We start from the raw sequence: 57,671 nt of genomic DNA on the forward strand, positions 1-57,671 counted from the left end.
CACTTTTGTCCAGGTGGTGCAGACGCTAAAGTTGCTCATGCTGCTTGTTGAAACTGCAGTGTCCCAGCTCTGAGTGACATATGAGAGACTATCAGAAAAATTTCTATAGCGCTTCAGCCACTCTCGTTTAATTATACCACTTGAAAGTGGCAGAGGGTTTTGTTGATATTGTGCAGCAAAAGCGTAACTTCCAAGTTCAACCTTTATCATCTCAACTTCTTCTTTTCCTCCATCGAGGGGATATAGCAACTGACCTTCTTCTCTTGAGTATAATATTACGGGTGGTGTCATTCTAGCACTTGATGCTGTAATCCAGCTTTTGTACTCATTTGTAGTTACTCGGGTGACAGGAACAAGAAAAGGAGGCGCTGGCTTTTTGATTGAATAGATAATCTCCTTATTTTCAGATATCATCGGTAAACAAGTATGGTTCCATATGTTTTTCGGTTTGGAGAGAAGGTGCCCGGTTAAATCTTCTTGATGTAGCCTATGCATCACAAGAACAATTACTCCTTTTTTTCTATTGTTGAGCCTGGCTACTAAAGTCTGGTCAAACCAATTTGTAGCACGCTTTCTAAACGTTTCACTCAAAGCTTGGGCGGGACTCAGTGGATCATCCACGATGATGAAATCACCACCTTCACCTGTTAACGTCCCTCCAACTGACGTTGCGATTCTGTATCCTCTCTGCACTGTTTGAAATTTGTATTTGGTATTCTGATCTTTGGATAGTTCTACCTCTGGAAACAGCTCTCTATACCAACTAGACTGCATTATGCATCTTGTATCGAGCGAGTGCTTTTCGCTAAGCAGCCGAGAGTAGCTTGCAACTATTATTCTTGCAGTTGGCTGATTTCCCAGTATCCATGCGGGCCACGCAACACTAGCGCACAGGGACTTCATTGAACCATACGCGTCAAGTTAAGAGATTGTGAGCAAATTTAGAGAGGTTAAAGTGGATACTCTAGCCCTTCTACGTTTGTCTTTTAATGAAAATCGCGACCAAGTTATAGTGAGTTTTTTAAGAAATGCTTTTAAACTATTAATTTTGGTTAATACTAAAAATAACTCTCTAACCCGCCTTTTTAGCTCAATAAATGCCTTTGTTAAGCTAAGTTCTGTATTCTTTTTCACTTCTGTGCAACCAACTATGCCGTGAAATATAAGAATTGCGCACAATTTAGCATATAGTTCACATAATACTCTGCATGGCTTTCCTTTTAGCTTATCAAGCCTGATATGGCTTTTATACAATTTAAATAATAACTCAATTTGCCACCTTACTCTGTAAATCGTTAATACTTGCTCAGCACTAATTTTATTTTCTGGAACATTAGTTATAAATATTGACCAGTTCAACAATTTTTGATTTCTTTTAGAGGATGTATATCCCTGCGATCTTGCTAATCTATTAGCTTTCCTTCTTCTGGCCATAGACTGTTCTTCAGTTAGTTTCTGACATATAATTCTTACTCTAATTTTTGCTTCTTTTCCTAACAATACCTCGTTTTCTAAAAATAACTTATCCTCTAAACATTCTAATAACTCCATTTTTTGATTTGTTTCTACATCATATATGTTGGTATCGGATTTATAACGACTTATGAAATAAGCTCCTATTTCATTGATTTGTTTAAAAGAACTTGGCACAAAATAACCGAGATCAGATATTAGCAAATCATTGCTTAATATATTACTTAAATGTTTCCTATATCCCTGGTCTGATCTTACCCCCTCCGTTAAATTAAGTTGGTCTATTATCTGATTCATGTAGTCGAAAACTAATTGTAACTTTATTCCAGACTTAGTATTGCTTTCATAGCCACTGTAGCTAGTACCATAACCTTTATACATCTCTTCCATACTGTTAGGTAGAGTAATATAGCTACTGTCCAATAATTTAACACTATTAAATTGCTGTAAGATTTTGCAATCAACTTGCAAGATATTTTTAAAGAGAATCACAGATTCATTATACATCCTTTTCATAAATTCCACTGCTTCTTCAGTAAATCTAAAATCCAAACCTTGTTTTGTTATATCTATCGAGTCCTCGTTTAGTAATTGACACATTGTTTCTACGCTACAATTATCAACTCCTATATTACCCAAGACCATGGCTTTTACGAATGATGAACCTTTTAGCTTTCTCTTTCTTTTTATAAACCTTGTTGTAATTGAGATTTTCTCTGCTTTTTCATTAAAAAATTCTTTGAGCTTTTTTGATAAGCAAGTTATTTTATTCATTGGTTCTCTCACTAAAAGTATATCTGGGAGAACTTATACCTTATTATTCTATCTCTTTCATACCTTTATTTCCTTAACTTGACGCGTATGATTTGAAAGACAATCTCATTAAAAATAGAATATATGACTCTGTTAGTTTATTGGAGGATACTATATGTGCATTCATTCGTAATATTACGGAAAGTTCGATCAAAACTATTTGTTCTGTGAGTTATTTGCCTACTTATTTATGATATTTGGTATTATACCTAAATTTTGGATTAGTGATAAAAAAGCTAGAGGAAGAATGGACTATGGATTTGTCGAATTGGACTTTGAATACTTGATATCTTCTTTCCAGATAGATTGAAAACGAAGTTGTATAAAAAATGCTGCTTTGAATGGTTATTTTTGAAATATTTGAGCCTGATTTTTAAATTCCCCTTTCATTTACTCACTGATTGCAATAAGCTTCTTTCATAAAGCTAGATGGAACATATGATTTTTCTATTGTACAATCTGACTGTTTCATAGTTTTAGCTAACTCTTCAGAAACGTCACTGTTTATTTCAAAATAACCATCTTCTATGCCTATAGAAACATTTTTTCCTCCTAAAAGACAGCTCCCCCCTAAACTTGATTTATCCTCCAACTTACTAAAACGTGCTATGCTTTCTTCGTTGGCGAGCTTTACTTCTATTTTATTATTATCTCTATCACTAGGAGATAAATAAACACTGACCTTCCCAAAGTAAGTAGTAAAAGACATTTCAATTCTACCCTCCGAAATGTCGGTGTAATTCCTAACTCCTTCTTCATTTTCAACTCTAACTATACTTTCTCCAACTTGAAGCATACCAATTTCCAGACCTAAATTTTTAGCTTTTTTATTGTTGAATATTCTTGCAACTTCGACAACACTATCTTTTGGATATTTTATACAAAAGTGTCCATTGTCCATCTCTAACTCAAAATCATGATCATCAGTTTTTACACTTACGTCTACGATACTTTTGTACACCAAGTCCTTAAGTTCTAAAAGTATTTTTTCTCGTTGATCTAGAGCGTATCTATCTGAGCAAATTATGTTCACGAAATCGCCATGTTCTTCATCGCTAAATCTATTTAAAGACGCACCTCTTGATACTATTTGCAATATCTTTTTCTCATCTAAAAATCCATAAATTCGGGTAGTATCGTAAGAAAAATATAGCTTTTGCAATGTATCAATTATGCGATCCACTAAAGATATATTAGCTTTATACGGAAGAGTGAACATTACTCTTTGTTTCAGCGCCTCGCTTACAATTTTATCAAGTCTTTTATTGCACTCTTCATAATCCTCTTCATTACCATAGTTACCCAAAGCATCCAATTCATCATGAATATTATCTATTTTTTGCCAAATACTTTCATATTTTTCTCTTTCTCTTTCTCTTAATTTTACTTTTGCTAAGGAAAAAGAATCTTTTTTACGTATTATGTTTGCATTGTAGACTAGTTGACCGTAGGTCCTACCAACAATTTCATCATAATCAAAGCAATAGCTAACATTATAGTCACTTTCACTAGTTGATTCCTGATCATTGCTACTTTCATCGTCATCTTTATTCCATACTTCAATATCGTAATCAGTGTTTTCAAGGTTTTTGTCTTCACTTGTTCGATAATCTTGATTGTTTTCTACTTTTTCGTACAGCCAGGTTGATTTTTGATCATCGCTACTTTCATCGTCATCTTCATTCCATACTCCAATGTCGTAGTTAGTATTTTTAGGTTTTTTATCTTCACCTGTTTGATAATCTTCTGCTTCTCTATATAGCCATATTGATTCCTGGTCATCATTATCATTGATACGCCTCATTTCCACTTTTGTTGTAGACTGAGGTCTTACTATTTCTTTTCTTACGTTTTCTTTGTTTAATTCATCTTCAAGAGACACTTCATTACTAATATAGAAGTTTTTCTGTTTTAAACTCTCATTTTCATTCTGCAATGAACTAAATTCTGCAAACAGTTCTTCACGCTCTGATAAATAAACATAGAGCTGGCCTATTACATCATTAAGTTCCTTATCTTTTTCTAATATCTGGTTTTCATAATTACTCTTCAAATCCTCTATACTGTCTACCAGCACTACACTTTCTTTTCTTAGTCTACTTGAGTTAGATTCAACCAAATTTAACCTTTGCTGTAACTCTTCATTTTTTTTGTCTATCATCTGTATTTCACTCTTCATATCTTCTAATTTGCTGTCCAAGTTCCCTATTATGTCATTTTTATTCTTCACGTCCAATAATACTTTTTCTATTTCTTGTTTTAGCTGTTCAATTTCTTGGCCATTTTTAGTTAATTCTCTTGTTTTTCTTTGTAATTGAGCTTCAAGCTCTTTAATTTTCTTTTCTAGGATCTGATTTTTCTTGCTGAGCTCACTCACTTCTTGATCATACTCTTCCGCTATACCTTTATAGCATTCCAAGAGCTTTTCATTTTTCTTGAGATCAAAGTTTTCTTGTTGCAGCCTTTCTATTTCACCATCTGAATTATCTATTACTTGGTTACCCTCACTACCAATCTCAAATATCTCTTCAGAAGTAATCGTAAAATCTTTAAATACGCAAGGCAAAGTAGTGTCTTCAAGGTTATTACTATCAAATGAGTTATATTGTACTACCTGCCTTGAACTAGGCATACTTATACCTTTCTATTAACAAAGGCACACAATGCATTATATTTACTATATACGCAACTGATTTAAACATAATTTATTTACTAATTCATATTGTGAATTTTTATAAAATAGGTTTATATGCAAAATATTATAATAACGTTAAAGCACGTAGCTAATACCATTATTAGTACAGTATAAAGGGCCTTTTTGCCTATAATTGAAGAGTTTAAGCAAATTCATAATATACCTCATTTATCTTCTAATAACGAAAATTTGTATCGAAACAGATAAGACCATAAGTATGAAATTCAAAGAGGAATGAATCAGTTAAATCAAGAATAGATGTTGTGTTATAGTAGTGATTATGCTAATTATTGGGTCGTTTGGTTAAAAGGTAATTGTGAAAAGGGGTAAGAATTTGACTGAAGATAAAAAATTAGCATCTGATATTCTAAAAGAGGTTGCAGGTACTGGTACTGCTGATAGTGATAAAGTGACATTGTTTGACATTAAAACAGCTTTACAAGAACGTGGTTTTGGTATTTTAATAATCATCTTCTCCTTGCCGCTATCGGTGCCTATACCGGTTCCACCTGGTTATACAACTATTCTTTCTATACCTTTAATCTTGTTTTCATTACAACTTCTGCTTGGGTTTCATTCTCCCTGGATGCCACGTTGGTTGGAAAGGAAATCCTTTAAACGTTCAACATTAGCCCTTGTGGTTAAAAAAACTTTACCTGCATTAAAAAAAATAGAAAAGTTCATGAAACCGAGAATGTCTTTTATCTTCTGTGGGCCAGGTGAAAAGATTTTGGCATTTATAATGCTGGTTTGCGTATTGGTGATAGCCAATCCGCTTCCGTTGACTCACTTCATTCCAGCAATCGGTACGACTCTTATTTCACTTGGTATTATGAATAAAGACGGGCTTGTCTCGATACTTGGAGTGTTGGTATCCTTGTGTGGAATATTATTTGCTCTTATTGTAATAGTAAAAGGTCCACAGCTTATAATTAGTGCGTTTTCTTTTCTCAAGAGTTTTGCATACGGTTAATCTTGAGCTATTAGCAAATTAGATATTCTATAGAAATACCATGGCAACCAGTGTGGAAGCAAATTCTTTTGTTTACTGTTTGTGTCTCAAAAGCATAAAAAAGTACGTACTGTTGTGAGAACAATTTAAACAAAAGCGGCGTTTTAAAAGTAAAAGCTTGGAATTTTTACAACAAAGTTAGGCAAAACAGTTCATATGTAGATTTAGCGAAAGTAAGCCAATATAGGTGATTTCAGCGTATAATAAAATCACCATATAAAAAAGTTCGTATGTATCGTTTGGAAGACCAGCGCATCCCAAAACAAACTCTTCTCTCAATAGCTGATTTTGAGTGCTAGAAATAGTTATTTTGCTTGAGATCTTAATAATATATTTTGCTAAATTAATATTGATTTACTTGCGGAAGAATTAATAAGCGTATTATAAAAAACAGAATTTAAAAAAAATGAAAGATCAGATTGACCTTATCAAGAGGCCTTTATTGAAAACTATTTCAAGTCTAAAATTTTCTACAATATTATTGGCCCTTTAATTTAACCAACAAGTGACAAAAACTTTATAGGGATCACAGCAAGTAATCCTTTTTTACCTTTTAGTAGACTTATTTATTAATATTAAATTTTGCATTTCTTATAATATTATTCACAGTTTCAATATCATCATTAAAAGAGCGATATACATTTTGTACAAAAGATACATCATCAGTAGTGTCTAAGTAGTTATAAGGATTCCCCTTACGTGAGTGAATGTCAAAGAAAACGCACTTTTTATTAACCATACCTCTGTATATATATGTATAATAAGTAGTACCTGCTGCAGCATCACCTCCATGAAGATATATAAAGTGATATCCATCTATCAATATTTTATCTGGTAATACGTCTTCCTTAACGTCAATAGGCATGAATGTTTGGTAACTACTATAACATGTTTCTTCTAAAAGATTATCCTTGCTAATTAGCACATCTCCTCTTATCCGATAGTGGTAGATATCAGACTTATCAATTTCGAATGAGACAACTTTTCTTGAGTCTTTTATGAGAGAGTCATTTTCGTAATGAGCTATCAGGGCAGTACTATCATCATCTATAATCATATTACCAGGTATTGGTAGCTGCAAATCACTTTCTGGATCGTAAAAAACATCCAGCCTTTCTTGTGCAAGAAGTGGCAAATAAAAAAAAGCGAAAATAAAAACTCTAAATAAAGAAATACTATACATCTGCAAAATTAAGATGAAATAAGAAAAATCTTTTTCTAATCATACAGGTTACTTTAATTCTCGTCTACTCTACTTACTGATATACGTTGGACTTATAGTTTGAAAAAAATTAAACCAAATTCCAAAAATGTGTATAGCTAATATAAAGATCTTATATTGAGCCTGTTAAAACGCTTTTATCGAAATATTACTTTGGATTAGAAAAAATCCTACAATACTAATTGACAAGTTTTAAGAGTGAAGTAGTATAAACAAAATATGTTAAATCTTGTTAGTTATAGGGGTTCAGTATGGATTACGAAAATGTACAAAAGATATTACTGACTTCCATTAAAAAAGATGATCCTCATAAAGGATTGAAAGAGTTGGAGATTAGGAGGTATTGTATTGCATATCAGACATTGTTGCGTGAATGGGACAGAACAATAATACCGCCTTTTCTTAAGGAAATTTTAGAGGATGAAACTTGTTGGCAAATGCCGATAGGAGATACTTCAGATCAGGTTAGGCTCAACAGGTATGCTGTGGGAGGAAGATTGTTAACTTTGGAGTTTAAGGGTGGGCAAAAAAAACTCCTTGATAGTTTTGACCGCTATAGAATTGCCTGCTGGTGTTGTTTTGAGGACGAGATAAGAGCTATTTTTGAAGAATTTAAATTAACATTAGGTAGTAAACCAGTAGAGAGTTTAGTTAAAGGATGTGATAAAGGAGCTTTAATGGTCTACTGGTCACACGCCATAAATAATCAGGAACATCAGTTAGAATTAAATAACGAGCATCCATACGTTTATGCTTTTAGATGTGCAACGATAGAAAAGCATGTTGAAGCTTTGGAATTCTTTTGGAATAAGTTACAGTCAATTGATTCTGTGTCTCCAAAAAGGAAAGAAGATTTATTAATGGAAGTAGCGTATAATAAGGGGCGTTTTTCTACTGACAATGTTGGAATGGTTGATTTTTGCCTACGTCGTCTTGATGTTGACAGATACCATGAATTATTGAAAAGGGACTTTAAACAACATGGGTGTTATTATACTTTAGGTATATTGAGAAGAAATCATTCTTTTGAAAATGCTAGAAAGCTATTTGAACATTTAAAGCCAGAAGATTTATCTCCTGAAGCTTATAGTACATCAATGTTTTCAGCATTAAACTCGCTTGTTTCTGCACCAGATGATAATTTTGTTAAATCTGGCAGTGATATGCTTGCCTCTATGTGGAATTGTCCTGGCTTTGATGCTCATAGACAACACTATTTACATAATCTAAGCATAAGATTATCATCCAGAGATTTAATTGTTCATCTTATCAAGGACAACAAAGCTACTAAAGTAGTATCAGAAATTATCAATTCTCTTAGTCAGGAGCAAATGCAGTCTATTATGGAACGCAACAAGTCAGAGTATGAGGTGTTTATTAGAGTTAGAAACACGCAATTGGATTGTGGAGCAGGTGATAGTCAGTTACCAAGTTCATCATTAGATGTAGAATCTGTAAAACAGGAAGTTACTGATATTAGAAGCAAAGTATAGTGTTTCTGTTTTAGGAAATTCAGTTACTTAGACTTAAACGAAAGCATGCAAAGAGCTTAGTGAGGATAAAATTTGTAAAGGGTTAAAATCGGGGGCTAGTTATGGTTAATAACAATCAACAGCAAGAAAAACCACAAGGTTTCGAGTTAATTGAGTTGCTTTTGGGGAAAGTAGATTCTTCAACTTCTAATGCAGTAGATCAATCTTTTGAAGCAAGATATCAGTCGTTGGTTGATCAAATACAATCTTATTTACATTCTAGTGAAAAGCCTGGCTTTTTTCCCCATAGATTCTTAGGTTCTTTTTCTAGTGTATTAGATACTAAACTTAATGACAAGCTAGGCATAAAAAAATTGCACTTTCGTTTTGAGGGAGCAAGAACTTTAAAGGTTGTAGCAGAAACAGAGTCCAAAACACATGTTTTTATTTTCACTGAAGATATAGAAGCTCAACATTCTAAACAAACAAATACTAAGAATTTCGAATTCACCACAGGTGAGTGGAAGAATGTGATGGGTAGAGATTATACTAAATCAGATGCGCGTAAGCTTCAAATTGATGTAATAAAAATCTTGAAAGATAAGTATGAGTTAGTAAAAAGCAAACCTAAATCAGACAAAGATGTTAAATCAAAGAAGTTATACTTATATCTGAAAAGTGATGGTGTGTTAGAGTATAAAGCTAAGAATGTATATGGTAATGTTAAAACAATTGAGATTAGTCGTGATCAACTAAAAGGTAAGGTTTTCGATGAAGTCAAGCAATTTCTAGGTAAGCAAGGTAAAGATCTTAGTGATGATGCCAGGAAGGAGTTATCTAGAATGACTTCAGAAAAGGGATATACCTTAAAGAGTGATGGAGAAGATGAAAAAATAAATATTAAGGTAGAAAGTAAAAAGAAAATTGTAGATCAACCCATTGAGCCTACAATAAAGTTTCAGGAAGTGACAAAAAAGTTAGGTAAATCTGTCTATCTAGAAAATTATATTGAAAAGCTTGTTAATCCAGATGCAGAAATAGATCAAGTTCAGGATAATCTTAAAGAAATTCTAACTTACATAAAAGAAGTTCATACTAATTTAAATTTACAAGGTAATGTTTATGGTATTAAAGCTCGCGAAGCCGATCAACATGGCTTTGTAGCAGGAATATTTGATAACTTTCGATATCGTGATAATACCAAACTCTATCTGGAGCAGTTTGCTGGGGGAGGTTACGCTGATATTGTTTTGCTTGTTCGTGGGCCTAATCGTGCTGTTGATTCAGTCCCAATTCTTATTGAACTCAAGGCTGGAACTGAAGGACAAGTTGATCCAAGTGATGCGCTGGAGCAAGCTAAAGGTTACATTGAAGGTTTTAGACCAAATAAGATGCGGATTTTAACCAATGCAGGTGATGCCATTGCTGTTGGGTTAAATTTAGATTTTAAAGAACCTTTTAAAACTGAAGTAAAACCCATTAAACAACCTTCTTCTTTGATGGAGGATTTTGTAAAATTAGCTCACAGATGGAATAATCAACAAATTTCTGAAGAAGATTTTAAGCGAGAAATAGCAGGTTTATTATCAAGTGAATACCATACTTTTCCAGCAAATAAAGAAACAAAAGATCATTACTATTTCAGTCGAGATATATTAGGTCAATCAATTTTAATCAACAAGATTGGTCAAGATCAAAGTAACATTAAAAAATATATATACTCATATGATGAGTACCCGCTGAACTGGCCTCAGGGAACAGAATACACTTTATCTAAAAGCCCAGTTATGACATTAATACTTGTTCAAGGTAATGAAGGACAAGAAAAAACAGCATTCATTTTTCATATACGAGAGTCCAATACAAAGGAATTCTATGCTGATAAAAAAATTCCAGTACTGAACATACCTGAAATAGGAAAAGTAGGAAATGCCGTAGAAATTAAAATGAGTCTAAAAAAATATGAAACAGGATTATCTTTTGAAGACCTTTTTAAAATAGAACAGATAAGTAAATATAAACCAAGTGGTGCCGATCAACAATTTACAGGTAGTTTTCTTAAGATACCTAATTCTGATGAATTAAAGGTAAAATTTGATCAGGCAATCACTTCTCAGCATGCTACTTCTTCTGATGGTAAAGATTTATTACCAGATTATAAAAGGCTACTTACTGAGATAGCAGATGCAATTTATCCTATTAAAGATTTGATTACTAATGAAGCAAGATTACAAGCTGTGCTTAATGGCTTGCTTAGTGGTTATAGTGATTTGAAGCTAAAAGAGACTTCTGCGAAAATTGTAATCATACCTGAATTTCAAGTAGGAGCAGGTGGTCGTGTTGATATGGTAATTCAAGGTATTGGTCCTTCGCCTCAGGGTACTAAAGAATATACTCCTATAGCGCTGGAATTTAAGCTTATAGATAAAAACTTAAATCAAGATCAGCTAAAACAGGAAGTTGATAAATTAACAAAAGAACAAAATGTTAGATATGCTAAAGGGGCAGCACTGAAAACAATAACAGATAGTGACAAAATGTTTTTCATGGGCGTAGTTGTTAATGTGAAAGCTAAAGATAAAAATTCTTTAATATTAACGAGTGATGAGTTTGTTCCTGCTATAGTAGTTCATAGTTCTATTGACATAGCTAAGAGAAAACATTTAGAAGGAATACAAGAGATAACTCAGAGACTTAAAAATATTGGTATACAAGAAGAGAATTTACGTACATTAGAATCTGCAACAGCAGAAAAAGATTATCATTATTGGCTGCAACAACATGATATAGCTGATATTGCAAGAATAGAATACGGTTATGGAGCTGATACATTATTTGAAATAGTGGGATCACCAGAACACATAGTTAATCAATTACAACAGTTTCAAGATAGCGTAACAACAAGAGGTGAAAGAAGGCCATTAACTTTAATTGTTAATTTAGATAATAATCACTGGGTTACGTTGGTCGTTGCCTATCAAAATGGGCAGTATAATGGATACTATGTAGACTCGTTGGGTAATAGTGTTCCAGATAATATTCGTCAAGTTTTACAACAGGCTCAAATTACCGTTAATGGTGTTTCTGTTACTCAACAAAGAGATGGTTATAATTGTGGCTTATGGGCGTTAGAAAACGCTAGAGGTATTAATGCTGTGTTGCAAGGAAGTAGAAGTAATATTCCTGATGAAATACGTAACCGTTTGCAAGTTCAAGGAAGAGATGAAGCTTATTTTATACGCACGAGAGAAGATGTTTCAGACAGATTAAGTATAGATCCACAACGTATAGCTAATCTAGAGACTGTACTTGCTGAAACACAAGCACCTAGAAAGAAATTTGACCTGAATAATTGTGTAAAACAAGGTAGTAGAAAAAGAAGAAGTATTAATCCTTGTTTATTTTCATTGGGTGATGTAAAAAAGTTTATTAAGGGAAGGGTAGATGAAAATAATATAGATAAGATTATAATTGATAGTGAAAAGTTCCTAACTTATGTCAAAAGTAGTCAAGGTGAAAAGAAAAATGCTCAGCTAGTAGAGTTTGTTGGAGACAAAAATATCGAAGGTAATCATAAGTACTTATTTGATAAGGTAGTTGAAGATCAAGGGTACGGACGTTATATTGAAAATGAACGTATTAAGAATTTGCACGGTGACATTTCACAGCAAAATAGTGGTTTAATAAAAAGCCCGAAATTAAAAAGCAGATTAATGAATGCTGCAGGTGGGATACAATTAATAAGAGGAATCCATGGTGCCATTGTGTCTTGTAAGGATGGAACAGCAACAGATTGTGGATTAAATTTAGGTGGGATAGGATGGTCTTTTGCGTCTCAACCAATTGAGAATGTAATGGTTAAAATTACTCCAAAAGTTGTAGCATCAGCTGAAAAGGTTGCAGGAAAAATTGTATCAGGCACTCTGGGTAAACAGACAAAATTTGCTATTCGGATTGCAGGTGTAAAGTTTGGAAGTACAATAGCAAAAGGTACGGCAGGAGCTATAGCTGGTGTTTTTGATAATGTTGATATAGGTATGTCAGCAAGTAATCTTGTTGATTGTAAAAAAAGAGAGGATAGTGATAATCCATGTGGAGAAAAGGAGATAAGAGATAATATAGCATCTATATCCTTTTCTAGTGTATCGTTTGTTTCTGGTGTTGCTCTTACAGCAGCAAGTATGCCGGTGGTTGGTATTGCAGTTGGATTTGGGCTCATGGTAGGTTATGGAATTTATAGTGGTGTCAGCAATATCATAGAGTATGAGAAAAAGTATGATACAACCCATGGAGAGAACTGGAGTATTTTTTGGCGTACACTTCTTTTTCAACCTATGGCAGCTGATGTGCAGCATCTTGCAGCTAGGAAAGACACAGTTAATAGTTTAGCTAAAGGAGTGAGGCAAGCTTTAAATAATAGCCCTAATAGTACTGTTGCTTATGGTATTGGTCTTGGAAAAGTAAGCGGTAATACCCTTCGTCCAGATTATGCAAAGATTCTTATGAATAAAGCAGAAAGAGCCAATACAAGAAATCTTTCACGTATTATACCTCATAGTATTGAAGGTGCTAGCAGGGTTTGTTTACCACAGGTTACTGACCAAGATTATGAAAAAGAAGGTACAAAAAATTCATTCGACTTTGCTTCGTATTATTGTGAAAATTCAGTGGTTATTAGTCACGATAATAGGGTAAAAGCAAAACAAAAGGATAAAACAATTGTTTATGATTTAAGCAATGTAGACAAAGGTACCATCATAGGAAGTGATGAATGGAACAATAATTTTCTAATTGACTCAAGTACAGCAGAAATAGTTGGTGGTAGTAATAAGGTAGTAAATAGGTTTGTTGTAAATAACGCTGACTTCTCAGGTAAAATTATTGGTGGAAGTAACACTGTTAATATACTTGATTTAAGCCAATTGAAAGATCCAGTTATAGGAATGAACGTTAACTATCGTTTTAAGCCTAATGCCTCTGGGTCATTAAAGGCAAGAGTAAATGGTCGTTGGTTAATCAATGATCAAATTGATAATAATGGCATCTTTAATTATTACTATGTTGGAAGAAAGAACAAGGTGGATGAGATTTTGTGCATGGGTTACTCTGAACACTTTACAGGAATCGATGATCGTGAGGTTATCATAGATAGTGGTGGTGGCTCTAACAACAATGAGAAAGATATAGTTGAAAATTGCAAAAAAGTAATTATTTTGCCGTATACTACAGTCAAGGGTGGAAAGAGCAACTATACTTTTTACGTAAAAGCTGCAGACTACAAAGGTAAGGGTTTATATTCAGAAATTGATGTAGATGGAACAGGAACTATAATTTTTCCGGAAATTGATTTATTAGGTGATTGTGATCAAATCACTTATTCTACAAGCAGTAATACTTTATCTTTAAAAATAAATTTTGGTCAAAATAATCAATTTACTCTTGATATAAAAAATTATGTCGAACAAAGCAGTAATAAACCTCACTTTGTACTAATAGATAAAAATGGTAGTAATATTGTTCCTAAGATTGAAAGATCGGACTCATCAGCTATAAAAATTACTTCATTTGAATTACATTCAGAACATTCCTTAGATAATTTTGACGATGTTGCAAGTTATTATAAGAAAATTCTAAACAATAACAAGGATTACAAAGTCTTTAGTGTTATCAGAGATAGAGTACAGAATCAGGGTAATAGTGCAGTTCTACATATGGTTTTTGGTTCTTCAGAAGAAGATGTAATTAACTTTGATCAAGGCACCATGTTTGCTAGAGGCGGAGAAGGAAGTGATGTATACATTATTGGTAATGATATAAATAGTAGAGAAGTTAAAATTGATAATAACTCAAGTGATAAAAAACTAGATACACTATTTATGTCGGCAGTTGAGAAAGATTTTTCAATTCAGCAATGTGATCTGTATTTAAAATACAATAATAGTAACATTCGAGTGAAAAACTACTTTCAAGATCCTAATTATAGGCATCTTATAATTATGAACAAAAAAGGAGAAACTTTTATCCCCAATATACAATCAATGTCTTGTTCTCCCTCTTCTTCGGGAAAGGGTAAATTAGTTCCTTTTTTACAGGCTACACAAACTCAGAATATGTTTTTGTTATCTAAGGATTTTCAAGGTGATCATGTAGTAATAGATTCTCGTCTTGAAGATATTGAGAAATATAAAGATAGAGAAGATCTTTTATTAATAAGAGAAAGTGGAAATCCTTTTATCATTAGAATAGAAGGTTTTTATACTGATCGAAGTAAATGGGAGAATATTTCCTATTCTCTCTGGAATAACAATGATCTTTTTCCATCTCCTGAGTTATTAGGAAATGTTGATAATGTAATGGAGCATAAGAATAAACTTAGAGATGATTATGAAAGAATTGTAAAAGAATATGTTGAAGATTTTAGTGACTCTACTAGTGTTATTCAGCACAATCAAAAGTTGGAAAAAAATGTTTCTACTTTCGTAGGAGAAGACAAAGAACGCATAGGAGTAATGATGTTAAAGAATATTACTCCGGATGAGGTTGAAGTTTCTAGTAGTGGTACAGATCTGATATTTCGTGATAAGAAGTCTAATCATACGATCAATATAAAAGATTGGGATAATAACGAATCTTATAGGATTTCTACATTGGAATTTGATCCAGGCTTAGAACCAATAACACTCCGTAAATTAGGTAGATTTAGCTTATCTGAGGTAGGAAAAATACAGTATTTAATTGGTAAAGCTTCAGAAAATTATCAGAATAGGGATAAATATACTCTGAAAGTAGAAAACGACTTTAAATGTTTAATGTCAGTTGACGATTTTGAAAGAGGAAATAGAGATCCAGTACATCAGTGTCTTGGTTTTCCTTCACTGCAAAACCAGGTTAGCTTTACAGAAAATTCCTGTAGTTTAGAGCAAATTGAGGAACTCAAAAATATAACGTCAAATAGTAATCAGATTTTAACATTGCTTGAAAAGTTAGAAAACAACCTTTTGCTGAATGGTTATGATTCAAACATAATAGATCAGTGCAATAAGTGGATGATAACTTCAGGATTGGGGGTATTAAAACCATTGGTAAGCACGGCAATTTATGAAGGTAAATGGGATGAAGTTAAAACTCTTCTTGATAAAACTGCTAAAAAAAGTAAGGATGATGTTGAACATAAAAGTCAGTGTTCGGAAAAATGGACGCCTTTGCATTATGCTGTTTACAACGGTAATGTGAAATTAAGCGAAAGTATATTTAAATCATTTTTAGAGAAGAAAGGTGACATTAATGCCTTAACTAGTTGCAACGATGATAATTGGGCACTTTTACACTATGCTGTTCATTACGGCAATCTTGATATGGTTAGCTTTCTTGTAGATAAGGGTGCTAACGTTGAAATTAGAAGTAAGAAAGGTAAGGCACCTCTGCATTTGGCTGTTGAAGAATCCAAGCAAAACATAATTAATCTTCTTCTTGATAGAGGTGCTGATATCGAGGCTAAAAACAACGATGGTAAAACACCTCTGTACTTAGCCGCTTACAATAATGACTCAGATATAATCAAGCTTCTTTGTAACAGGATCAAGACTAAAAGTAATGATGCATTTAAAATGATAAAACAGGTTGAATTTTTAAAGAAGGAAGTTGTTAACCAAGCAAATATTCCATCTAATCCAAAAAGATCGGTAGAGTCTTGTATAAGTAGTTTAAGAGATTCAATAAAAAGTGCAGCAAAAAAGGTGTTAAAGGATGGTATGCTGCATAGTCGTAATGCTTCGACTATTGAACTTATAGATAAGGTTTATAATTTCGATGAAAGGTTGTTTAATGAAGCAATTAAGGAAGCTGTGAATGACACATACGCAGGTGTAGGTATAAAAGGAATATTAAAGTTTATAAGCAGTCACCATTATATTGGCCAGTTTATTCCAGGATATATAGCTGTATTTGATAAAATACCAAAGAATGATGGTGCAATGTTTAAATTAGCTTACTCTATTAGAGAGACCATGAAAATACCTAGGGTCAGTTCAGAAGAGAAATCTTATCTTGAAAAGCTAAAAAACAAATTACCAGAATCAGTGAGGAATGCAGTATTTTCTTCAGCGATATGTATTAAAAATGTTGAGTATGGAAGGTACTTATATTCACCTAATAATAATTGTATGTACCACTTAAACAATTGTGACAGGGATAGGCGGTATGTGTTTACCTGGCCTTCAAATGGAAGAAATGGTCAATTTAAGTGGAAGGTTGAGTTTAATGGCGATAATGTATATTTAAAGAATGTTGAGTATGGAAGGTACTTGTATTCACCTAATGATGATTGTACGTACCACTTAAAGGATTGTGACAGCGACAGGCGGTATGTGTTCACTTGGCCTTCAAATAGAAATAATGATCAATTTAAGTGGAAAGTTGAGCTTGATGGGGGTAATGTGTATCTAAAAAATGTTAAGTATGGAAGGTACTTGTACTCACCTAATAATGATTGTATGTACCACTTAAACAATTGTGACAGGGATAGGCGGTATGTGTTTACCTGGCCTTCAAATGGAAAAGGTGGTCAATTTAAGTGGAAAATTGAAAATTGTGGATCTACTCGCAATAGACGTAGTATACAAGAATCAAATGGTTATAATCAAACTGTAGTAAACTATCAGTCAATATTGACTGAAGAAAATAGTCAGCAAATAGCAAGTAGAATATCTGCTATAGTTGAAGATGTTGAAAGGCACACCTTTTTAAATCAGTCAAAAAATAAGTTAGATTTAGATAGTTGTTTAAATAATAGAGGGAGAAGCAACGCTGCGGATTCTATGAGGAGAGATGTTTGTAGTGAACTCAATGCAAGTGGGAGAAAAAATATTGTTCTAAGCGGAAACGATGTATGTACAATTACTTCAGGTCATGAAACACTTGATATTGAAAACTTCCCTATTCAAGAGGTAATCATTAATGAGGATGTCAATGGAAAGAAAAGTTTAAGAAGTATATTAGATTTACATCAGCTGGTACAGCAAGTAGATAGGGATTTGAGTATAAAACCGACACCAACGATTATTAAAGACAAAAATGATTTATTAATTAAGTTATCTATATCAGCTACCGGCTTGCAGCAAGATGTAATAACAGTTAGGCTGAAGGATGCACTTATAAATAAGTGGTATAAAAAACTACAAATTATTTTTGATAATGCACCGGTGGAAATAGATGGTAATCTAGATTTAAAGTCTTCATTCTTTATTTCTGATGAGAAAATTATTGTAGTAAGACCTCAAGACATAGAAGAAAATAGTAAACTAATTATATCTAAAAAAGCAGGGCGGTATACCTACCTTCATGATAAATATGACTTGATAGTTACCAATGCCTTTAATGCTGGTATAGAAGCAAATGAGTTGTGTATTATATATTTTAGAGATTTCTATAAAGAACCTAAAATGAAAACATTATCTATAAAATTTACTGACAAAGAGATATTATTAAGTAATGAAGTAGATAAAATACATAATTCAGATAGTATTGATAAATTAAATAATGTGAGTTCTATTGTTAATTCACAAGAGAGTTCTATACATTTAGAGGTTCCAAACAGTGGAGACATAAATGCTCAAGGTAAACTTGACAGAACACTGTTGCATCTTGCTTCCGAGGCGGGTGAATTTGATAAGGTGAAACTTCTTCTTGATAGAGGTGCTAATATTGAAGTTCAAGATAAATTTGGGTACACACCAATATTTCTTGCTACTCAATCAGGTAAATGGAGCGTGGTAGAACTTCTTCTTGATAGAGGAGCTAATATTGATGCTCAAGACAAGGAAGGTAAAACACTTTTACACTTTGCTGCATCAGGAAATAATTTGGATATGGTTCAATTCCTTCTTGACAGAGGTGCAAGTATCGAAGTTCAAGACGGGCGTGATTGGACACCGATACTTTATGCTGCTCAGTCAGGTAAATGGGGTGTGGTCAAACTTCTTATTAGTAACGGTGCAAAATTTAATAATGAGATAACGTATCAGGGAACGCCTTTACATTTTGCTGCTCAAGGGGGTAATTTGGATATAGCTCAATTTCTTCTTGATGAAGGTGCTGTCATCGAATCTCAAGACAAAGATGATAAAAAGCCTTTAGATCTTGCTGTTGAAGCAGGAAGGTTGAACGTAGCAAAACTTCTTCTTGATAGAGGTGCTAGTGTCAATGCTAAAGATAAGAATGATAGAACACCTTTAGACTTAGCTACTAAAGGAGATATGATAGAGCTTTTGAAGAGAGCGCAGATGGATCAAGGATTGTCAATCAATGCACGAGAGGGCACTTTTGATAAAGTGGAAGATCTTATTGCTCAAGGTGCTAATTTAGAAGCTAAAGATAATAATGATAATACTCCTCTACATAATGCTTGTAATAATGGTCACTTTAACGTAGCAAAATATCTTATCGAAAAGGGAGCTAGTTTAAAGGCTAAAAATAAAGACAATAAAACACCTTTAGAGTTGGCTGATCACAAGGGTTACATAAATATAGTAGAAATGATAAAGCAGATACAATCAGGATTAGATGAAGAATTGTTGTCTGCGGTGAAAAATGGTGATCCTAATAAAGTTGATGATCTTGTTAGCCATGGTGCTAGCTTGGAGGTGAAAGATAGCAATGGTAACACTCTTTTACATTATGCTTCTCAAAATGGTCATTTTAAAGTAGTAGAATATCTTATCGAAAAGGGAGCTAGCTTAAAGGCTAAAAATAAAGATGGTAACACACCTTTAGACTTGGCTGTTAAAGAAAATATAAAAGAATTTTTGAAAAAAGCACAGTCAGGTTTAAATAAAGAATTGTTGGCTGTAGTAAACGGTGATGATCTTAATAGAGTCAAGGCTCTTGTTAGCCAAGGTGCTAGTTTAGAAGCGAAAGATAATAGTGATAATACTCCTTTACATAACGCTTGTAATAATGGTCATGTGAAAGTAGTAGAATATCTTGTCGAAGAGGGAGCTAGCTTAAAGGTTAAAAATAAAGATGGTGAAACACCTTTGCATGTAGCTGCTCAACATGATAGTACACTTGAAGTAATTGAATTTATTTTGAACAGAGATCTTAGTGGTATTAATGATATAACTAATAACGGTAGAACACCTTTACATTTAGCTATACAAGGAAATAAACCAAGTACAGTCAAACTTCTTCTCAATAAAGGTGCTAATATTAACGCTAAAGACAAGGATGGTAAAACACCTTTGGATTTGGCTATGCAAGAAGGTTATACAAATATAGTGGAGATGATAGAGCAAGTACAATCAGATTTAGATGAAGGATTGTTGACTGCAGTACAAGATGGTAATCTCAATGAAGCTGAAGATCTTGTTAGTCGGAATGCTAATGTTAATACTACAGATATATACAGTTGGACACCACTACATTGGGCTGCATTTGAGGATCGTTTAGAAATTGCAAGGTTTTTGATAAAAAAAGGCGCTGATATTAATGCTGCAGATAAAGGCCCTTATGGTAAAAAGCCTGTGCATGTTGCTATTGAGAACAATAGTAAAGATATCATAGGGTTTCTTCTCAGCAAAGGAGTGAGTATTAATGATACTGACAAGCAAGGTTATACACCACTGCACTATGCTGCATGGAGAGGACGTTTAGAGATTGCTGAGCTTCTCGTTGATAAGGGAGCTAGTATCAATGCTGCAGACGCCTCTACTGCTGGTAAAAAACCTATACATGTTGCTGCTGAAAATAATAGTAAAAGTATTATAGAGTTTCTTATCAGCAAGGGGGTAAACGTTGATGAGGCTGATAAAAATGGTTGGGCACCTTTACACTATGCTGCTAAGTTTGATCAATTAGAGGTTGCAAAATTCTTGATAGAAAAAGGAGCTAATATCAATGCTGCAGATACTTCTACTATTGGTGAAAAACCTATACATGTTGCCGCTGAGAATAATAGTAAAAACATTATAGAGTTTCTTATTAGTAAGGGAGTGAGTGTTAATGATACTGACAAAGATGGCAGGACACCGCTGTACTGGGCTTCTTGGAATGGTCGTCTGGATGTAGTAGAGTATCTTATAGGTAAAGGAGCTGATATCAGTGCTAAAGATAAGGATGGTAGAAACCCGCTAGATGTGGCTAAAGGTCACCAATATGATAATGTTGTAGAGTATTTACAACAAGCAGAATTACGGCTAAATAAACAATTGTTGACTGCAGTACAAGATGGTGATTTTGAAAAAGTTAAAGATCTTGTAAGCCGAGGTGCTAGCTTGGACGCTGCTAACATTGATGCTCAAGATAAGGATGGTAAAACACCTTTGCATTTTGCTGCTCAAGAAGGTAATCTGGACATGGTCCAGTTTTTTCTTAATAGAGGTGCTAACATTAAGGCTAAAGACATGTATGGTTGGACCCCTTTACACTTTGCTTCTGCTTACGGTAAGTTTGATGTAGTTAAATTTTTTCTTGATAGCAATATTAACATTAGAGCTAAAGATAGATATGGTGATACACCTTTACATTTGGCTGCCCAAAATAATGATAAATCTGAAATAGTTGAGTCTTTTTTAGATAGTGATGCTAATAACATTAACGATAGAACTAATAATGGTTGGACACCTTTACATGTAGCTGTACAAGGAAATAAGCCAAGTACAGTTAAACTTCTTCTTGGTAGAGGTGCTGACATTGAGGTTAAAGATACTTACGGCCAAACACCTTTAGACTTAGCTACTCAAAAAGGTTACACAGATATAGTCAAGATTTTAGAACAAGAACAATTAGGCAAAGAGTTGTTTACTGCTGTAAGAGAATATGATTTTTCTAGAGTTGAAAAGCTTATCAGTCGAGGAGCTAATATTGATACTAAAAACAAGAATGGTAAGACGCCGCTAGATATTGCTATTAATACAAAGAACACTCTTGAAGAGAATCAAGGATCTCTCAATAATGCATTATTGCTTGGCCAACAAGGTCGTATAGTGAGAATTTTAGAACATGAACAATTAAACAGGAAGTTATTTACTGCTGTAAGAGAAGAAAATCTCCCTAAAGTTAGAGAGCTTATCAGTCGAGGGGCTAATATCGATACTGAAAGGGATGGTAAAACACCACTAGATATTGCTAAAGAAAAACTTAGAGAACATAGTAAAAATGAAGAATGTAGTGATGTTGTGCAGTGCTTAGAAAAACTTAATCAAGAAAGAGAAAAGCCTGTACAACGTAAACGCCGTCATCACCATGGAGATCACAATCATCATCATATGTCAAGAAAACCTCTTGCTATAGATTCAAGTGATCAACCTGAGATAACAGCAAGTAGTGGTACAAGACCATCTTCATGGATAAATGATTTGTTTAGTTGGGTGAAAAGTTCTGTAGGTGGGTTTAGAGCTGCTTTATCTGAGGAAGCATCAAATACTGCAAGTTCAATACCACAAGTTGATGAGCAATTTGCCAAAGCTTCGGTAAGTAATAGTAGTTCAACAAGTACCACACTACCATCTGATGGTACAGATAAAAAACAAGAAAATGGAGGTTTCTTTGGAGACAACATTGATTATGTAAATGCAAATATAAAACAAACGCGTGAAAGGCAAACACCTGTTAAATTTAAACCTAGTAGCGGAAATATAATACTAGAAATGGGAGATCACTATCTATCACATGTTGATTTTAATGGTACAATAATGTTACTTGATTTATTAATTAGAAAAGTTACAGGTCAGAAGTATATTTCTACAGTAGATCAGTCTATATCCCCACTAGAAGCACAGGGCTATGCACTCAATATTACAAGGGAATTTGAGAAAGTAGTAGAGCAAGCTGGATTAAAAAGTGGTGTATCAATGCATCGATTAAATATTGATTATATGGAAATGCAGAAAGAAATTACTAGAAAAGTCATGAGTGGTAAATTCAATGAAATTTCAGGGATTTTAAAATCGTATGTAGAGAAAGCATGTCCTGATGAAGAAGCTGGTAAATTAAGTCCGAAGAAATTTGAAAAGTTTATGGCTACATTTAATAACAAGCTAGATGTATCACTAAATCAATCAATACACCAAATGCTACATAATGAAAATAACGTACTAAAAATGGATAATATAAAAGAACCGCAAAGCTTAGGTTTATCTGGACCTAGAACTAGGTTAGATGATGTATTAATTGCGGGCAATGCCAGAGAATTAGTCGCTGGAAGAAGGTAGTAGACTAAAAAGTTTCTTCCTTAAGTTGTGTAATGTCAGCCTGAGGAAGGCCAGTTGTCTGGGAAATAACATCAATAGAAATGCCAGCATTAAGTAGGTTTTTTGCAACTTCGATTTTTTCTTCTTGTCTACCTTTTTCGTGACCTACTTTAAGACCCTCATCAAATTTTTGAGCTAAAGCAGCTACCTCATCCATTATGCGTTTTTTCATTTGTTCATATGCTAGTAACTCTTCTTCTGACCAATTAAACTTATTCATCTCTTCATAAGCTCGTTTTATTATTACGTCACTACCAACTATTTTATCTAGGTCCTCTTCGTTTGTTTCTGCTGCATATCGAAAAAAGTAACACCATTTTTCTACTATATTTTCTAGTTGGTCTTCTTTTGTCTTTGTAAATTTTGGTAGTTCTATGAATACGAAGTAAAAATCCTTTAAGTCATGTTCAAAGCTATTTTGATCTAAAATGACATGATTAGATTTGTACTCAGCCTTATCTGGAAAAATAATACAATCAGCAACAGCTATGAAGATAATTTCCTTGAGATTATGATAATTATCACCTTGATCAGCTTGACTTGAGTAGGCTTTAGCAGCATAATATTGAGCACGCTTTTCGAAGCCTTTGGTCTTAGTGAACTGCATTTCTATAATATATCTGGAACCTTGAGAGTCTTTACAAAGAACATCGACAATACTCTGCTTTTTAGCGGCAATTTCAGGGTCCAAAATGGTAGCCAAGAATTCAACATCGTGAATAGCAGCTAAGCCAGTGAAGCCTAAAATATCGTTCAAGAAATGAATAAGGATATCTTTATTCTTTTCAGTGCCAAATATTCTTTTAAAGGCATAATCATTGCGTGCATCAAGAAACTTCGAAAGAGCCATAAGAAAGTAAGATAAAAAGCATTAATAATTATACACAATTGTGAAGAAATATTCAACCCTTTTGTTTTTCTAAGCTTTGAATGTGTTGATGAAAAAAAACATCTGTCAAAGATCACCTGAGAATTACATTTTAGGCTTTAGATGTAGTGTTAGTCATCGTTTTATAACTGCCTTAAAACCCTAGCAAATGAACTGATAAGCTATAAAAAGTTTCAAAAACACTTTGGTGTAGGCTCCAAAAAAATGCGAGTACAAAGACTCAAATATGATTACCTAACATCGAGAGGACGGGCTCCCTACACCTTGTATATGATAAAGATCTTGAAACTTCATGTCAACATTTTCAGTAGCAAATTTACGTTGAATCTATATCCTGTAAGTATGGGCGAAAAAAAGAAGGTTATAATATATACAGATGGAGCATGTTCTGGAAATCCGGGGCCTGGTGGATGGGCAGCCGTGGTGATGTATGAAAATAAAAGTGTCTTTATCAAAAAACGCATCTCTGGAGGTGAAGAAAACACAACGAATAACAAAATGGAATTAAAGGCTGTGATTAATGGGCTAAAGATGTTGAAAGTTTCTTGCAAAGTTATTTTACACACTGATAGTCGTTATATTAAGCAAGGTATAACAGAGTGGATCAATAAATGGAAGGTAAATGGTTGGAAGACAACCGATAAAAAGCCAGTGAAGAACAGGGAATTATGGCAGGAACTAGAAGAAGTTGCTTTGCAGCATGATATTAATTGGAAGTGGGTTAGAGCTCACAACGGTAATATGTACAATGAGGAGGCAGATAGACTTGCTAGAAAGGAATCTAAAAAGCTAAAATATAGAGATTGTGAGGTCAAGAAATCACCAAAAAATAGAAGGAACTCTAAGTTTCATAGATTGGGTGGAGTATTATGGCAATAATTCTTTTAGACACAAAAACTATAAATCGTATAGCAGCGGGAGAGGTAATAGAGAGGCCAGCAAGTGTAGTAAAGGAATTAGTTGAAAATGCAATAGATGCTGGAAGTTCAGAGATAGAGATCAAAATAGAAAGTGGTGGGCGTAATCTTATAACTGTGACAGATAATGGAAATGGAATAGAAAAGGAAGATTTGGAACTTGCGTTTATGCGCTACGCTACTTCAAAATTAAGCGATAGTGAGTTAATAGGGATCAAGCACCTTGGGTTTAGAGGAGAAGCTTTACCTTCAATTGCAGCAGTAAGCAGAATGAAATTATCGTCTAAGGCAAGTGGAGCAAAGGAAGCATGGTCTATAAGGTATGAGGGAGGAGAAAAAATAAGAGAGATTACACCTTGTTCTTTGCTACAGGGTACATATATTGAAGTTCGTGACTTATTTTTTGCCACTCCAAATAGATTAAAATTTCTAAAAACTGAAAGGGCAGAAACACAAAGCATTGTTGACATTGTAAATAACTTAGCAATGATTAACTATAGTATTGGGTTTACTCTCACTTCCGGTAATAAAAAGCTCTTAAAATATGTTAAGCAAACTTCATTATTTAACAGATTATGTGAAACAGAAGAAGAATTTCAGAGCAATTCGCTGGAAGTTAAAGAGGAAGAAGACGGCATCAAACTTACGGGACACATCTGTAAACCAACTATTAGTCGTGGCAATTCAACTCAGATCTATACGTTTGTTAATGGAAGGCCAATAAAAGATAATCTACTTATTGGTGCAATTAGATATGCGTATCAAGATTTTATTCTAAGTGGGAGGTATCCTTTTGCAGTGCTGCACTTAGAGATACCATACGATCAAGTAGATGTAAATGTGCATCCAAATAAATCGGAAGTAAGATTTCAGAATAAAAGGCTAATATATGAAATAGTGAGAAGAGGGATAATAAAAGCATTATCAACGAGGTTTGCAGCAAGTGGTCAAGGTATTGAAGAGGAGCTAATTTTTAATGATAGTAAAAGCCAAGAGCAGGTTGATAGTAAAGAGAAAAAGAATCAAAAAGAGTTTTATGAAAAGAGACCAAGTCTTTTAGAAAATCGTCTAATGAAAGAATTCAATGCACCAGATGAAAGAAGGCAAAGCTTACCAGAAACGTTTAAGTATGGAGAATCTCCACCCCAAAAGGGAGCGATGGTTCTAGAAAGGGAGCAAATTGATTTAATAGAGGATCATCCTCTAGGGTATGCACGCTGTCAGGTCCACAGTACTTACATTATTGCTGAGGCTAAAGGCAAATTAATTTATAGTAGATCAGCACGCAGCTCATGAGAGATTGATATACGAGTGCTTAACAAGCATAAAAAGACAAAAACTTCTTCTTCCTGAAATAGTTGAGATTAAAAACCAAGCAGGGATGGAGATGGTTGAAACTTATAAAGATAAGCTTTTTGAAATGGGTTTTGGTATTGAAATAGAATCAGAAGATAAAGTAAGGGTGAAAGAAATACCTGCAATCTTAGGAACAATAGATATAAAAGAGATGCTAGTTGATATAGTAGATAAGTTAACGGAAATGGAAGATACGTTGCCAATAGAGGATAAGGTGAATAAAATATCAGCCACAATCGCTTGCCATGGAGCAGGAAGAAAAATGAAATTGGAAGAGATGAATGAGATACTAAGACAAATTGAGAAAACTCCATATTCTGACCACGGAAAGCTAACTTATATAGAAATGAAACTAAGTGATATAGAAAAATTGTTTGAAAGGAGATGAGTTCAGTTTGTCAAAAAGGTTCTCAATTAAGCATACGTAACAGCTCTTCTGGTTATGGAGTATAAAATGTGAAAAAAGAGAATAATTACTCTAATTTTTTATATTATAAAGTAGTAGGACAGAAAGTAAGAAGTTGTAGGATAGCAAAGGGGTATACTCAAAAAGATTTAGCAAAAAAAATCAGTGTAACGTATCAAATAGTACTACAATATGAAAAAGGAACACGAAAAATTTCGATTGAAAAGTTGTGCGCTATAGCAAAGGTGTTATCAATTATAGCATTTCTCATAATAGTCCGAACAGGTCATAGGAAGGCAGAATCAACAGCACGACGAAAGGATTCGAATAGAGGAATGTTTTTCCTGGCTCTGTTTTTTATAGCAAACCAATGATGCTCAATTTTGTTGAAATCTGGAGAATAAGGCGGCAGATACAAAATTTCTGCACCAACCCCTTTAGCAAGCTCGATAATCTTATCAGACTTATGAAAAGTAGCATTGTCAAGAATGACAGTCTGTCCAGGTTCCAAGATCCATACGCGTCAAGTTAAGGAAATATCGTGAAATATAGCAACATTTGAGATGGGCATTTTATTTGTTACATTTATTTTTTTAGGGAGTTCTTATCTAGAAGAAGATAATTTTTTCAGAAGAATCTATAAATTAATAACTTTATTACTTAATATATAAAATAGTTTTTTCGTTTCCTTTCTTCCTTATACCACTTTTCCTTAACTTGACGCGTATGGTTCCAAGATCGGTGTCAAAAATTGCTCAAACCATCCATTAAAAACATCCATATTACAGTGGCCTTCAAAGGTTAACGGAACAACTATCTTTCTTCCACTTAAGGCTGCAACCATACTGATTCGTTGAGTTTTCTTTCCAGATTTTAAGGCATAAAACCGCTGTCCTTTCTGGCAATATCCGTAGGGGTAGTCTTCGGTGTTATCAATGCCAGACTCATCTATATACACTAAGTTTTTAGGTTCTTTTGTCGCTATAATTTTCAAAAATTCAGCACGTTTTTCTTCGTTTCTTTCCTTGTATCCATATGTCTTTTTTTGCGCGTAAATCCAATTTTTTTAAGGGCTCGATAGATCGTTTGGATACTAACGTTGTTCCAAAGTTTAGCCATTTCCGATAGAGTCTTTCCTCCGTGTTCTCTGGCAAATTTGGCAAAGGTATCCCAGTCGGTAATTTTGTGATTGTAACCCCCATTTCCAAGTTTTTTTGATTGAAAGTCTCCTGTTTCTTTTCTTCTTTGCTGCCACTCCCATAAAGTAGTTCTTCCAATCTTAAATCTTGCTGCCACTGTTTCTCTGCTTTCTCCTTCGTCTAGCGCTTCCATTGCTTTTTTTCTTAAATCATAACTATATGCTGCTGGCATTCAACCTCCTTATCATCATCTACCCTTATCCTATCACATCCGGACTTTTATGGAAAGAGCTATAATATTACGGATCTTATTCCTGTATCAAATGAAAAAATCTGTTTTGAAGATAAGGGAGAGGAAATATTAAATCTAGTAAGAAAATATAAAACGATTAATGATCAAGAGTTGCGCAAGGTGTTTTACTTGCTAACAAAATTTACCCGAGTTGGTGAGAAAAGTAGTAAAAAAGCAGAGAAAGTAAAAATTGCAAAGGGCCTGGTTAAAGCAGGGATTTCTGTTGATATTGTTTCACAAGCAATTGGCCTCTCTGCTGATGAATGTGTTGAAGAAAAAATAGGTTCTATATACTGCAAAATAGGAAAGAAGATAAAAGAATGGAGACTAGTGCGGGAATATACTCAGAAGGATTTAGCAAAGAAAATGAGTACAACACGTGATGAAATAAGCAACTATGAACAAGGAAGAACTGCTGTTCCACTGGGAAGATTATATGAGATAGCAAAGGCGTTATCGATTAATATCATGGACCTACTTGAACTAACAGAGGATGCAGATGATAAAGTGGTACCTAATTTAATTGAAGAATACAAAAAAATTGAAAGCCAAGAACTACGTCATGCACTAATGAAATCTCTGTTTGAAAGCATACAAATTTGCGAAGAGAAAGTGAAAAGAGCAGAAAAGATGAAAATTGCAAAGGATTTAGTTAAGGAAGGAATTTCTATCAATATTATTTTAAAAACAGTAGGCATCTCTTTAGACGAAATTCAACAAATTTAAAATAAAAAATCAGTATCTATTAATATCTTTACTTTTTGATGAAAAAATAAGTAAAAAAGATTGAAAAATTGATTTGACTTCACTCGGAAGCTATGGCTCTATGCCAATGCTGATAAAGCAGTAAATATTAAAAAAAAGTTTGTTGTTAGTGAAGGGTAAATTATATGAATAATAATAAGAATAAAGAAGAAATAGAATTCAGAATATTAGAAAGCAAAGGCAAAGCACTACTTGATCGTGAAATAATGGAAACATTTTTAAGTGCAGTACATGAAAGGCCGCAAGCTCAAGAAATTGCTAAAAATCTGGTGAATACTTATGCAGGAGTAGGAAGGATTTTAGGTAGAGAAATGGATGACCTGAAAGTTATAGAAGGAGTAACTGATTCTGCAGTAGCAATGATTATGTGTGTTAAGGAAACACTAGAAAGGGTACTGAGAGAAAAGCTCAAAAGTGAGCCAATAATGGACTTACAAGGGCTAGTAGAGTACTTAAACGTAAGTATAGGCCACTCAGAAAGGGAATGTGTAAAAATACTGTACTTGAATAAAAGGCGTCAACTAATTGGAGAAGAATCCTATATTGGTGAAATGGAAAAAGCACCAGTATACATAAAGGAAATTACAAGAAAAGCATTAATAAAGAATGCAACATTAGTAATAATGTCACACAACCACCCTGGGGGAAGTTTAGAACCTTCAGAAGAAGATCAAGAAGTAACAAAGAGCTTAGCAGCAGCATGTAGTACTGTAAGCGTTAGATTATTTGATCATATTATCATTACAAGTGGGGGTTATTTTAGCTTTAGAGAAAACGGATTGTTATAGCAGAAAGTATTTGCAAATCTACTCATATTAATTTATAATGAGTAATATAATGTATAATAACAAAGTTTATTGTACACTTAAAAAGTATTTTTAATATGAGGTTTATATGACTAGTAAAGATCAGAATAAAAAGACTAATGTTAATCACAAGAAAATATTTGGTGCTCTTGAAAGCGTTGATATAGAGCAGTCTAAATTTGTGAGTAAAATTAATAGCCAGAAGGAGATAAAACTGGAAGATACAATGCCTTTCCCTAGCAGAAACGTTCGCGAAAACAAAATCAACTATGGAAAAGGACTTGATTATATATGGCACAAAACCTGTAAGTGATCAAGAAGATAAAAATCCATTTGCCTCAGCTTTGCAAAAAATAAAGCCAAATACAGAGAAGCTGAGCTGGTTTAAGAGTTCTATAGTAGAGGCAAAAAACGTAAATGAATTGCACAAAGTTATAGACAAAGTACTAGCTTCTGGAGCAAGGCTAAATGCATGTAATGATGGAGAATGGAGCTTCGCGGAATATGTGATACTGGGCACACATTTTCATAAATTTGATAAGGCTGATCGTAAAAAGCTAATACGTAAATTAATGCTAAGTGGTGCAGAGTTTCATGATACTCTACTGCAGAATAAACTGATAGGTGAAATCTATAATGAGCTACAGCCAGAAGTTCAGCCACAGATAGATAAGCAACTAGAAGAGCTAGAGGAAGCTGGCGAAAATGCTGTGCAAGAAGGAGAATTAATAGATGTTGAGATAGATAATACAACATCGTATATAGAATTTTCTGGGAATAGTAAGGTAGAGGTAGCCAAAATACTGGAAGCAAACAGAAAGTTAGGAAGTAATATTTTAAAAATTGGCAATGATGCAGTTGAGGTTAGAAGGGAGCAAGGAGGTGCAAGAAATTACGTTGATGTATCAGATGGTAGCTCTGTTGTGTTAGAATTTCCTACAAGCATTGGTAAGCTAAATGTTATATTGTACCACGATGTAAAAAAATATGATCAAGTACAAGTCAGAGTAGAAAACAAGGAAATGTGGGCTGAATTACAACAAATAGGGGAAGAAATTGGAAAAAATTGCCTTTTCGGGGGAGTAAAACTTAAAGAAGCAGTAGAGAAAGGTAGTTTCACTAGATGTGGCATATGGAGTGAAAAGCAGAAGGAAGTAAGTGAAAAATTGTTTTCATGGGCAGACAAAGTACGTGAAAATAGTAAAGAAACTTGTAGGGCACTTTAATTCATCAATTTAAAGGTTCCAGAGTCTAGCTATTATATCTGGAGCCTTTGAGCTATAATAGAAAATATTATATGCAAGGTTCTTTTTGTGGAAAGAAGTTTAGACTATGAAGTAGGGCAAAAAGTAAAAAATTGGAGGTTAGAGCGAGGGTACACTCAGAAAGATTTAGCTGAGAAAATTGGTGTAAAATACTGGGTAATACTGCAATATGAGAAAGGGAATCGTAGAATTTCAATCGAAAGGTTGTACGCTATAGCAGGTGCATTGTCAGTAAGTATTACCGATCTCATTACTGCATCAAAGGAGAAAATCGGCTTTAAAAATGAGGAAGGAGAAATATTAAATCTAGTAAGAGAATATAAAAAGATTAATGATCAGGAGTTACGTAAGATGTTTTGTTTATTAACTAAATTTGTCAAAGTTAGTGAAAAAAGTAGTAAAAAATCAGAAAAAATAAAAATTGCAAAGGGTTTGGTTAAAGCAGGAGTTTCTGTTGATATTGTTGCAAAAACAATTGGTCTGCCTGCTGATGAATGTATTGAAGAAAAAGTTGGTTCTATATACTGCCAAATAGGAAAAAAGATAAAAGAATGGAGGCTCGTGAGAGAGTATACTCAAAAGGATTTAGCAGAGAAAATGAATACAACACGTGACGAAATAAGCAACTATGAACAAGGAAGGACTGCTGTTCCACTTGATAAATTATATGAAATGGCAGAAGCGTTATCGATTAATATTACAGATCTACTAATAGAGAAAGATGAAGGTAGTACAGTGGAAAATGAGCTACCGAATTTGATTAAAGAATACAAAGAAATTGAGAGCCAAGAACTACGTCATGCACTAATAAAATCTTTGTTTGAAGGGATACGTATTTGTGAGGAGAAAGTGAGAGAGATAGAAAGGATTAAAGTTGCAAAGGATCTAGTAAAAGGGGGAATTTCTATTGATACTATTTTGCAAGCGGTAGGTTTATCTATTGATATGGTTTTAGATGGATAGCTCGTAAAAAAATTATAGCAATAAAGTTTTTTTCTTAAATGGAGGATAAATGTTTGTTTCTGCAAGCAATGTTAGTTACGGAATAGGGCAAAGAATAGAAAATTGTAGGTTAATGCGAGGGCATACTCAAATAGGATTAGCAAGTCAAATAGGTTTAACATACCAAGAAGTAAACAGCTATGAAGATGGGTATATTCCTATTCCAATTGAAGTACTATATATAATAGCAAGAGTATTATCAGTTGACGTTGTAGATTTATTACCTGAACCAGTAATAGTAAGGGAAGACAGCTATGAAGACGAGGAAATACTCTATCTAACGAAAATATACGAGAATCAAAAGTTAGGCAAAATAGTACCTTCATTAGTCAGGTTTGTTCATATTAGCGAAAAAATTAATCAAGAAGAGGCAAGGTTGGAAATAGCAAAAAATCTAGTGAAAGAAGGGGTTTCAGTTGACATAATTTCCCAAGCAACCGGCTTATCTATTTACGAGTATGATAATACAGAGAAAGAAGTCTGCACTGATTCTATATACTACAGAATAGGGCAAAGAATAAGAGAATGGAGGTTGATAAGGAGATATACTCAAAAAGATTTGGCGAATAAAGTTGATTTAACGCTCAAGGAAATACACGAGTATGAAATAGGATACACTGCCATATCATTTGACAAATTATATCAAATAGCAGAACAATTATCAGTGAATATTAAAGTTCTGCTACCTAAAACAAGAGAAAGCAAAAAGCTATTGAGTTTAATGGATGAGTACGGAGAACAAGAATCATTAGATGCGTTAGTCAAATCTCTATCTGAAGATATGAAAAGTGGCAAGGAAAAAGTTAAAAAAACAGAAAGGATCAAGGTTGCAAAAAATCTAGCAAAGGCAGGTGTTGCTATTGATATTATTGTGCGAGCAAGTGGCCTAACTGCTGATGAGTTGGGTGAGTGTGAAAATTGAATGTGTTAAAGACGGTTGGGAGTGTTAAATAATATATTAAGATACAAGTAAAAATAGTTATATACTTAATATAAATAAAAGTTGCAAATAATCTAAGTATGCTGGATGTTTCTATTGATGCCATTTCTAAAATAACAGATTTATCTATTGAGGAGCTTGAAAATTATGCTTTCAAAACTTAGCCTGGGTTAAAAACAGCGATAGTTTGCTGATTTAGAAATAATATATTAAGATACAAGTAGAAGTAGTTAATATATCTATTCTGAACCATTGTTTAGCTGACTCAACTGAAGCATTGTCATAAAGTTTTGCTGCTAATTTGTGTTGTTTGATAAACTTCAAATTTAATGCTTTTAAAATTGATGCTGAAAACACATATTGCTAATGCTAGCAGAGAAACTGGTTGGTAAAATTGCTACAGCCGTCAGTACTCCCGATTACTTTTCCTGATAATGTGATAGTATTCGCAAGTATTATCATATATTACAAAAAAATCAGTTAGCATTTCTGTTTATTAAAATTATGCAATAAAGCTGCATTTTATATAACACTTCTCAAATTATTTCTACTAAATATTTATGAATATGGTTAAACAGTAGATAGAAGAAACCTTTTCTATTATTGATCTTTTGTACAGTAAAGTTATCTCATAAAATATTAAATTTGGAGTTTTATGGATCACAGACTAAGAGCTTATTTGCTTGGAGTTACCTGGTTTATACTCAGTTTACTTAGTAGTGTAGTTAATGATACTATATCAAAGCATACGCGTCAAGTTAAGAGATTGTGAGCAAATTTAGAGAGGTTAAAGTGGATACTCTAGCCCTTCTACGTTTGTCTTTTAATGAAAATCGCGACCAAGTTATAGTGAGTTTTTTAAGAAATGCTTTTAAACTATTAGTTTTGGTTAATACTAAAAATAACTCTCTAACCCGCCTTTTTAGCTCAATAAATGCCTTTGTTAAGCTAAGTTCTGTATTCTTTTTCACTTCTGTGCAACCAACTATGCCGTGAAATATATGAATTGCGCACAATTTAGCATATAGTTCACATAATACTCTGCATGGCTTTCCTTTTAGCTTATCAAGCCTGATATGGCTTTTATACAATTTAAATAATAACTCAATTTGCCACCTTACTCTGTAAATCGTTAATACTTGCTCAGCACTAATTTTATTTTCTGGAACATTAGTTATAAATATTGACCAGTTCAACAATTTTTGATTTCTTTTAGAGGATGTATATCCCTGCGATCTTGCTAATCTATTAGCTTTCCTTCTTCTGGCCATAGACTGTTCTTCAGTTAGTTTCTGACATATAATTCTTACTCTAATTTTTGCTTCTTTTCCTAACAATACCTCGTTTTCTAAAAATAACTTATCCTCTAAACATTCTAATAACTCCATTTTTTGATTTGTTTCTACATCATATATGTTGGTATCGGATTTATAACGACTTATGAAATAAGCTCCTATTTCATTGATTTGTTTAAAAGAACTTGGCACAAAATAACCGAGATCAGATATTAGCAAATCATTGCTTAATATATTACTTAAATGTTTCCTATATCCCTGGTCTGATCTTACCCCCTCCGTTAAATTAAGTTGGTCTATTATCTGATTCATGTAGTCGAAAACTAATTGTAACTTTATTCCAGACTTAGTATTGCTTTCATAGCCACTGTAGCTAGTACCATAACCTTTATACATCTCTTCCATACTGTTAGGTAGAGTAATATAGCTACTGTCCAATAATTTAACACTATTAAATTGCTGTAAGATTTTGCAATCAACTTGCAAGATATTTTTAAAGAGAATCACAGATTCATTATACATCCTTTTCATAAATTCCACTGCTTCTTCAGTAAATCTAAAATCCAAACCTTGTTTTGTTATATCTATCGAGTCCTCGTTTAGTAATTGACACATTGTTTCTACGCTACAATTATCAACTCCTATATTACCCAAGACCATGGCTTTTACGAATGATGAACCTTTTAGCTTTCTCTTTCTTTTTATAAACCTTGTTGTAATTGAGATTTTCTCTGCTTTTTCATTAAAAAATTCTTTGAGCTTTTTTGATAAGCAAGTTATTTTATTCATTGGTTCTCTCACTAAAAGTATATCTGGGAGAACTTATACCTTATTATTCTATCTCTTTCATACCTTTATTTCCTTAACTTGACGCGTATGGTTTGAAAAACCGTCAATAAGACCCGCAGGTCAATTAAAAGCTGGCTTTGACTATCGCATAAACGAAGATGTATAGCTCTTTCCATAAAAGTCCGGATGTGATAGGATAAGGGTAGATGATGATAAGGAGGTTGAATGCCAGCAGCATATAGTTATGATTTAAGAAAAAAAGCAATGGAAGCGCTAGACGAAGGAGAAAGCAGAGAAACAGTGGCAGCAAGATTTAAGATTGGAAGAACTACTTTATGGGAGTGGCAGCAAAGAAGAAAAGAAACAGGAGACTTTCAATCAAAAAAACTTGGAAATGGGGGTTACAATCACAAAATTACCGACTGGGATACCTTTGCCAAATTTGCCAGAGAACACGGAGGAAAGACTCTATCGGAAATGGCTAAACTTTGGAACAACGTTAGTATCCAAACGATCTATCGAGCCCTTAAAAAAATTGGATTTACGCGCAAAAAAAGACATATGGATACAAGGAAAGAAACGAAGAAAAACGTGCTGAATTTTTGAAAATTATAGCGACAAAAGAACCTAAAAACTTAGTGTATATAGATGAGTCTGGCATTGATAACACCGAAGACTACCCCTACGGATATTGCCAGAAAGGACAGCGGTTTTATGCCTTAAAATCTGGAAAGAAAACTCAACGAATCAGTATGGTTGCAGCCTTAAGTGGAAGAAAGATAGTTGTTCCGTTAACCTTTGAAGGCCACTGTAATATGGATGTTTTTAATGGATGGTTTGAGCAATTTTTGACACCGATCTTGGAACCTGGACAGACTGTCATTCTTGACAATGCTACTTTTCATAAGTCTGATAAGATTATCGAGCTTGCTAAAGGGGTTGGTGCAGAAATTTTGTATCTGCCGCCTTATTCTCCAGATTTCAACAAAATTGAGCATCATTGGTTTGCTATAAAAAACAGAGCCAGGAAAAACATTCCTCTATTCGAATCCTTTCGTCGTGCTGTTGATTCTGCCTTCCTATGACCTGTTCGGACTATTATGAGAAATGCTATAAATATGCATATCGGATATAGAGGTTTTGGTGCTATTGGTAGCGATATTAAGCTTACAGCAAAAAGGTTAGGACAAGTGGTAGACGACCCTAATAATGATAAAAAAAAGAAGCTTAATCCTAGCTCAGGTAGCAAAGTAACTGAGGAAATAAATATAGGTAATCAACTATTTCACACACACGGTATAGAGGCTGGTCTTACTTTCCATTTTGCCAGCAAAGCTTAAACATGTTGCCCTTTAAAAAATGCATAAAACCGTTCCTGTCGTCCTATGGCTTGACCATAGGATCTAGTTAAATATAGATCCAAGTAGTCACGCTACTTGGATGACTAGGTAGAGGGTACTGGGATGATATAGGATAATATGGGATGAAGGCAAAAAAACATTAGCTATGTTCTTTTCACAACAATGCATCTCTTCATTCCCGCTAAGTCATATACATATTCCTGAAAAGCTAATTCGTATGAGGGGATTATTTTGTCAATATTGCTTTGATCTTCACCTATCTCCAATATCGCAAACCCATTTTTTTTAAGGCACCTCCTTAATATTGGAAAAATGCTCAAGTAACAACTCAAACCATCAATACCACCATCAAGGGCAATTCTTGGTTCCTTTTGCACTTCAGCTTGCAAGTCTTTCAATTTGCTTCTTTTAATATATGGAGGATTACTGATTATAAGATCGAATGAACCTCTGCACTCTGTCCACGAACTTGGAAATATTTTGGCTCTGCTGAGAAGATCATGTTTTTTTGTGTTCTGATAGGCAACTTTATATGCTTCCAAGCTTTTTTCAAAACCGACGCCAACAGCATATTCATACTCACTAAGTACGGATATCAATAAACAACCTGTGCCTGTACCAAAATCTGCAATTTTTAGTTTCTGTTTTTTGTTTGGGTAATATTTTAACACTGCTAGGATTATTGTTTCACTATCTGGCCTTGGATCTAAAACATGCTGGTTAACTATAAAATTTTTACTCCAGAATTCATGATTACCTATTATTTGCGATATTGGATATCTTTCCGCTCTTTTTTTTGTTAATTTCCAAAATAAAAGTTCTTTCTCCATTGGCACTTGATCAGCATGGTTCACAATTATAAATGATCTTTCCACTCCAAGTACGTGCTGCATGATGATTTCACAATCTAAATGTGGTGATTCAACTTTATGTGACGATAATAACTCCGATCCTTCTTGAATTAAAGAGCTGATTGTTTTCATTATTCTAAAAATATGTTTCTTTCAGCCAAAAATAGCAAGATGAGCTTCCAGTTTATGGTAGCTGCACTAAATCCCAGTGTCAAGCACGCAGCTGTACGAACCATACGCGTCAAGTTAAGGAAATAAAGGTATGAAAGAGATAGAATAATAAGGTATAAGTTCTCCCAGATATACTTTTAGTGAGAGAACCAATGAATAAAATAACTTGCTTATCAAAAAAGCTCAAAGAATTTTTTAATGAAAAAGCAGAGAAAATCTCAATTACAACAAGGTTTATAAAAAGAAAGAGAAAGCTAAAAGGTTCATCATTCGTAAAAGCCATGGTCTTGGGTAATATAGGAGTTGATAATTGTAGCGTAGAAACAATGTGTCAATTACTAAACGAGGACTCGATAGATATAACAAAACAAGGTTTGGATTTTAGATTTACTGAAGAAGCAGTGGAATTTATGAAAAGGATGTATAATGAATCTGTGATTCTCTTTAAAAATATCTTGCAAGTTGATTGCAAAATCTTACAGCAATTTAATAGTGTTAAATTATTGGACAGTAGCTATATTACTCTACCTAACAGTATGGAAGAGATGTATAAAGGTTATGGTACTAGCTACAGTGGCTATGAAAGCAATACTAAGTCTGGAATAAAGTTACAATTAGTTTTCGACTACATGAATCAGATAATAGACCAACTTAATTTAACGGAGGGGGTAAGATCAGACCAGGGATATAGGAAACATTTAAGTAATATATTAAGCAATGATTTGCTAATATCTGATCTCGGTTATTTTGTGCCAAGTTCTTTTAAACAAATCAATGAAATAGGAGCTTATTTCATAAGTCGTTATAAATCCGATACCAACATATATGATGTAGAAACAAATCAAAAAATGGAGTTATTAGAATGTTTAGAGGATAAGTTATTTTTAGAAAACGAGGTATTGTTAGGAAAAGAAGCAAAAATTAGAGTAAGAATTATATGTCAGAAACTAACTGAAGAACAGTCTATGGCCAGAAGAAGGAAAGCTAATAGATTAGCAAGATCGCAGGGATATACATCCTCTAAAAGAAATCAAAAATTGTTGAACTGGTCAATATTTATAACTAATGTTCCAGAAAATAAAATTAGTGCTGAGCAAGTATTAACGATTTACAGAGTAAGGTGGCAAATTGAGTTATTATTTAAATTGTATAAAAGCCATATCAGGCTTGATAAGCTAAAAGGAAAGCCATGCAGAGTATTATGTGAACTATATGCTAAATTGTGCGCAATTCTTATATTTCACGGCATAGTTGGTTGCACAGAAGTGAAAAAGAATACAGAACTTAGCTTAACAAAGGCATTTATTGAGCTAAAAAGGCGGGTTAGAGAGTTATTTTTAGTATTAACCAAAATTAATAGTTTAAAAGCATTTCTTAAAAAACTCACTATAACTTGGTCGCGATTTTCATTAAAAGACAAACGTAGAAGGGCTAGAGTATCCACTTTAACCTCTCTAAATTTGCTCACAATCTCTTAACTTGACGCGTATGGTTATCAGATGGTGCAAGCATAGTTGAACTTGGTGCTCAATCAACAAGACCTGGCTCCTCAATACAAACTCCAAAAGCAGAATATGCACGCTTAAAACCAGTGCTTGATAATCTCAATCAGTATATGAAAGTTGGTGACATTAAAGTCAGCATTGATAGTTTCTGGCCAGATGTTATTTTGAATGTTTTGGAGCACTACAACATTGCCTGGGTAAACGATCAGAAGGGAGATCTAGATGATAATACCTTAAAAGCGATTGCTAGGAGTGGATGTAGTATCGTTATTATGCATTCACTCTCCATACCACCACATAGTGACAACATTATCCCAAGTGACATTGATCCAATTGATACCATAAATAATTGGGCAGAAAGGAACATTAATAGATTACTAGCTCTAGGTTTTGATCAAAGCTCGATCATTATTGATCCTGGTATTGGTTTTGGCAAATCTATGTACCAGAATATCCAGATTTTACGCAGTATAGAAACGTTACAAAATTTTGGCTGCAAAGTTCTGGTTGGCCATTCTAGAAAGTCATTTATTTCTTCTTTTTCTACAGAACCTGTCTTTAACCGAGATTTAGAAACAATTGCTACATCATCTGTATTACACAACAAGGTTGATTTCCTTCGAGTGCATAATGTGCGTGATCACATGCGATTTTTTGTAGCTCAAGCTGCTTTACAGGGATGATAGTTATCGGAATTATGGCTGTTGATCCCAAGGGGGTAATTGGAATAAATAATGGATTGCCCTGGCATTATCCAAGTGAGTTAGATCATTTTCGTCAGGTGACTGACAAACAAGTTATTGTTATGGGGAGAAAGACATTTGAAACTATGCCTCAAGACATATTAGGGAATCGTATCCCTGTTGTTTTTTCTCGTGACAAATTAAATTCTTGTTTTAACAGAGGAGTAAAATGCACTATTATTTCTTCTATGCAAGAGTTTTTGTCAATCCAAAGTAATTCTAAAGTCTTCATGATTGGTGGAGCACAAATAGCGCATCTTTTTTTGGAGTATGATCTAATCTCAGAATTTATCATAACAGAAATTCACAAACCCTATAAAGGTGATGTATATTTCAACTTAACACTTCTTGATGGATGGCATAAAACTATTCTCACCAAAACGAAAGATTATACTATATGTAGGCTAATACGTTAATATGCATGTTAAAGCAATTTATACCCACCGCATTGAATGTGGGGAAGTATTAGAGCAGGTTCTTGATCGCTATGTTTCAGAGTTGCTAGGAGAGGAAGTTGTTCTTGCTATCACATCAAAAATCATTTCTATTTGTCAAAAACAAGTGGTTTGCAAAACTGCTTGTTCTAAAGAAGAGCTAATCAAAAGAGAAGCTGATGCAATTGTTGATGTAGACCATAATTCTTACGGCATCTATTTAACAATCAAAGACAATATCTTAATTCCATCTGCTGGTATTGATGAATCAAATGGTAATGAAATGTATATTTTATACCCAAAGGATGTTCAGAAAACAGCTCTATCAATATGGAACTATCTCAAGACAAAACACTGCATAAAACATCTTGGTATTTTGATTACAGATAGTAACATAACACCTATGCGCCTTGGGGTTACGGGCGTTGCTCTTGGTTGGTGTGGATTTGAACCATTTTATTCCTATATAGGCAAGCCAGATCTTTATGATCAACCACTGCAAGTAACACAAGTCAATCTTCTTGATGCGCTGGCAACGTCTGCTGTTTTAGTTATGGGAGAAGGGGCGGAGCAAACACCAATGGCAATAATTAGTGGCGCACCAAAGATTCACTTTCTTACTCGTCTGCCAACTACAGAAGAAGAAAAAAGTGTGAAGATATCTATGGAAGAGGACCTTTACTCTCCTCTCCTCATGCGAGCCCGCTGGTTAAAGAGTTAAAGAGGAACTTAAAAATTTGCTATTAGACTTCTTATACCAATTCCCGCTACACAAGTAACGGATAGACAATAATAGAAAAAAAGCCATACTGAAGTAAGTAAAGTAGCGAGGTTTAAATGGCATTAAGATCAAAATTATTGGATGAAAAAGTGGTGGAATCAGCAAAAGAAATGCTGAAGAAAGTAAGAAATAACGCATATGTTGCAAAAAAACTAAATGCTGTAATTGCAGCAAAAAAGCACAGTATAACAGCCGTAGCAAAGATATGCTGCATTTCAAGAAAGGCACTTACTGCATGACCTAAAATTTGGCAGAGAAGAAAAATTATTTGCTCCGCCTCAACGCCGTAGAAAAACTATATTGAATCAAAGTCAACGTGAACAAGTTGAGGTGTGGATAGAGGAAAACCCCAATATTACTATAAAAGAAATGAAAATAAGAATTCAAGAAAAGTTTGGTTTGAATATCAGCAAATCTACAGTACACCGTAATATGCAAAGAATGAAATTCTCATATATCACACCAAGACCAGTGCATAACGGACAAGATAAAAGTAAACAAGAGGAATTTAAAAAAAAATCTTAATGAAACTATTGTCATGTATCCTGAAAAAGAGCTATTTTTCTTCGATGAATCGCGGTTTGGCACACATTCAAAGATTGGACACGGGTGGTTTAAAAAAGGCATTAGGACACAGGTTAAGGTAAAACTAGGTAGGCAAAATTTTTATCTCTATAGTGCAGTTAATCCCAGAAATGGAGAAAGTTCTAGCTCAAACGTCAATACTGATTGTATGAATATATTCCTTGAGCAGATGTCACAATATTTAGGAACAAGGGAGGCATTTCTTATCATGGATTGTGCTAGTTGGCATAAGTCAAAAAATTTAAAAGTACCTAAAAATATCGACATTATATACCTACCACCATACTCACCTGACCTCAATCCTGTTGAGAGGTTTTGGTTATATATAAAACAGAACATTTTGCGTAACAAAATCTACGACACAATTGCTTTGCTTGAGAGCGCTTTGTGCAAATTTATTACCTCTCTTTCTCACTCCACAATTAAAAAACTCTGCAATGCCGCTTATTTGATTCACTAGTAATGAGAATTGGTATTACATAACCATATAACATTGGGAATAGAAACAAAAAACTTGCTTGACACCCTTCGCCAGCCCCCTTATCATAAAACTGAAGCTATTGTATTTGCTTTCGCCAATCTGCAGATTAAAAGGTAAGGATTACTTAATGTATCGGCGTCTTATGTTTAATTTTTTGCAGTACATAGATACTGTATGTCTTTACAAAACTTCATCTACATCTAGATTTTTATCTAAATAAGCTGAACGCGCTTATAAAGCGTTACAAGACATCAAAAAATGCCAATACTCGACAGAGATAGTAAAAGACTAGCTAACTCGGGAATTCTTTGTCTTTTTTTCTGCTTAGTAAACTTCTTAAACATTTGCAGCGTAAGTTAGTTGCAATTAAAAGCAGCTTAATCTTGCTTGTCAAGCGTTTAAAACATAAAAAACGCCAATATTTTAAAGCGGATAATAACCCCAGGGCTTCTTTTGCCTTTTTTTTCATTTGGTAAATTTCTTAATATTTATAGCTAAAGTAATTTAAAAGTCCGTGAAGGGTGTCATGCCAGTGCTTGACACTGGCATCCAGTTTTCCATATAATCTCATCAAAAATGTTTATTTTCTAGCTACTTTTATACTTATCAACCCAGTATGCTTACTTACAATTAAAATTTCTGGATCCCAGTGTCTGGGCACTGGGATGACAGCTAGCCTGACAACCGTCATCCCGCTACGTGTTAGCGGCTAAGAGATACCGCGAATGAATCGCGGTATGACGGTTCGCGGCAGTATGACGTAGAGCTCACGTTAGCTATACTTTTATGCTTACAAACTTAATAAAATTCCTGGATCCCAGTGTCTGGGCACTGGGATGACAAAAAAGGAGGCACTAGGATGACAAAGGAGAGCTACTCGGATGATACCTTTTTCTACTTAGTTTGGGTTATGCAAGAAGTCTATTATAATCAGGCTTTAAGTGTGCGGAAGTAATTTTTTGCGTTAGAGTAAAAAATTTTTTCTATAGCTAATCAAAGTGGATCAAGAGAAACTTACCACTTTCTTTACAAAGGGTTTGATGTTACCATTTGACTACCTATTCTGAATTTATTGGATGAACATTAACATAAAAAATCTAGTTCATGCTTTCTCTAAATTGCCAAGTTTAGGGCCATCATCATCACGCAGGTTAGTTATACATTTACTCCAAAACAAAGAAAAAGTTATGCTACCACTTGCATCTTTGATTAAAGAGCTAGCAGATCTTATAATAGAGTGTGAAGTTTGCGGAAATCTAGATACTAAGTCACCTTGTTCTATTTGTACTAACCCAAAACGTGACACTAAGTTACTGTGTGTAGTAGAAGAATTAGGTGATCTATGGGCGTTTGAAAAAGGAAATATATATTCAGGTTTATACCATGTTTTGGGTGGCAGATTGTCTGCAATAAATGGCATAGGTCCAAAAGAACTCAACCTTGACACTATTCTGAAAAAAGTGACAGAGTCTAAAATTGAAGAGATAATTATCGCAATTAATCCGACATTAGAGGGCCAAGTTACTGCACAATACATAATTGAATTGCTAAAAAATTTGGATGTGAAAATATCACGCCTTGCTTGCGGCATACCAATGGGCGGAGAAATTGACTATCTTGATGAAGGAACGCTGAGGATAGCACTTACTTCAAGACAAGAATATGAGTTAAATATAAAATAAGACATGTGCTTAAAAAAACTTATATCGCTAATAACATTCAAAAAGAAAAAAATAGTGCCACCACTTAAAGTGGTGGCTTGGGAAAATGACCGCCTAAACTATAAGCAATTTTCAGGTAAATTCAACACTATAATTAAAACAATTGATCAGTCTTTTACAATAATATCTTTAGAAGGATATGATGGATGGGGCAAGACGTTTTTTTTGAAAGAATGGGTAAAAGAGTTAAAACAGCAAAATGAAATTGTAGCTTATTATAGTGCATGGGATATCAATGCATTGGACCAACCACTTCCTTCTTTTTTAAATTTTCTATTTGAAGATTTATTTGCATCGTATGAAGTAAAAAGAAGCGTTATACAACAGTTCAAGAACATAAACCAAGAGCTATTTTCTCTAAACACACTAGGAAAGCTGATCAGTAAATCTCCACTTGCTATGCTTTCAGTATTTCTTGATGCTGCAAAAGAGGCTGATAAAAAAGACATAGGTTTTGTCTTGAGTGAATTAAGTCTTCTCCAAAGAAGAAAAGAGAGTACTAGAGATTTCAAAATACAGTTAGCGGATGTGGTTAATAAAATCAGAAAAGACAAAAACATTTATATAATGGTGGATAATCTTGATGTGTGCCGTCCTAAATTCGTTGTCGATTTTTTGGAATCTATAAAGTATATGCTTGATGTGGAGGGGCTGGTTTTCATTATCTCTGTAAGTAAAGATAAGAGTAATGTACAAAGAGCAATCAGCACAATACTTGGACCAAATTTTGACCTAAAATCTTTTACTGATCTCTCTTTACATTTGCCAAAACAACCGATAGAAAAATTTACAAAAGAACTATTTGAAAATATTAAATTACCGAAAAAGTCAAAAAATTTGATTGTAGATAGTTTTATATTTTATGCAGAAAGCCTATCACTATCGTTAAAAACAATAGAATACTGCGTAAAAAAAATAAAGCTGTGTCTTCTGAATCACACAAGAGAAGAATTACCTGATCCGAATTTGTTTGCATTTTTGGTAATACTGCAATCAATAAATATTGATATATATGAGGAACTAGATTCCTCATGTCAAAGATCCTTGGAAAAAATTGAAAATGAATATAAATCTTTAGTTCTAAATGGTCAAGAAGAATGGGAAAAACTTAAAACCTCTCTAGAAACTGCTTTTGCAGAGAGGGAGTCAAAAATTAACAAAGCTATAAAGGATATACTATTTTGAAAAGATACCCTACCTTCACATATACAAAGATAGGGTAACATTTGATTAACGCCCTTTTACTATGTCATTACCTTGTTCAAACTTTCTGATTAATTCGCTTACATTGACATTAGATAATTTTTTACCTGCAGATTTGTCATTATGTGAAGCATCAGGTTTACGAAGGTCTTCCTTACTGTTACTCCTAGTAATATTACATCTAACAATGTTTGAATTATTAGACTTATCGCTTACATCTGAAATATTGCTTTTTTCACTACATGAAGACGAATTACTCGACATATTGCCTAAGCTAAAGAGCTTTTTACCTTGATAGATTGGATTCCAATCAAGTGGATTATAAGTTTTTTTGCTAGTCTCAACCTTTTGGTTATTTTGCTGTTTAGGAGAAAAACCAAGTTTTTCTCTTTCTTTCTTGCTTAGCGTTTTGAGAAATTTTACGGTTTCTAATTCATCAGTTGCTTGTACTTTATGTAAATCAAAGCTTTTTTGATGGTTATCCTGCTTAACATTTTCCATCATTTTATCTTTTATTGTTCTATCCTCATCATCAGAAGTGCTGCTACTAATATCACTGATACCACTATCCCCTGAATTGCGGCGTTGTTTGTTAGGAGTGCTATGAATGTTGTCTTCCATGAGTTTTTGCATTGTTGGGCCAAATGTTCTTCCAAGATTGCTACTCACTGTTTTATTACTATCATTTGCTTGAGAATGAGGTACATTTCGCTCAAAAATTGCTTTTATTCCAGCAAATTTAGCTTGGGAAGATTTCGGAGGAACAGGTGGGGCAACCATGCCTTTTGAGTTAATCTTTCCTTCATTTTGAGGAAAAATTTTTGGATTATTTTTTTCTACTGTAGTATTCATTTTTTTACCTCTAAACCTATTAACTAATAAAAGTATAAACTTAGAGGTATTAATTTTGTAATAACAATGCTAATAGATTACCGCAGTTTCAATAAGCATCACCAGAGGATTCTCTATATAATGCTTAAAGGCATTTAAAAACTTTGCTCCGAGTGCCCCATCAACTGCTCTATGGTCAACAGAGAGCGTTACTGTCATTATTTCTGCTATTTCTATTTTCTCATTCATAACAATTGGTTGTTTTTTAGATGCACCAACTGCCATAATGCAAGATTGCGGCGGATTGATTATAGCACTGAAGGCTTTTATACCAAACATCCCTAAGTTGGAGATAGTAAACCCTCCTCCTTGAAACTCTTCAGGTTTCAATTTTCCAGATCTTGCTCTGCTTACTAAATCTTTCACTTCTTTTGATATAGATAAAATACCCTTTTTATCAGCATTTTTTACTATAGGAGTAATTAGCCCATCTTCAAGTGCCACAGCGATTGAAATATCTATATTTGAATATCTCAGTATTTTATTATCTATCCACGAAGAATTTATATCAGGAAATTTTTTCATGCTGAAAGCTGCAGCTTTTATGATTAGATCATTAATTGTTACTTTATTGTTTTCATCTGCTGAGTTAATCTCGTTTTTTAACGATATTAACTTATCAACCTGGCAGTCTACAGTTAAATAAAAATGTGGAACATTCTGTTTTGATTCAGTCAGGCGCTGTGCTATCACTTGGCGCATGTTGCTTACTTCAACTATGGTATCTTTCTCAGGACTTTCAGTATGTATACCACTGCCTAAAAACTCCAACACATCAGCCTTAATTATGCGACCATATGGTCCTGTACCTTTTAATTGCTGCACATTAACCCCTTCATTTTGAGCTATTTTCTTAGCTAATGGGCTTATTTTTGTTCTACCTTCTGCATAACCCTCTGTCATCTGAGTAGCTGACACTGGGATCCATTCTTCTTTTCTAGATCCCAGTGTCAAGCACTGGGATGACATTGAGGGGTTGGATTCCAGCGTCACGCGCTGGAATGACACCGAAGAATGACTTATTGGCTTTCCGTTTAAATCTTGGTGTTCTGATTTTTGATTATCAACAGCACTTTTTGTCACTTCCTTTTTAACTGCACTATTGATGGAAGTTGAAGTATAGTTGTTAAGTGCACTTTCATCTTCTCCTTCTTCCAGCATTAAAGCTATTGGTTGATTTACAGGCACGCCACTTGTTCCTTCTGTTACTAAAATTTTTGCTAAAACTCCTTCATCTATAGATTCAAACTCCATTATGGCTTTATCAGTCTCTATCTCAGCAATTACGTCGCCTACTTCAACTTTGTCTTGTTCTTTTTTATGCCACTTTACAATTTTTCCTCCAGCTTTGCTCATTGTTGGTGAAAGAGCAGGCATTAATATTTCTATAGGCATTGATTTTGCATTTAAAGATCTATTCAATTTTTAATTTACTCTTTATCTTATGTCAACCTAATCGTGAATTATGATGAATAAGTCTGTTACACTATCCCTCACGTTATCCCAGTGCGTGACACTGGGATCTTGGTTCAGTACTATTATCCTATTGTTTTTATTATTTAGCCATAGCTTGTTTGCTAACAACTTTGTTTCAACCAAATCAAATAAGATCAACATGAGAACGGGGCCAGGGTTTCACTATCCTGTAAAATGGATATACACTTGCAAAAATCTGCCCCTGAAAGTGATAGAAGAGTTTGAGAGTTGGAAAAAGGTCTGCGATATAGATGAAGACTGCGGATGGATAAAAGGCAATCTTCTTAGTGATAAGCGCTACGCGATTGTAAAAGAAGATACTTATGGATATCAAAAACAGAGTGTAGACAGCAAGATTACTATGAAAATAGACAAGTTTGTTGTGATGAAGATAGAAAAATGCAACGAAGAATGGTGCTTTCTTTCCACCCCAAAACGCAAAGCATGGGTACAAAAAAAACATATATATGGGGTTGATTAGGTTGACAAAAGATCTGAATTAACACTAGTTTCTGGGCCTTCTGTAGCATGCTCTTCAGATGAAGCAGAGGGTTCTTGAGGCTCTGGAGACTGTACAGGGCTATCACAGAAACTCCTTAACATCTCCTCAGCGGATGAATCTAAAATTTGTACAATAGACTTTTCACTTTGTTCTCTTAGCGATTGATCCACTCTAGAAATCAACTCAGAAAACTCGCTACCTGATTTTTCAGCTTCACTTTTTATTTTACTTTCTATGCTTGCAATATTACCTTGGTCAATTTCTTCTTTTGTTATGTTGAATGACTTTGCAACATCTTGATATCCAATCTTGCAATTTCCACAACCAATTATGCAAAAAGTAATAGAATCAGATATTTCGCTTGCAGCCCAATTATGTATAGTGTAAGCCAAATAATTGTCATGGTATTTAATGCTAAATTGTTGTTCTATTAACTCAGAAATTTTATTCTTTAGAGACATAAAGCACCCTCCTACATTCGTTATACCTTTTTGTTAAGATACAGCAATTACACCATTTACTACATGCTTTACTTTAATTAATTATTAAAACAAGAGCATCATTTCCAGAGCTATATCTTTTTACCTTGATAATTCTTTTTTGACTTCCTCTTTAATTATCCCACTTATATTCACGTTAAGATCCCCTACCCAAAAATCAGTCATAGTTTCAAGATCGTATAGATCCTCTATTACTTTTTTAATAGCAGCATTTATTTCTTCTTCGTCAAATTCCTTTATAATAGGTCTAATCTTCACATACCCTGGAGAGCCTTTACCATAAATTCCTTTGCTTTTATTAATGCAGCCACCTGCACCAGATCTACTGCTTCTCAAACCACTTCCACACTCTACTGTTTCATACTTGATTTCACCATTTTCTATATATGCTATTTGATTGTCTTGTGTAGACTTCAGTTTATCTGCCTTTACAATTTTCTCCTCTAGCTTTAAATCTTGCTTATGAATTACTGTTTCCTCATAACCCTTACCACCGTATGTTCTATACTCACCTCCACCTGCAACAGTAATTAGTTGCTGGCAATGTTGCTTCTGCGAATTGCACATTTCTATGAAAACAGGTCCCCCGTCCTTATCTGAGAGGTTACTTTCCTGGTTACCCCCTCCCTCTGTGACTTGCACCTTAATTATAGGATAATTAGGATCGATTTTCAGTTTAGCTTTAATATAATCTCCTGGCATCCCTACTCTGCTTTCAGTAGAATGGCATTTTTGATTGTCACAGCCACTACCTTGTATATGACCTGCTTCACCACTTCCCCACGCTTCTATTTTAATACGATCAAATTTTATTGATAAGTCATCTGTATAAACATCTTTATTTTTATGATCATAGGATTTTTCATTATTTTTTTCAAGATCTGGTTTCTTATTTTTCAGCTGTTCCTTGATTATCTCTTTTAATTTTTCTTTTAATTTCTTTTTGAGACCTTCTAAATCGAACCTACACAATTTATCAGCGTAAAAGACCTCCGTTCTGTTTGCTTTTATTGGTGCTTCTGGTTGCGTGACAACGCCATTTGTATTTTGTGAAATCTTTGTATAAAAAGGTTGAGTGTTTTTTTTGTCTACATATCGTGTTGAACGGCTGCATGTTCCAGTAAAGCAGATACAACCATCATCACCTTGATTACATTTTTCTCTATGCTCTACATCCGTCAATTTGTACACTACTTTCAGTCCTTTACTAGATTTAAATGTATCGTCTATCTCATCATTTCTTTTTACACAGTAACTGCATTTCCCCTTTTCCTGTTTATTGTTGTCAGGGAAGAAAACATACCCTTGCTTATTGAATATTATTTTATCTAACTCACTCTGATCTCTGTTTAAGAGATCGGCTCTTTTATTTTCCTTGCTTGGAAGATAATAGAACTGATTTGATTCCTTGGAGTAAACAGCATTGTATTTAGTATATCTTGTTCCCATTAATTTTAGTGGTATTATTTTATTTTCTCTTTTAAGAACAAACTCCTCTGGTTCTGGCTGCCATCCAGAAAGACAAAGCATTTTACTGTTAGAATTTCCTTTATACTTTACTTCTATTTCCGGCTGCCCAGAGTTATTAAATTCACATTGAATAGATTTGTCTTTTAACTTTTTCTCAAAATCATTAAAACTATAAAAACTTCCGCCTTTAGAACATTTAATTTGCACATCAGGAACATAGCCATATTCTTTCAGAACTTTAAATTGTTGCGGATTACTTTCTAATATACCTTCTATAATATTATCAATATTACTATCAGTTGTTTTTGCTACTATTGCTGGTTTTACTACTTTTAAAGATAGGGGGCCAATGTTTATAGGATGGTTGAGGTCAGTATTAACATTAAAAGTACAGGAACCATTACTATAGGTTCCATGTGCTTTAGCACAAGTGCTCTCACTCATCTTCATTTCTACTTTCAATGTATTTGCATTTACTATCTCCACTATCTCAGGTTCTGGAGCAGGTGGTGCAGGAAAACAGCGGATGAACTGTGGATTGTTTTCATCTATACTTTGAGTTCCAAGGTATTCAGCGCAGAGCTTATCTTTTTCTCTATAAGTTTTGAAGTAGTACGTGATGCCATCTTTGTCTAAAATAGAGCGCCACTCAGCTTTATTTTCTCCATACCCTTTAGGGAAATCTAATTTTTCTCCAATCTCTCCGTCTCTTCCTTTCAGATTACCAATGATTACCTTAACCTTAGGATTAAAGTAATCATTGTCTTTATCTGTTATAGGAACAATTCTAACTTGTGGAAGCGACATTGCAAGTTGTTCACAAAATGGAGGGGGGCCAGGTGCAAGTGGAACAGGAGCACATTTTACTGCCGTTTGGTAGCAGGTATCACAGACTTTTTCCATCTCCCCAGGACGGAAAATATTCTCACCCGAAAATACTCTAGAACCCCATGAAGAAATTCCTGACATACAAGCCCCTTTTTGACTGCAAGCACATATTTTAGGAGAGTTAGCGAATCTTCTTTTTTCCTCATCAGTAACACCGTCTGCCCATTCCCATTTAAGACCCCGAGCAATTTCTCCTCCAGCTTTTGTTTTATCTCCTTCCCAGTCGATAAAAGCTGCAGCAGAAACTCCAGCTCCTGTACCTTGCGTTCCATATATCTGGCGGCAGGATTCCCCACTTTGTAAGTCATAACAATAACTTTGTCCATCATAAGCACATACTCTAATTTTGGGATTAAAGTAACCATCAACTCCTTGATCTTTTATTGCTTGCACCTTAATTTCCTTTACCCAATCTCCACCAACTATTGCTTCCCACCAAGTATTACTTTCTACAAATGTTGGACAATCAGCATATCCTTGATACGAAAGACCAAGTATCAAAAAAAATATCAATAAGAAATTAAGCCTTACACTTCTCATAAAATACCGGTAACCACTCATTAACTTCTTCTCCTTTTTCCTTTATTGCCTCGTACATATACTTTATCGTCTCTTTGTTAGCTGAAAGTACATGTATTTCTTGCATATTCTTTAAATCTAAATTTAAAGTTACTAATCCTTTATACTGTTTTATCAAAAATAAACCTTCCTGCGTTGGCGTCTGCAGAATTATATTCAGCTCCTCTTTTGATAAAGAAAATGCTTTCATGTATAATCTATTTGCATTGACGTTCGGCATCAAGATTCTTGTATCAACATGTTTATCTAAATATTGAGTAAATTTGCTAGCAAATGCGAGATTTAAATTTTCAGTACTTAGGATTACTACAACATTTAGTTCCGTCATTCTTTGCATCCAGTTATCAAACTCTTTCTCTGTAGGAAAAATATTACTTATCTCCCATGCTTCATCCAAAACAAGTATTGCAGGCGAGCCATCACATTTTGCCTCAAAAGAATATAAAAAATAGTAAAGTATCACGGACATACATTCCTTTTGTTTTGTAAGGTTTGCGGTGTTGAGAGATATAATTTTTGTTTCCCAGTCAATATCTGATTCATTACCATCTTGAAATAAGTAAGCAAAGTCACCATCGTCACACCATCTACTTATCTTACCCCCAAGGAGCAAGAGCACCTCAGAAATTTGTGAAATAGAACGTGATTCCTTGGGTATAGCAAATATAGAATCCACAATTTTTCTTATCTTTTCTTCTACGTCCACCAAGCTCGTATCGGCTACCATTCTTCTGATCAGTTCAACCAACATATTGCGATTGGAAGCACTATCTTCAATGTTTAGTGGATTAAATTTTAGGCTTTTGTCCTTATATTTTGGATCGATTATGTAATATTTACCACTCACTGCTTTAGTAAAAATTATTGATTTTCCGGTGTTATCCAATATGACAATTCTTGGGTTAAACTTTCTTGATTCTGATAATAGAAAATTAATGAGTGAAGTTCTGCCTGAATTTGGAGCTCCGAGTATCGTAGTATGGCCATTATTTCTTTTTCCATGAAAATTAAAGAAGTAAGGATTTCCTTTTTTTGAGAAAAAAATCATTACCGCTTCTTTCCACCTTCTTCCTTTTAATGTACCTGACGTAAAATCGTGCAGCATAGCAAAGCTGCAAGCGTATTTTGTTAAGATATTTTTCGGTTGCGTAATAAAAGCAAAATTGCCTGGAAGTTGTGCCCAAAAATGACTTTCCATATGTAAATCAGTTCTAAACATCATGAAGCCAACTAATGACATTATAGAAGATAAATCACTAATACTTTCAGCTAACTTATTCCTATCATCTGCAAATATTGTAAAAATAATTTTCTGTTGGCAGAAGTCTATACTAGAGGTCTTTTCAAGCTCTATTATTTCTTCAATTCCTGAGCTTTTAAGTAAGGTATTATCCTCACTAATTTGCAGCATGTTGATTTGTTTTTTAAATTCTTTTATTGCTTTGTTATTACTAGTAAATATCATTATTTCTGTAATGATAAATTCAGATTCAAGCTGCAAGCATCTATCTATATTACCTAAAGAGATTTCCCGGTATTCTTTTATGCTGAAAATAGAGCCAAATTTCTGTTGATTTTCAAATATTGTTTGAAACGTATTGAAACCAAAAGCTATTTTAAAATTTCTAATATATTGCGACAGGTCCCTTTCATGTATTGGATAATCTTTGTGCGTTAATGTAACAATATAGTGGAGAAATTCTATCATTTCAGAATATATTTTACCTTCACTAAACCTTAGACTCAGTTTTTTAGCTCCAAAAGGTCCTAAATCATTTTGAATTACGTCAGTTATCTTTTGCAACTCCTGATGGCTTTCTTGTAAAGACAACTTATGCTTATTCTTTATTCTATTGAAAAAAAACGAATTATTAGTATGCTTGCCAAAATCGCTAAACAATATTACAATGTATAGTTCATTTATATACTGTAATTTACTATCAGTTAGTTTATTAAACCACGTTGAATGTAGGTTGTCAGAGAAGTCTTCAGTTTTATTCCATTTCAAGCTCAGTTTATTGCGCTTTCTAACGGTATGAATCCAAACGGTAAAACACAGGCTATTAATATTTTTTGATATGCTTTTTCTAATTTCAGTTCTGAGGTCGCTGTAGTTATCAACAGAAGAATAATCTTCTAACTTGATTATTTTTAACAATTCTCCCTGTTTTGTTAGTATGGTTTCTTCATCGTAATGACAAGCATAAGGAACAAAATCTAAATCAATGCTTTCTAGTAATGCTAAGTTGTTCTTTTTTTTAAGCTTAGAGTTAACTGTTGGTACTTTTAACTGCATATGCGTATTCAATAAAGATAATTAAAAAAGATAAAAATACTATCTTAATTTTTATCTTTTTTTTCGCTATCGGATTGTAATTTTATATCTTTTGCAAAGTTAAATTTTTCTTTTAAGTAGTCTGTTGCCTTTTCTGTACTACCGAACATCAGGACCAGTACACCAAACATTATCATAAAAAAGATTAGACCTCTGAACACTACTGCAAGTATCACTGCAGCTATACACAACCCTATGATTGTTGAAGGACTCATATTTTCTACAGTATCTTTAACTGAAAATGAAGAAATAAAATTTTTTACCGTTTCTTGTATACCCTTTAATTCATCACTCGCCGAACTTGCTTCGCTAGAATATGATGCAAAAATGAAACTTAATAAGGCTATAAAAACCAAAACTTTATTCAATTGAATGCGCATCAACTAAACACCTTTTAAACATTCCTCAAATATAACAACTTTTATATCAATAGGCAAGAACTGAATTCACTTATCCACTACAAGTAACACATATTTAATTTTTACCGCTGTGAACATGCTGTAAGCTCTTATCATCAACAAGAGGACTCACATTAATGGATGTTAATTTACTTGATAGGAAGTTTGAATGCAATTCAGCTACTGCTGCTATAGCAAGCACTGCAACCATAGCAAGTAGTCCTGCTCCTATCAATCCTGATGTCATTGCTCCTGCAACAATGCACCCTATTGTGGAGAGAGCACAACCTGCTACAAATGCAACGTGAAGATTTCTGTTATTGGGTTGTTTTTCAAGTGGAGTATCTTCACCCTTTTTCTTATTCAAAGGAAATTTCTGCACGATTGTAATGGCGTTTTTTCTGTCCCTTTTTTCTTCGGGTTGCATTGAATCTTTTGCCTGGCTGCCTGTCATCTGAGTAGTTTGACTATTTGGATCCATACTTTCTTTTTCTCTGGATCCCAGTGTCACGCACTGGGATGACACCTGTGGTGACTCTTTCTCAACTTGATCTTCAATCTTTTTATTATATTTAGAAGGAGATCTTCGTCCACTTGGCCCTTTGGACCTTGTTTTAGTTAGGTGTGCTAATTTTGTCTCTCCTTCATCCTCTGGTTGTAAGCCATTATCTTCTTCAACAGAGCTCAATGTTGAGTTTAAACTTTCCTCAGATGAAGTGCTTGCTATTGATGTTAAACTGTTTTTTCTACTATTTATTGGTGATATCGAGTTTTTTTCACTCAGTCCAGGTGAGTCTATTCCACCATACGCGTCAAGTTAAGGAAATAAAGGTATGAAAGAGATAGAATAATAAGGTATAAGTTCTCCCAGATATACTTTTAGTGAGAGAACCAATGAATAAAATAACTTGCTTATCAAAAAAGCTCAAAGAATTTTTTAATGAAAAAGCAGAGAAAATCTCAATTACAACAAGGTTTATAAAAAGAAAGAGAAAGCTAAAAGGTTCATCATTCGTAAAAGCCATGGTCTTGGGTAATATAGGAGTTGATAATTGTAGCGTAGAAACAATGTGTCAATTACTAAACGAGGACTCGATAGATATAACAAAACAAGGTTTGGATTTTAGATTTACTGAAGAAGCAGTGGAATTTATGAAAAGGATGTATAATGAATCTGTGATTCTCTTTAAAAATATCTTGCAAGTTGATTGCAAAATCTTACAGCAATTTAATAGTGTTAAATTATTGGACAGTAGCTATATTACTCTACCTAACAGTATGGAAGAGATGTATAAAGGTTATGGTACTAGCTACAGTGGCTATGAAAGCAATACTAAGTCTGGAATAAAGTTACAATTAGTTTTCGACTACATGAATCAGATAATAGACCAACTTAATTTAACGGAGGGGGTAAGATCAGACCAGGGATATAGGAAACATTTAAGTAATATATTAAGCAATGATTTGCTAATATCTGATCTCGGTTATTTTGTGCCAAGTTCTTTTAAACAAATCAATGAAATAGGAGCTTATTTCATAAGTCGTTATAAATCCGATACCAACATATATGATGTAGAAACAAATCAAAAAATGGAGTTATTAGAATGTTTAGAGGATAAGTTATTTTTAGAAAACGAGGTATTGTTAGGAAAAGAAGCAAAAATTAGAGTAAGAATTATATGTCAGAAACTAACTGAAGAACAGTCTATGGCCAGAAGAAGGAAAGCTAATAGATTAGCAAGATCGCAGGGATATACATCCTCTAAAAGAAATCAAAAATTGTTGAACTGGTCAATATTTATAACTAATGTTCCAGAAAATAAAATTAGTGCTGAGCAAGTATTAACGATTTACAGAGTAAGGTGGCAAATTGAGTTATTATTTAAATTGTATAAAAGCCATATCAGGCTTGATAAGCTAAAAGGAAAGCCATGCAGAGTATTATGTGAACTATATGCTAAATTGTGCGCAATTCTTATATTTCACGGCATAGTTGGTTGCACAGAAGTGAAAAAGAATACAGAACTTAGCTTAACAAAGGCATTTATTGAGCTAAAAAGGCGGGTTAGAGAGTTATTTTTAGTATTAACCAAAATTAATAGTTTAAAAGCATTTCTTAAAAAACTCACTATAACTTGGTCGCGATTTTCATTAAAAGACAAACGTAGAAGGGCTAGAGTATCCACTTTAACCTCTCTAAATTTGCTCACAATCTCTTAACTTGACGCGTATGGTCTATTCCACTATCTGAGTCATTGCCACTACTGAGTTTAGAAGTTTGCTTCTCCTCTATTTCTTTCACAACCTTGCTATATTTTTCAAACACTTCCTCTGTAACAGAGGAATTACTAAGTATTTTATTATCACCACTTTTTTTCTCAGCTACATTCAAGGGTGTTTCTTGTGTGTTGTTTTGCTCTTCAATATGTTTTAGCTGCATTTGATCTTCAATATTTTCTTCAACAGCATTTGGTATTGAGCTTACACTGCTGCTCCTGTTAGTAATATCCAAAATTGTTTGTACTATTGCTGCCTTTTTTTTGAGTCTAGTTTTTTTGACTCTGTTATTTCTGCTTTCAACGCTGGAAGAAAGTGTTGGATATAATTATTATAATGTTCTCTTTTTTTCCCCACTGATTTTTCTAACTCAGCTAATGCTTCAGGACTAGTTCCTTGCTTGGATGACTCTAAGTGTTTTGCAATAGCCTGCTCATTTTGTCGTTCTCTCAGTATTTTTTCCAATTCAGCCAATGTTTTAGGACTAGCTCCCTGCTTGAACAACCTTTTGCATTCTTTGGAAGTCTCATCTTGATTTTCTTGATAATTTTCTGCTGTTACCTTTTTGTATATAGTGTTGCTCAATTGTTGGTTAATATCTCCTTCCTTACTCTTAGGTTTTTTAAAGGGACTGTGCATAACATTCCTCCATACATAATAAAATGTATAGATACCTCTTTAGCGTTAATTTTACATTAAAACTGGGCAATTATGCCATATTATAAATAATTGCGGCAACTTGCTTATTGGAAGGTCGCTTAACTATTTGCTTTCTGGGCTTTCTACTTCTACAGATTTGCTATTAATATGATTCTTTGCTTGTTGAACTAACATATCCACTACTTCTTTTACAGGCTTTTCCCTATCAACCATGCCAACACTTTGGCCGGCCATTAAAGATCCTGTTTCAACATCTCCTTCAATCACTGCCCTTCTTAAAGCTCCAGCCCAGAACTTTTCTATTTCAAGCTGCCCATCTTCTTTTGAGATCTGTCCCTTTTGGTATTCATCAATAACTTCTTTTTGACGCTTCATGAAGTCATCGCTTGCTTTGTTGGCTATAGCTCTTACAGGAATTACAGGAAAATCAGCACTTATCTGTACAGAAGGTATTGCATTACGTGCGGCTGATTTAATAAACACTTCCTTAAAATTTTTGTGGGCAATTGACTCATTAGTGCAGACAAATAATGTACCTATTTGACAGCCACTTGCCCCCATTTCCAGGTAATTAACTATCATTTCGCCTCTTCCTATTCCACCTGCAACAAACACTGGTATTTGTTCATTTTTAAAATGAGGCAATATCTCTTGTGCAAGAACAGAAGTGCTGACTGGCCCTATGTGCCCACCTGCTTCCATTCCCTCTATTATTAACGCATCTACTCCCATTTTTACTAACCTTTTCGCAAGGCTTAATGCTGGTGCAAAGCACATAACTTCAATGCCCGCACTCTTGATTTTTTCTATATTAGGCTTCGTTGGCAGTCCACCGGCAAGAACTATGTGGCTCACTTTCGTTTCAATACACACATCTATCAACTCACTCAACTTTGGGTGCATAGTAATTAGGTTTACACCAAATGGCTTGTTAGTTAATTTTTGTGTCTCTATGATTTCTTTTTCCAGTAAGTCTGGGAACATTGCACCACATGCAATCACACCAAAACCACCAGCGTTTGAGATTGCTGAGACCAAGTTTCTCTCTGAAACCCAGCTCATAGC

General features: G+C 34.0%; 33 protein-coding genes and 9 pseudogenes (2 of these 42 only partly in view). 22 read left to right on the forward strand and 20 right to left on the reverse strand.

Translation table 11 applies throughout. The features are described 5' to 3' along the window. The 3 genes and pseudogenes from terL to ACQH2Q_RS05700 all read right to left on the reverse strand — a co-directional run. Positions 1 to 906: pseudogene (terL, locus tag ACQH2Q_RS05690) on the reverse strand (phage terminase large subunit); its annotated part reaches 405 nt to the left of the window's first position; the annotation flags it as partial. A 15-nt stretch (positions 907 to 921) separates the two neighbouring features. Next, positions 922 to 2,247, reverse strand: coding sequence for an IS4 family transposase (locus ACQH2Q_RS05695; RefSeq protein WP_264339118.1), 1,326 nt, complete (start codon positions 2,245 to 2,247; stop codon positions 922 to 924). 433 nt (positions 2,248 to 2,680) lie between these two features. Continuing rightward, positions 2,681 to 4,918, reverse strand: a complete 2,238-nt coding sequence (locus ACQH2Q_RS05700) for a hypothetical protein (protein ID WP_425383444.1) — start codon at positions 4,916 to 4,918, stop codon at positions 2,681 to 2,683. Between the two features lie 379 nt (positions 4,919 to 5,297). Here ACQH2Q_RS05700 and ACQH2Q_RS05705 point away from each other — a divergent pair, with 379 nt between their 5' ends. After that, positions 5,298 to 5,954, forward strand: a complete 657-nt coding sequence (locus ACQH2Q_RS05705) for an exopolysaccharide biosynthesis protein (RefSeq protein ID WP_264339068.1) — start codon at positions 5,298 to 5,300, stop codon at positions 5,952 to 5,954. 601 nt (positions 5,955 to 6,555) lie between these two features. Here the strand turns inward: ACQH2Q_RS05705 and ACQH2Q_RS05710 are convergent. Continuing rightward, on the reverse strand, positions 6,556 to 7,176 hold the full coding sequence (locus tag ACQH2Q_RS05710) for a hypothetical protein (protein ID WP_425383445.1): 621 nt from the start codon (positions 7,174 to 7,176) through the stop codon (positions 6,556 to 6,558). A 290-nt stretch (positions 7,177 to 7,466) separates the two neighbouring features. On the opposite strand from ACQH2Q_RS05710, the gene ACQH2Q_RS05715 reads away from it, so the two are divergent. Then, positions 7,467 to 8,708, forward strand: a complete 1,242-nt coding sequence (locus ACQH2Q_RS05715; RefSeq protein WP_425383446.1) for a hypothetical protein — start codon at positions 7,467 to 7,469, stop codon at positions 8,706 to 8,708. Between the two features lie 101 nt (positions 8,709 to 8,809). Next, the gene (locus tag ACQH2Q_RS05720; protein ID WP_425383447.1) at positions 8,810 to 22,894 is read left to right on the forward strand and encodes an ankyrin repeat domain-containing protein; all 14,085 of its coding nucleotides are present in this window, start codon (positions 8,810 to 8,812) and stop codon (positions 22,892 to 22,894) included. Positions 22,895 to 22,898: 4 nt separating this feature from the next. On the opposite strand, the gene ACQH2Q_RS05725 is transcribed toward ACQH2Q_RS05720, so the two are convergent. Next, positions 22,899 to 23,783 (reverse strand): Rpn family recombination-promoting nuclease/putative transposase, encoded by an 885-nt coding sequence (locus ACQH2Q_RS05725; RefSeq protein WP_250120258.1) that lies wholly within the window; start codon positions 23,781 to 23,783, stop codon positions 22,899 to 22,901. 381 nt (positions 23,784 to 24,164) lie between these two features. Between ACQH2Q_RS05725 and rnhA the strand changes: the two genes are divergently transcribed. The 3 genes and pseudogenes from rnhA to ACQH2Q_RS05740 form a co-directional block, all read left to right on the forward strand. Further along, a complete protein-coding gene (rnhA, locus tag ACQH2Q_RS05730) occupies positions 24,165 to 24,701 on the forward strand; it encodes a ribonuclease HI (protein ID WP_425383448.1) in 537 nt (178 codons plus the stop codon). Continuing rightward, positions 24,692 to 26,483: pseudogene (mutL, locus tag ACQH2Q_RS05735) on the forward strand (DNA mismatch repair endonuclease MutL). Before rnhA ends, mutL begins: the two are co-directional and overlap by 10 nt. A 68-nt stretch (positions 26,484 to 26,551) precedes the next feature. Beyond that, a pseudogene (locus tag ACQH2Q_RS05740) lies at positions 26,552 to 26,758 on the forward strand (helix-turn-helix domain-containing protein); the annotation flags it as partial. A gap of 29 nt (positions 26,759 to 26,787) precedes the next feature. On the opposite strand, the pseudogene ACQH2Q_RS05745 reads toward ACQH2Q_RS05740, so the two are convergent. Then, positions 26,788 to 27,012: pseudogene (locus tag ACQH2Q_RS05745) on the reverse strand (transposase); the annotation flags it as partial. Between the two features lie 216 nt (positions 27,013 to 27,228). Next, a pseudogene (locus ACQH2Q_RS05750) lies at positions 27,229 to 27,872 on the reverse strand (IS630 family transposase); the annotation flags it as partial. 57 nt (positions 27,873 to 27,929) lie between these two features. Between ACQH2Q_RS05750 and wmk (ACQH2Q_RS05755) the strand changes: the two are divergent. From wmk (ACQH2Q_RS05755) to wmk (ACQH2Q_RS05775), 5 genes and pseudogenes are all read left to right on the forward strand, one after another. Then, positions 27,930 to 28,658: pseudogene (gene wmk / locus ACQH2Q_RS05755) on the forward strand (WO male-killing family protein Wmk); the annotation flags it as partial. A 164-nt stretch (positions 28,659 to 28,822) separates the two neighbouring features. Next, positions 28,823 to 29,485, forward strand: coding sequence for a JAB domain-containing protein (locus ACQH2Q_RS05760; protein ID WP_230609182.1), 663 nt, complete (start codon positions 28,823 to 28,825; stop codon positions 29,483 to 29,485). A gap of 106 nt (positions 29,486 to 29,591) precedes the next feature. Beyond that, positions 29,592 to 30,729 (forward strand): annotated as a pseudogene (locus ACQH2Q_RS05765) (hypothetical protein). An 87-nt stretch (positions 30,730 to 30,816) separates the two neighbouring features. Next, positions 30,817 to 31,731 (forward strand): WO male-killing family protein Wmk, encoded by a 915-nt coding sequence (gene wmk, locus ACQH2Q_RS05770; protein WP_425383449.1) that lies wholly within the window; start codon positions 30,817 to 30,819, stop codon positions 31,729 to 31,731. 49 nt (positions 31,732 to 31,780) lie between these two features. Beyond that, entirely contained in the window at positions 31,781 to 32,692 is a 912-nt protein-coding gene (wmk, locus tag ACQH2Q_RS05775; protein WP_425383450.1) for a WO male-killing family protein Wmk, read from the forward strand. Between the two features lie 776 nt (positions 32,693 to 33,468). On the opposite strand, the gene ACQH2Q_RS05780 is transcribed toward wmk (ACQH2Q_RS05775), so the two are convergent. Next, on the reverse strand, positions 33,469 to 34,794 hold the full coding sequence (locus ACQH2Q_RS05780) for an IS4 family transposase (RefSeq protein ID WP_425383451.1): 1,326 nt from the start codon (positions 34,792 to 34,794) through the stop codon (positions 33,469 to 33,471). A gap of 225 nt (positions 34,795 to 35,019) precedes the next feature. On the opposite strand from ACQH2Q_RS05780, the gene ACQH2Q_RS05785 reads away from it, so the two are divergent. Beyond that, a protein-coding gene (locus ACQH2Q_RS05785) for an IS630 family transposase (protein WP_264705388.1) occupies positions 35,020 to 35,879 on the forward strand; the annotation gives its coding sequence in 2 pieces (ribosomal slippage) (positions 35,020 to 35,344 and positions 35,344 to 35,879; 861 coding nt in all). Positions 35,880 to 35,894: 15 nt separating this feature from the next. Next, positions 35,895 to 36,134 (forward strand): hypothetical protein, encoded by a 240-nt coding sequence (locus ACQH2Q_RS05790; protein WP_425383452.1) that lies wholly within the window; start codon positions 35,895 to 35,897, stop codon positions 36,132 to 36,134. A 164-nt stretch (positions 36,135 to 36,298) separates the two neighbouring features. On the opposite strand, the gene prmC is transcribed toward ACQH2Q_RS05790, so the two are convergent. Beyond that, positions 36,299 to 37,138 carry a peptide chain release factor N(5)-glutamine methyltransferase gene (prmC, locus tag ACQH2Q_RS05795; protein ID WP_264339235.1) on the reverse strand — a complete coding sequence of 280 codons (840 nt, stop codon included), beginning with the start codon at positions 37,136 to 37,138 and terminating at the stop codon, positions 36,299 to 36,301. 191 nt (positions 37,139 to 37,329) lie between these two features. On the opposite strand from prmC, the gene ACQH2Q_RS05800 reads away from it, so the two are divergent. From ACQH2Q_RS05800 to ACQH2Q_RS05820, 5 genes and pseudogenes are all read left to right on the forward strand, one after another. Beyond that, positions 37,330 to 38,655, forward strand: coding sequence for an IS4 family transposase (locus ACQH2Q_RS05800; RefSeq protein ID WP_264339118.1), 1,326 nt, complete (start codon positions 37,330 to 37,332; stop codon positions 38,653 to 38,655). A gap of 32 nt (positions 38,656 to 38,687) precedes the next feature. Continuing rightward, complete coding sequence (gene folP, locus ACQH2Q_RS05805) at positions 38,688 to 39,365, forward strand: dihydropteroate synthase (protein WP_425383624.1); 678 nt, start codon at positions 38,688 to 38,690, stop codon at positions 39,363 to 39,365. Beyond that, entirely contained in the window at positions 39,362 to 39,841 is a 480-nt protein-coding gene (locus ACQH2Q_RS05810; RefSeq protein ID WP_264339633.1) for a dihydrofolate reductase, read from the forward strand. The genes folP and ACQH2Q_RS05810 overlap by 4 nt, the downstream gene beginning before the upstream one ends. A 1-nt stretch (position 39,842) precedes the next feature. Continuing rightward, positions 39,843 to 40,580, forward strand: coding sequence for a putative folate metabolism gamma-glutamate ligase (locus ACQH2Q_RS05815; RefSeq protein ID WP_015589264.1), 738 nt, complete (start codon positions 39,843 to 39,845; stop codon positions 40,578 to 40,580). A gap of 116 nt (positions 40,581 to 40,696) precedes the next feature. Further along, positions 40,697 to 41,685 (forward strand): annotated as a pseudogene (locus tag ACQH2Q_RS05820) (IS630 family transposase). A 313-nt stretch (positions 41,686 to 41,998) separates the two neighbouring features. On the opposite strand, the gene ACQH2Q_RS05825 reads toward ACQH2Q_RS05820, so the two are convergent. Further along, positions 41,999 to 42,175: a hypothetical protein gene (locus tag ACQH2Q_RS05825; protein WP_425383453.1), complete on the reverse strand. Its 177-nt coding sequence runs from the start codon at positions 42,173 to 42,175 to the stop codon at positions 41,999 to 42,001. 613 nt (positions 42,176 to 42,788) lie between these two features. Between ACQH2Q_RS05825 and recR the strand changes: the two genes are divergently transcribed. After that, the gene (recR, locus tag ACQH2Q_RS05830; RefSeq protein WP_425383625.1) at positions 42,789 to 43,388 is read left to right on the forward strand and encodes a recombination mediator RecR; all 600 of its coding nucleotides are present in this window, start codon (positions 42,789 to 42,791) and stop codon (positions 43,386 to 43,388) included. 3 nt (positions 43,389 to 43,391) lie between these two features. After that, entirely contained in the window at positions 43,392 to 44,612 is a 1,221-nt protein-coding gene (locus tag ACQH2Q_RS05835) for a KAP family P-loop NTPase fold protein (protein ID WP_155969219.1), read from the forward strand. A 45-nt stretch (positions 44,613 to 44,657) separates the two neighbouring features. On the opposite strand, the gene ACQH2Q_RS05840 is transcribed toward ACQH2Q_RS05835, so the two are convergent. Then, positions 44,658 to 45,482, reverse strand: a complete 825-nt coding sequence (locus tag ACQH2Q_RS05840; protein WP_007550761.1) for a hypothetical protein — start codon at positions 45,480 to 45,482, stop codon at positions 44,658 to 44,660. A gap of 69 nt (positions 45,483 to 45,551) precedes the next feature. Continuing rightward, positions 45,552 to 46,916: a pyruvate dehydrogenase complex dihydrolipoamide acetyltransferase gene (locus tag ACQH2Q_RS05845; RefSeq protein WP_010963079.1), complete on the reverse strand. Its 1,365-nt coding sequence runs from the start codon at positions 46,914 to 46,916 to the stop codon at positions 45,552 to 45,554. Between the two features lie 220 nt (positions 46,917 to 47,136). Between ACQH2Q_RS05845 and ACQH2Q_RS05850 the strand changes: the two genes are divergently transcribed. After that, complete coding sequence (locus ACQH2Q_RS05850; protein ID WP_010082091.1) at positions 47,137 to 47,478, forward strand: SH3 domain-containing protein; 342 nt, start codon at positions 47,137 to 47,139, stop codon at positions 47,476 to 47,478. Here the strand turns inward: ACQH2Q_RS05850 and ACQH2Q_RS05855 are convergent. The 5 genes and pseudogenes from ACQH2Q_RS05855 to ACQH2Q_RS05875 all read right to left on the reverse strand — a co-directional run. After that, positions 47,475 to 47,960 carry a WBM0748 family T4SS-associated protein gene (locus ACQH2Q_RS05855; protein WP_265024126.1) on the reverse strand — a complete coding sequence of 162 codons (486 nt, stop codon included), beginning with the start codon at positions 47,958 to 47,960 and terminating at the stop codon, positions 47,475 to 47,477. The genes ACQH2Q_RS05850 and ACQH2Q_RS05855 overlap by 4 nt on opposite strands. Positions 47,961 to 48,080: 120 nt before the next feature. Then, positions 48,081 to 50,897: a hypothetical protein gene (locus ACQH2Q_RS05860; protein WP_264339728.1), complete on the reverse strand. Its 2,817-nt coding sequence runs from the start codon at positions 50,895 to 50,897 to the stop codon at positions 48,081 to 48,083. Next, positions 50,878 to 53,232: a type VI secretion protein gene (locus ACQH2Q_RS05865; protein ID WP_141456684.1), complete on the reverse strand. Its 2,355-nt coding sequence runs from the start codon at positions 53,230 to 53,232 to the stop codon at positions 50,878 to 50,880. The genes ACQH2Q_RS05860 and ACQH2Q_RS05865 overlap by 20 nt, the downstream gene beginning before the upstream one ends. A gap of 44 nt (positions 53,233 to 53,276) precedes the next feature. Continuing rightward, positions 53,277 to 53,651 (reverse strand): hypothetical protein, encoded by a 375-nt coding sequence (locus ACQH2Q_RS05870; RefSeq protein WP_022626145.1) that lies wholly within the window; start codon positions 53,649 to 53,651, stop codon positions 53,277 to 53,279. Positions 53,652 to 53,745: 94 nt separating this feature from the next. Beyond that, positions 53,746 to 54,471 (reverse strand): annotated as a pseudogene (locus ACQH2Q_RS05875) (hypothetical protein); the annotation flags it as partial. Positions 54,472 to 54,563: 92 nt separating this feature from the next. On the opposite strand from ACQH2Q_RS05875, the gene ACQH2Q_RS05880 reads away from it, so the two are divergent. Further along, positions 54,564 to 55,889, forward strand: coding sequence for an IS4 family transposase (locus ACQH2Q_RS05880; RefSeq protein WP_264339118.1), 1,326 nt, complete (start codon positions 54,564 to 54,566; stop codon positions 55,887 to 55,889). On the opposite strand, the gene ACQH2Q_RS05885 is transcribed toward ACQH2Q_RS05880, so the two are convergent. From ACQH2Q_RS05885 to ACQH2Q_RS05895, 3 genes are all read right to left on the reverse strand, one after another. After that, entirely contained in the window at positions 55,876 to 56,181 is a 306-nt protein-coding gene (locus ACQH2Q_RS05885) for a hypothetical protein (protein ID WP_425383454.1), read from the reverse strand. The genes ACQH2Q_RS05880 and ACQH2Q_RS05885 overlap by 14 nt on opposite strands. An 11-nt stretch (positions 56,182 to 56,192) precedes the next feature. Continuing rightward, positions 56,193 to 56,585, reverse strand: a complete 393-nt coding sequence (locus tag ACQH2Q_RS05890; protein WP_259348561.1) for a hypothetical protein — start codon at positions 56,583 to 56,585, stop codon at positions 56,193 to 56,195. Between the two features lie 123 nt (positions 56,586 to 56,708). Next, positions 56,709 to 57,671: the 3' portion of an NAD(P)H-dependent flavin oxidoreductase gene (locus ACQH2Q_RS05895; RefSeq protein WP_264339563.1), read on the reverse strand. The gene runs 66 nt beyond the window's last position; 963 of the gene's 1,029 nt are visible here — the last part of the coding sequence; its start codon lies beyond the right edge, outside the window; the stop codon is at positions 56,709 to 56,711.

The organism is Wolbachia endosymbiont (group A) of Melieria omissa (assembly GCF_964031125.1).
In the GTDB taxonomy this organism is placed as follows: Bacteria; Pseudomonadota; Alphaproteobacteria; order Rickettsiales; family Anaplasmataceae; genus Wolbachia; species Wolbachia pipientis.

Excerpts from the sequence above, each read along its gene's own strand:
- ACQH2Q_RS05695 (WP_264339118.1), bottom strand. The coding sequence starts at position 2,247 with ATGAATAAAATAACTTGCTTATCAAAAAAGCTCAAAGAATTTTTTAAT.
- ACQH2Q_RS05700 (WP_425383444.1), bottom strand. The coding sequence starts at position 4,918 with ATGCCTAGTTCAAGGCAGGTAGTACAATATAACTCATTTGATAGTAAT.
- ACQH2Q_RS05710 (WP_425383445.1), bottom strand. The coding sequence starts at position 7,176 with ATGTATAGTATTTCTTTATTTAGAGTTTTTATTTTCGCTTTTTTTTAT.
- ACQH2Q_RS05715 (WP_425383446.1), top strand. The coding sequence starts at position 7,467 with ATGGATTACGAAAATGTACAAAAGATATTACTGACTTCCATTAAAAAA.
- ACQH2Q_RS05720 (WP_425383447.1), top strand. The coding sequence starts at position 8,810 with ATGGTTAATAACAATCAACAGCAAGAAAAACCACAAGGTTTCGAGTTA.
- ACQH2Q_RS05725 (WP_250120258.1), bottom strand. The coding sequence starts at position 23,783 with ATGGCTCTTTCGAAGTTTCTTGATGCACGCAATGATTATGCCTTTAAA.
- rnhA (WP_425383448.1), top strand. The coding sequence starts at position 24,165 with ATGGGCGAAAAAAAGAAGGTTATAATATATACAGATGGAGCATGTTCT.
- ACQH2Q_RS05760 (WP_230609182.1), top strand. The coding sequence starts at position 28,823 with ATGAATAATAATAAGAATAAAGAAGAAATAGAATTCAGAATATTAGAA.
- wmk (WP_425383450.1), top strand. The coding sequence starts at position 31,781 with ATGTTTGTTTCTGCAAGCAATGTTAGTTACGGAATAGGGCAAAGAATA.
- ACQH2Q_RS05780 (WP_425383451.1), bottom strand. The coding sequence starts at position 34,794 with ATGAATAAAATAACTTGCTTATCAAAAAAGCTCAAAGAATTTTTTAAT.
- ACQH2Q_RS05790 (WP_425383452.1), top strand. The coding sequence starts at position 35,895 with ATGAGAAATGCTATAAATATGCATATCGGATATAGAGGTTTTGGTGCT.
- prmC (WP_264339235.1), bottom strand. The coding sequence starts at position 37,138 with ATGAAAACAATCAGCTCTTTAATTCAAGAAGGATCGGAGTTATTATCG.
- ACQH2Q_RS05800 (WP_264339118.1), top strand. The coding sequence starts at position 37,330 with ATGAATAAAATAACTTGCTTATCAAAAAAGCTCAAAGAATTTTTTAAT.
- ACQH2Q_RS05810 (WP_264339633.1), top strand. The coding sequence starts at position 39,362 with ATGATAGTTATCGGAATTATGGCTGTTGATCCCAAGGGGGTAATTGGA.
- ACQH2Q_RS05815 (WP_015589264.1), top strand. The coding sequence starts at position 39,843 with ATGCATGTTAAAGCAATTTATACCCACCGCATTGAATGTGGGGAAGTA.
- ACQH2Q_RS05825 (WP_425383453.1), bottom strand. The coding sequence starts at position 42,175 with ATGAAAAAAAAGGCAAAAGAAGCCCTGGGGTTATTATCCGCTTTAAAA.
- ACQH2Q_RS05835 (WP_155969219.1), top strand. The coding sequence starts at position 43,392 with ATGTGCTTAAAAAAACTTATATCGCTAATAACATTCAAAAAGAAAAAA.
- ACQH2Q_RS05840 (WP_007550761.1), bottom strand. The coding sequence starts at position 45,482 with ATGAATACTACAGTAGAAAAAAATAATCCAAAAATTTTTCCTCAAAAT.
- ACQH2Q_RS05845 (WP_010963079.1), bottom strand. The coding sequence starts at position 46,916 with ATGCCTATAGAAATATTAATGCCTGCTCTTTCACCAACAATGAGCAAA.
- ACQH2Q_RS05850 (WP_010082091.1), top strand. The coding sequence starts at position 47,137 with ATGAGAACGGGGCCAGGGTTTCACTATCCTGTAAAATGGATATACACT.
- ACQH2Q_RS05855 (WP_265024126.1), bottom strand. The coding sequence starts at position 47,960 with ATGTCTCTAAAGAATAAAATTTCTGAGTTAATAGAACAACAATTTAGC.
- ACQH2Q_RS05860 (WP_264339728.1), bottom strand. The coding sequence starts at position 50,897 with ATGAGAAGTGTAAGGCTTAATTTCTTATTGATATTTTTTTTGATACTT.
- ACQH2Q_RS05865 (WP_141456684.1), bottom strand. The coding sequence starts at position 53,232 with ATGCAGTTAAAAGTACCAACAGTTAACTCTAAGCTTAAAAAAAAGAAC.
- ACQH2Q_RS05870 (WP_022626145.1), bottom strand. The coding sequence starts at position 53,651 with ATGCGCATTCAATTGAATAAAGTTTTGGTTTTTATAGCCTTATTAAGT.
- ACQH2Q_RS05880 (WP_264339118.1), top strand. The coding sequence starts at position 54,564 with ATGAATAAAATAACTTGCTTATCAAAAAAGCTCAAAGAATTTTTTAAT.
- ACQH2Q_RS05890 (WP_259348561.1), bottom strand. The coding sequence starts at position 56,585 with ATGCACAGTCCCTTTAAAAAACCTAAGAGTAAGGAAGGAGATATTAAC.